This is a genomic window from Streptomyces sp. NPDC002055 (assembly GCF_040296705.1).
Taxonomy (GTDB): Bacteria; Actinomycetota; Actinomycetes; order Streptomycetales; family Streptomycetaceae; genus Streptomyces.
The window spans coordinates 1-54,587 of the sequence record NZ_JBEOXS010000045.1 but is presented as its reverse complement, the minus strand read 5'-3'; the positions used below and the strand labels follow the sequence as shown (position 1 = coordinate 54,587).

Here is a 54,587-nt window from a genome sequence, read left to right as displayed (position 1 = left end):
GTCACCGGTGGTCACGGTCAGGGCCTTGTGGTCGAGGCCGTCGACGTGGCCGGCTCGGGTGACCGCGGTGACGGTGTGGCCGCGCCGCAGTAGTTCCTCGGTGGTGGGCCGACCGATGTTGCCGCTGGCACCGAACAGGACGATCTTCATGTGTTGCTCCTTGTTTCTGATGGTCAGAGGACGGGCTGGCCGTCGGCGATGATGGCCGCAGTGATGCCCCGCTCGTCGGCGGCGTGCTGGAAGCGCTGCTCTATGTCGGGTTGTTCGGTGTAGAACGGCGGGTTGTGGAACAGGCCGTAGTGCATGGCGCAGACGGTGCCGGCGCCGAGTGCGACGGCGGCCTCGACGCCCTGCTCGGGGGTCATGGTCGCCGGGACGTTGGCCGCGTAGCCCTCGAAGTGGGCGATGACGCCGTTGACCGGGACGAACGCGACGTCGAACGGGCCGTGGTCGCGGGCGATCTGCCACCAGCTGCCGTGCCACTGGGTGTCGCCGCAGTGGATGACCCGCCGGCCGGCGCCTTCGACGACCCAGGCGACCTGGTCACAGTCGTTGCCGCGCCAGTCCAGCGAGGTCACCGGGGTGACGGTCAGCTTTCCGATGCGGCGTGACTGGCCCAGGTCCTGGGCAACGGGGGTGATGCCCACCTCGTGCAGCGCCGCCGCGCTCGGGGTGTGGCAGCCGATCGTGCCGGTGGCCGCGATCCGGGCGATCAGGTCGTGGTCGTAGTGGTCGGGGTGCAGGTGGGTGATGAGGGCGTGGGTGCCGGGCGGGGTATCGACCGGGTCGACCGGCCGGTGCGGCGGCCCCATCACCGGCGCCAGCGGAGCGACGTTCTCGAGCGGGTCGATCAGCAGGCGGGTGTCGCCGAGACGGATCTCGACGCCGGCCCAGGCCAGCCGACGCACGGAAAGGGTGGGGGTCATGGGCAGCGACGCTAGACCGACGTTGTTGAGAAAGTCAACAAGCGAGTTTTGAATCTCAACACCACGATGTAGGGTGGTGGCATGCGCACCTACGGGCAGTACTGCGGCATCGCGAAAGCACTGGACACCATCGGCGACCGATGGACCCTGCTGATCATCCGCGAACTGCTCGCCCTGGGTCCTTGCCGGCACACCGACCTGCGCAACGGGCTGCCCGGGATCGCCAGCAACCTGCTGGTCGACCGGCTCCGCGAACTCGAGGAAGCCGGCCTGATCCACCGCGAGGCCGCCCCGCCGCCGGTGGCCACCACCCTGTTCTCCCTCACCGAGCGTGGCCGCGCGCTGGAGCCGGTGCTGCAGGAACTGAGCCGATGGGGAATTCCGCTGTTGCGTGAGCCGGGCGGCAGCGACACCTTCCGCACCCACTGGCTGGACATGCCCGCCCGGGCACTGACCGACCACCGCCCCGACCAGCCGGCAATCGCCCTGCAACTGCACGCCGACGGCAACGAAGACCTGGTCATCGAAGTCAAGGACGGCTCGGTGCACACCCACGCCGGCCGGGTCGACCACCCCACCGCGTCACTGACCGGACCGCCGCACCTGCTGGCCGCGACCCTGCTCGGCGACCTCGATCTGAGCGCCGCAGTACAGCAAGGCCTGCGGCTCAGCGGCGAACGCGAGTCAGTACTGCGCATCCTGCCCCGCTGATCCGGGTGTGAGACTGATATACTGGTGGGCTCGCGTATTCAACTGTCGCGGGTTCCCCGAGGAACCCAGCCCGCCGGTGACCGGGTGTGATCGCCAGCGGGGTATCGGGGACTGGATCTTCCCAAGGGCAAGGCTGGCTCCACCTGCCTCAAGTACTGTGGTTTCGCGTGATCGAATCCGAGATTGAGATGAGCGAGGATCTGGTCCGCGACCTGCTGCGGGAACAGCATCCGGACCTGGCCGAACTGCCCATCCGTGAGGTGGAGGGCGGCTGGGGCAACCAGATGTGGCGCCTCGGGGACAAGTTGGCCGTCCGGATGCAGCGGATGGACAAGCTCCCCGATCTGCAGCTCAAGGAGCGCCGCTGGCTGCCGGTGCTGGCCTCGCGGCTGCCGCTTCCGATCCCAACTCCGGTACGGAGCGGGGCACCGTCCGAGCGTTTCCCCAAGATCTGGACCGTCGTGACATGGGTTGACGGCACCCCGCTGGACCATGGCTCGATCACCCGCGGGGACCACGCGGCCGACATGCTGGCGGCCTTCCTCAAGGCGCTGCATGTGGAGGCGCCCGCCGACGCGCCGGACGCCTCGGACCGCGGCGGCCATCCCAAGGAGTGCACGGACGGCTTCGAGCACTTCCTGCGGGCCGTGGCCCTCGGGCACTTCGCCGAGGACGACATCCGGGCCGTGTGGGACGACGCGGTTGCGGCTCCCGAGTGGGAGGGCCCGCGGGTGTGGGTGCATGGTGACCTGCATCCCGCAAACGTCGTCGTCGCGGACGGCACACTGGCGGGCGTCGTCGACTTCGGCGACGTCTTCGCCGGCGACCCGGCATGGGACCTCGCCGCCGCCTGGGTGTTGCTCCCCACGGAGGGCGCCTCACGGTTCTTCAACAGCTACGCACAGGCGGATGAGGCAACGATCCGACGGGCGCACGGGCTGGCCGCGATGAAGAGCCTGTTCCTGATACTGATGGGGCAGAACGGGGACCGCGGCCTACCCGGCGGCAAGCCGCACTGGGGGCCCGCAGGCCGGTCGGCACTTAATCGTGTTTTGAAGGGCCTTTGACTGGGGGCGATACTGGTGGCTCGCGTTTTCAACTGTCGCGGGTTCCCCGAGGCACCCAGCCCACCGGTGACCGCGTGTGATCGCCCGCGGCGTATCGGCTCCAGCTCCCGCCGCCTTCTCTGAGGAGGCGGCTGGTGGTTTTGTCGTGATAGCCGAGGGCGTCCGCGACGACGGGGGCGGGAAGTTCGAGGAGTTGTTGCCGGATGGCGGCGCCGCGGGCGGCTGCGACCGGGATGCCGATCTCGCCCAGGAGTGAGGACATGTGGTCGGGACGGGCCGGCCGTCCGGCCCGGCGGCCGGGGAAGAGCCAGCGGGACGCCTGATTGGTGGCGGTGTTCATGTTGTCGCGGTCCGCGATGTATGCCAGTAGCAGGGCTGCCGCTGGTGCGGGGACGGGGGAAGCGGGCTCCCCGAGCCGCAGAAGCGTTGTCTCTCCGTCGTGGAGCACGTCGTCGACCGTCAGCTGGACGATCCGGGTCAGGGGTTGCGCGTAGAGAAGGACGATGACGCCGGCGACACGGAGGCGCATCGGGGTGTCTGCGTCGGTCAGCAACCGGCCGAGTGCGGCCAGGCGCTCGGCCTCGCTCAGCGCGGGTCGTCGGGAGACCTTCATGGTGGGGATGGACAGGGAGCGTGAACAACGGCTGCTCTGCCTGGCCCAGTTGAGGAAGGGCCTCAGGCAGGTGCGGCCGTGTTCGGTGTTCTGGGCGAACCAGGCGTCGATGTCGAGCTGTCCGCAGGACGAGAGGGTGCTGTCCCGGGTACTGAGCCACCGCAGGAAGGTGGTCGCGTGCTTGATCTGCTCGGCTGCGAAGCGGCGGACGCTCGGCGTGATGTGACTCCGATCGGCCCGTTGCCGTAGGTGGGGAAGGACGTGCCAGGTCGCGAAGAGCTTGATCGTCTTGACGTGTTCGGGATCGGCGATGTCTGCCAGGTGGCCGGGCAGCCATCGCTGGAAGGAGCAGATGTACTTGTCGACGGCGGGCAGGACCCCGCTGGCCATCAGGAGTTCTTCCAGGTGAGCTGCTGCCCGCCAGGGCTGGAGCTCGTGGAAGGCGTCGTGGGTCAGAGGGATCTCGCCGAGCCCGAGCCGCCGCAGTAGCTGCGAGGCGTTTCCCGGCTGGCTGCGGCGCATCTCCAGCCAAGCCAGGCCGCTTCTGGGCTTGTCCATCGCCATCAGCAGGGTGAGCAGGGGCGTCAGCGCGGGGCGAACGCGGCCTGTGCCGTCGTCCAGCAGGGCGGTCAGCCGGTCGGTGAGGGTGCAGCGTTCGCAGAGTCGGCCGCCGAGGAGTTTGCCCTCGAAGCCGCAGCGCGAGCAGTCGAAGGTCTGGGAGAAGCCGGCGCAGGTCGTGCAGATCGCGCAGCCGTCGACGGGGTGGAGTCCGGGGAGGGCCCGGTCCTGGCCGCATCCGGGGCAGGTGCCTCGTGTTCGCACCGCGCGGTCCGAGCAGGTCCGGCAGACGTAGCCGTCCGGCCATGTGCCGGCCTTGTGTCGACGCTGGCCGCAGCGGCAGCACTCGGCCATGTACCAGCGTTCGTACTGCTCGTCGGTGGCGTAGGGGCGGCTCATGCGTCGGGCAGGATGCGGGCCGCGCGGGGCCGGAGCTTCGCGACGTTCGAGGGCGGGGTGGGCAGGTCGCCGGTGGCGGTCTTGCGGACGCCGGCGTTCTCGGCGGTGGTGGCCACCAGGTCGGCCGGGGTGCAGGAGAGGATGTCGCAGAGCGCGGACAGGACCTGCAGCGACAGCCGCTCGGGGGTGCCGGAGACCATGCGGTGGACCTGGGAGGCGGACAGGTCGATACCGCGCTCACGCAGCAGCGGCACCAGCTCGGTCGCGGTGAAGATGCGGTGCTGGGCCATCACCTCACGCAGCCGCCAGGCGTACCCGACCTTGCGCTTCATGCCTGCCTGCCCTTCTGGGCCCGGAGGGCGGCGGCGACGGTGGCGTCCAGGTGCCGGCGCAGGGTGCGGGTGCGGAAGTCCGAGGAGACGCAGGTGTAGATGGACGTGGTGCTGGCGTGCTCGTGGCCGACCTGCTCCTGGACGAAGCGGGGGTCCCAGCCGTCCTCGATGAGGTGGGTGACGTAGGACCTTCGGAAGGAGTGGTAGTCCAGTCCGTCGTCCAGGCCCAGGGCCTTGCGGTAGGTGATGAAGCGGGAGTTGATGCGCTGGCAGCCGATCCGCATCCCGCGCTCGGACGGCCAGGCCGCCGGGTTGCCGTCGGTGCCCAGCAGCGGGCGGACCTCGATGAACCACTCGTCCAGGACATCGGGGGTCCAGTCGAACACGGTCAGCACGCCGCGGCGCTTGGGTGGTGAGCCCTTCTTGGCCTTGCCGAACCGGACCTGGCAGCGGCCGAACTCGCCGAACTCGGCGCCGTGCGGGTTGCGGCCGAAGTCGGCGGCGTCGAGCATCCGCGTCTCGTTGCGCCGCAGCCCGTAGGCGTAGGCGGTCTTGAACAGGGTCGCGTCGCGGAACGCCGGCAGCCAGCCCTTGCGTCCGAAGGCCCTGATCCGGGCGACCTCGTCGTCGCAGTGCTCGAAGAAGGCGTGCAGCTCGGCCTTGGTGAACGCGCGCTTCTTCGCGTCGGCCTCGTTGTCCTGGACGTGCACCGCGGTGTTCCACTCCTGCACGACCTGGACCGGGTGGGTGCCGAACCGCTCCTCGCACGTGGCCGCCCAGTCGTAGAGCGGGTCGGTGACGAAGTGGCAGAAGGCCCGGACCGCTTCCGAGTAGGACCGGATCGTGGAACGGCGCAGGTCCCGCAGCGAGCGCAGGTCACCGAGCCACTCGTCGACCATCGCCGGCGTCCAGTGCCACGGGTAGGTGTTCACGTACGTGGCGAACGCCTTGACCGTGTTCTCACGGCCCTCCACCGTCGTCCGGGCCAGATTCCGCGCGAGCTGCTGGTTGGCGAACCCGGTCAACATCGCGGTGAAGACCTGTTCCTCCGGCCGCAGCAGCGCGACTCCGTCCACTAGGTGCAGCCGTGCCGCACCTGGGATCGACCCGTTGAAGCCCACCGGTCCACCACCCTCCGTCACTCGCGTCGTATGCGAGAAAACCGCATCTGATGCGAGTCGACGGACAAACCGCAGTTCAGTCAGCCGGACGAGTGACACCAGCTGGCGTCGTCCTTACGTCCGCCGCTACCGTCGCCGCCAGCAGGCCGGGCCAAATTCGATGGTCAGCACGCTGGTGGGCGCCGTTGGCCACGACGATTCGCGAACCGTCGCGAGTTCGCATCAGATGCAATTGGCGGCGCTTGGAACATCGGTACAGCGGTTGGCGCTGAGATCGATCCGGACGACCCGCTGGACGCGCCATGGCCGGTGGTCGAGCACCTGGCCGCGCAGCCCGGGATCGAGGATCCGTCGGTGGTGAAGCGGTACACCGAGCGGCCGCAGACGGCGTACGAGCACGCGTGGGAGATCCGGAACGCCTACGGGTACCACGAGCACGAGGCCCCGGAGTGGTCTCGGCGGTTCCGAACGTTCCTGCACGGCCGGGCGTGGACGCACGCCATCGGGTGACGCGGGCACATCAGGTGGCCGGGGTGCTCGGAAATCGCAAGCGCCGGTAGGGGAGCCGATGTCAGGCTGCCTGATATTTCCAACCTGACATTTCCAACTGGTATTTCCAACCTGGTATTTCCAACTAAGCCTTGATGGGTGCGGCCGACCTGGCGGCCTGCTCGATCTTCGCGCAGTAGGCTGCACGGGCTTCCTCGTCGATCTGCTTCTCGTGCTCGGCGCGCAACCCGGTCCGGCCGTCGAGGCCCTCGCGCAGGATATCGGCGTGCCCGGCATGCCGGATGGACTCGCCGAGGACATGGACCAGGACGGCGAACAGGTTCGTGTCGGCATGAGGCTGCGGCCACCACGGCACGTGGCCGGGGGCGTCGAGGGGAAGCTCGTTGATCGTCGCGTCCGAGTGTTCCCACATGCGCCGGTAGAACCCGATGATCTGATCGCGGGTCTCGTCCTCGGTCGCCCACAGATCGCTGCCGTTGGAGTCCTGCCACCGGGTCAGCGGTTCCGGGGAAGGGCGGTCGAAGACCTCGCCGAAGTACCTGGCCTCGACGGTGGCCACGTGTTTGACCAGGCCGAAGAGGTTGGTCCCGGTCGCTGTCAAAGGCCGGCGGGCGTCGTATTCGGACAAGCCGTCGAGTTTCCAGAGCAGCGCCTTGCGGTCCCGCCGCAGTCTCCCGTGCAGGGTGTCCTTCGCGAATTCATCGATCATGCGGCATGAGCCTGCCATGGGCTGCTCGTGGTCTCAAGATCCCGTAGATGGGCCCAGTTCTCGCATGGCTACGGCAGACGGACAGGTAGCGGAGAGTGACACCTGGCCGCAGCTGTACGAGAACCGGGCCGATTCCTCACGCGGAGTACCGGCCCGCCTGACCGCGTACCCATGGCTGTTTCGAACTCGGCGTGAGCGCACAGACGCCCCGACGCCGGAGCCGTCGGCCGGGGGGGGCCGGGCTCCGGCGTCAGGGTACGGGCCGGTGGGTCAGTGTTTGAGGAGGGCGATGCGGATCGCCCGCTCCACCTTGACCGCGGTGTTGGCGTGTCCCGCGGCGTTGGGGTGGATCATCGTGGCGCGCTTCCCGATGGGAGCGCAGTCCACCGACGTGCCGGGGAACGTGGCGGGCCAGTAGTCCCCGGCGTCGCCGCAGATTCCTTCGATCCACTTGGTGCCCTCGGGCTGACAGACGTCGTGGCCCTCACCGGAGGAGGAGACGTCGACGTAGCGGTCGCCGAAGAGCGACGAGGCCTGCCGGATCGTTTTGTTCAGCGGCTTGAGGACGTCGTCACGAAGCCAGTCGATGTCGGCGTGGGTGGTCGCGCCGAGTTCGGTGAGGGACCTGCGGTCGCAGTCAGTGGCCCTGGTCGGCATGATGGCCGGGTAGCCGACGGTGAGCACCTTGGCGTTGGGCGCGGCCCGGTGCACCTCGGCCAGCATCTCGATGTACTCGCCCTTGACCCGGGCGAGCCTCTCCCGGACGCTCTCCTCCCCCTCGGGCGGGTCGGTGAAGTACTGGCGGCAGGACTTGCCGATCGTGCCCTGGTCGAGGCACTTGGAGAAGATGTCGCCGAAGGGCAGGCTGTTGCCGCCGATGGCGATGGTGACGACGTCGGTCTCGTCGTCGAGCCCGGCCCGCTTGATCTGCGTGTCCACCGCGGGCCAGCCGCCGGCAGGGGTCTGGACCGGGCTGATCGGCGTCTGCTTGACCTTGGCGATGTTCGCGATGACGGCGCTGCTGCAGCCGACGTTGGTCAGGCGGACGTGCTTGCCCGGCGGGGACTCGGCGAGTTCCCGTTCGACCACGCTGGGGTAGGAGTCGCTGGTCCGGGCACAGCCGTCCTGCGAGGGATCCCCCAGCGGGGGCTGCGGGTCGCCGACGTAGACGCCGGCGGTGTACGAGTCGCCGAGCGCGGCCCACTCGTACTGGTCGGCCGCACCGGCGGAGCCGGAGGGTAAGAGTGTGGCCGCGGCGAGCGCGAGCCCGACAGCCAGGGCTCGCGTGCGCGGTCGGGAGACAGGGTGTCGCATGGATCCTCCAGGATCAGTGGAAGACGCCCGGACGGCCGGAACACGACGCCCGGGGCGGAACGCACCTCAGCCAAGATCGTCCTCGCCTTCGCCCCGCCCTGTCCGGTGAAACGGTCCACGATCACTCGATCGGGCTAATTCGTTGGATCTTTGCGTCGGCTCCCGGCACAGCCCGCTAAGGTCGCGCGCGCGAGACGGGGCGACCAGGGTCGGTGCACGCAGAACTCGTTGCCCTCGGGGCCGTCATGACCGTCCAGGAGCCGCCCTGTCGGGGGCAGCAACAGCCTCTGTCGGTCCGGTCGTTGCCGGCCGGCTGGTCGAAGAGGCCCGCGCCGCCGCAGAGTCCGGTCTCGTCGAGGAGAGAGCGTGGCCGTACGGCGCGGCCAGGGCTACGCCCGGCCCGTCGGCACCGCCCCCGCCATGCACCGCCAGCCCCTCGCCCGCTGCCGGCCGCCCGCCAAGGTGTCCCCGCAATCCCGGCCCAGCGGACACACCCTGGCCGAGCGGGTGATGCAAGCGGTCCGAGCCGAGATCCGCCTCGGCCGCATGCTGCCCCTGGGCGAGACCGAGGAAGACCTGCGGATCGCCGGAACAGCGGCCGCGCGGGTCCTGCGCCGGGCGGCCGACAGCGTCCCCGGCGCCCGCGCGGTCAGCTGCCGGCTGACTCCCGACCGGGACACCGCAGGCATCAAGGTGACCCTCACCCTCGCCGCCGCACTCGACCGCCCGCTGCCCGAACGCGCCCGCCACGTGCGCGCAGCCGTTCTCCACGCCGCGCACCGCACACTCGGCCTGCAGGTCGGCCGGCTCGATCTGAAGATCGTGGACACCCTGGAACCCCGGGAGCGCGCCCGGCACGACGACCTGCTCCGGCACGACGACCTACGCCAGGAGAGAGACACCTCATGAACCGGACCACAGCACTCGGTCTGGACCAGGTCGCCGCCCGCGCCGCACTCGCCGTCCCCGGCGTGATCGGCCTGCAGCCCAGCCTGAAACACCGTCTGGCCACAGCCGCCCAACGCCTCCAGCCCTCCGCCGACCAGCTCGCACAGCCCGCCGAAGCCGGCATCCGCGCCCGGCCGGACCTCCACGGCTCCGGCTGGCACCTGGAAGTGCGCTGCGTCCTCCACGAAAGCCGCCGGGCACTGGACACCGCCCGCGAAGTGCACCGGCACGTCCGCACCGCCGTCACCACCCACCTCGTCCGGCAGCACCTCCCCGGCCCCGTCACCGTCCAGGTCACGATCGTTCAAACCCTCGGCGGGCCACCCCGGTGACGGAACCATGACCCGTTCGCCAGGGTGTCTTCCGGTCCTTCCGCGGCAACCTCGAAGGCGACGGGAATGCCGGTGTCCGTCGTGCAGAGGCCGGCCACGTCGAGAACGAAGGACGGTTCGTGGCCCGAGTGGACGAAACCGGGTAGCCTCCGAGCCGAGACCGACCGGCTCCTCGTGGCCCGCGCATCCGGTCGCAGCGAGGTCGTCCATCCCGCTACCGGCATAGCGGCTCCTTCGAACGCAGTCCGAGAAGCATGAGCGATAACCCCCTGCAGGATCCGCGGTTCTTCCGCGACCCCTACGAGACCTACGCGCGGATGCGCGGTACCGCACCGGTGCAGAAGATCCCCGCCGGTCCGGAGGGGCGCCACAGCTACCTCGTCACCGGCTGCGCCGAGGCACGGGAGGCGTTCGCCGACCCTCGGCTGTCGAAGGACACGGCGCGGTTCTTCGCCGGTCGGCCGAGCCGTCGTCACCTGCATCCCGCTGTGTCCCACAGCATGCTGGCCAGTGACCCTCCCCAGCACACCCGGCTCCGGCGCCTCGTCACCAAGGCGTTCACCCCCGGAGCCGTCGGCCGGCTGCGGCCGTACATCCAGGAGGTGACCGACGAACTCCTCGACCAGTGGGCGCCGGGAGGAGGAGCCGACCTCGTGGCGGAGCTCGCCGTCCCGCTCCCTGTCACCGTCATCTGCCAACTTCTCGGTGTGCCCGATGCGGACCGGGCGGAGGTACGGACCTGGTCGAACGACCTCTTCTCAGCCGGGGAACCCGACCGGGTCGACGCCGCCTCACACGCCATGGCGGACTACATGGCCGGGCTCATCGCCGCCAAGCGCCGTTCTCCGGACGGAAGTGTGCTGCAGGACCTCATCCAGGCACGGGACGGCGAGGACCGGCTCAGCGAGGACGAACTCGTCTCTCTGGCCGTTCTCTTGCTCGTTGCAGGTCACGAGACCACGACGAACTTCATCGGCAACGCCGCCCTGGCTCTCCTTCAATCGTCGGAAGCTCTCACCCGGGTGCGCAACGAGCCGGCTCTACTGGAAGCGGTTCTGGATGAGCTCCTTCGCTTCGACTCCCCCGTCGGAATTGCGACATTCCGCTACACCACCGCATCAATGACCCTCGGAGGGGTCGACATTCCCCCCGGAGTCCCCGTCCTCATCGCCCCCGGTGCGGCCAATCGTGACCCGCACCGCTTCACCAACCCCGACGCACTCGACCTCGACCGCGACGCCGGCGGCCATCTGGCGTTCGGTCACGGCATTCACCGGTGCCTGGGAGCACCTCTGGCGAAGGCGGAAGGCCACATCGCGCTGCGGGCTCTCATCACTCGCTTCCCCGACGTGCGGCTCGCCATCGGCGCAGATGAGCTGGAGTGGCGACGGACACGGTTGATGAGAGGCCTGAAATCTCTGCCCGTCGCTTGGTAGAACGCCCACGACGCCGCGCTTGCCCACCACTCATCGCCGTCTCCGCGTACTCCTTCCCGGACGGCGAGCGGCTCCGGACAGTCCTCGCACGCCTTGCGCCGGTGCCGGATCGGCCCGGCCGAGCGAGCACGTGCCCCTCGGGGGAACGGCCCGGCGTGCCGCAGGAGTCCCGGACAGCTCCGCGCCCGTCCGCCGCGGCGGCCACCATCCGTGCTGTTGGCTGCGGTTCCCGTCCCGCACCTGTCCTATCGTTGCGCGCATGCAGTCATACACGATCGGCCAGGCGGCACGGCTGCTCGGCGTGAGCCCGGACACCGCACGGCGATGGGCGGACGCCGGCCGGATGGCGACCCACCGCGACGAGGGCGGGAAACGGCTCATCGACGGGAAGGACCTGGCCGCCTTCTCCGTGGAGCTCGCCAGGAGCGGGAGCGCCGAGGAGGACGCCTCCCACACCTCGGTCCGCAATGCCTTCCCCGGGATCGTCACCGCGATCAAGCTCGGCGACGTCGCCGCCCAGGTGGAGATTCAGGCCGGTCCGCACCGGCTGGTGTCGCTGCTCACGCGGGAGGCCGTGGAGGAACTGGGGCTGGAGGTGGGGGTGGAGGCCACCGCCCGGGTGAAGTCGACGAACGTGCACATCGACCGCGTCTGAGCGGCCCCCGCCCAGGGCGTGGTGACCGTCCGCCCCGAAAAACGGCGATCAGGAAGCGCAAGCGGTCCTTGCGGCGCCCCGCTCCCCGTGGAAACGCACATGCCAGCCGTGTCGATCAGTGTTCCGGCTCATGCGAAGCCACAGAAGACTTTCACCTTGCATCTGCGGCAGTATCATCGGCGCATGCACACCTACCGGAACGGAGACGCCGCCATGCCCGGTGCCGGCTCCGACACCGTGAGGCGCCCGGTCGACGGCGGGAGGTAGATGTGTCCGTCAGGACCCAAGGGAGTGGACCCGTGATGACCCGTACCGCGCGCCGGACCCGCCGGACCCTTCAGGTGGCCGGTGCAGGTGCCGCCGCCCTGCTGGCCCTGAGTGCCTGCTCGTCGTCCGACTCGGACTCCTCCGCGACGTCGGACTCCGCCACGTCCGCCTCCTCGTCGGACAAGCTGTCCGGCACGGTGACCGTGTTCGCCGCGGCCTCGCTCAAGGAGAGCTTCACGACGCTGGGCAAGGAGTTCGAGAAGGAACACCCCGGTACGAAGGTCACGTTCAGCTTCGGCGGCAGCGACAACCTCGCGGCGAGCATCACCGGAGGCGCCCCGGCCGATGTGTTCGCCGCCGCCAGCCCCAAGACGATGAAGATCGTGACGGACAAGGGGGACACGGTCGGCACCCCGTCGACCTTCGTGCGCAACCAGCTGGAGATCGCCACCCTGCCGGACAACCCCGACAAGGTCACCTCCCTGAAGGACCTCACCGAGTCCGGCATGAAGGTGGTGCTGTGCGACAAGGAGGTGCCCTGTGGCGCCGCCGCACAGAAGGCCCTCGACGCCGGTGACCTCGAGCTCACCCCCGCCTCCTACGAGCAGGACGTCAAGTCCGCCCTGAACAAGGTGGTGCTGAAGGAGGCCGACGCCGCGGTGGTCTACAGGACCGATGTGAAGGCCGCGGGTGGCAAGGTGGAGGGCGTGGAGTTCCCCGAGTCGGCCAAGGCCATCAACGACTACCCGATCGCCCGGCTCAAGGACGCGCCGAACGCCGAGGCCGCCAAGGCATTCATCGCGCTGGTGGAGTCCGCCGAGGGACAGAAGGCCCTGACCGGGGCCGGGTTCCTCGAGCCGTGACGTTCCCGCGCGACACGTCCGACGCCGCGACCGACACCCGCAAGGGTGGGCCGCGGCGTCGGCGTGTCCGGACCACGGCGCGCGGCGTGCCACTGCCGCTGCTGGTGCCCGCACTGACCGGCCTGGTGTTCCTGGGCCTGCCACTCGTCGCCCTGCTGATCAAGGCCCCCTGGCGAAGCATGCCCTCCCTGCTGACGAGCACCGAGGTGTGGCAGGCGCTCCAGCTGTCCCTGGTCTGTGCGACGGCGGCGACCGTGGTGAGCCTGGTGATCGGGGTGCCGCTGGCCTGGCTGCTGGCGCGGGTCGAGTTTCCGGGGCGTGGGCTCGTGCGTGCCCTGGTCACCCTGCCGCTCGTCCTGCCACCGGTGGTGGGCGGTGTGGCCCTGCTGATGGCGCTCGGCCGCAACGGCATCATCGGGACGTGGCTGGACTCGTCGTTCGGAGTCACCCTGCCGTTCACCACGGCGGGGGTCGTGGTCGCGGAGGCATTCGTGGCGATGCCGTTCCTCGTCATCAGCGTCGAGGGCACCCTGCGGGCCGCCGACCCACGCTACGAGGAGGCGGCCACGACGCTCGGCGCCTCCCGCTTCACCGCGTTCCGACGGGTCACGCTGCCGCTGATCGCGCCGGGCATCGCGGCCGGCGCCGTCCTGGCCTGGGCCCGCGCCCTCGGCGAGTTCGGCGCGACGATCACCTTCGCCGGCAACTTCCCCGGCCGTACCCAGACCATGCCGCTGGCCGTGTACCTGGCCCTGCAGAGCGACCCGGAGGCCGCCGTCGCGCTCAGCCTGGTCCTGCTCGCCGTGTCCGTCGCGGTGCTGGCCGGCCTGCGCGACCGTTGGATGACAGCAGGATGACCGAGACCCACGACGCCGCCCACACCCCCCGCGCCGGCAGGTCCGCGGACGGACTCGACGCCCACCTGGTCGTGGACCGCGGCACCTTCCGGCTCGACGTGGCGCTGAGCGTCGCGCCGGGCGAGGTGGTCGCACTGCTGGGCCCGAACGGCGCCGGAAAGACCACCGCCCTGCGTGCCCTCGCCGGCCTGACGCCGCTCACCGGCGGCCGTCTGCGGCTGGACGGTACGGCGTTGGAGCGTACGCCGCCGGAGTCCCGCCCGGTCGGTGTCGTCTTCCAGGACTATCTGCTCTTCCCTCACCTGACCGCCCTGGACAACGTGGCCTTCGGGCCGCGCTGTCAGGGCGTGACGAAGGCGGCGGCGCGGGCCCAGGCCGCCGACTGGCTCGGCCGTCTCGGCCTCGCGGATCACATCGGCGCCAAGCCGCGCAAGCTGTCCGGCGGCCAGGCCCAGCGTGTCGCGCTGGCCCGCGCGCTGGCCACCCGTCCGCGCCTGCTGCTCCTGGACGAGCCGCTGGCGGCGCTGGACGCCCGCACCCGGCTGGAGGTACGCACCCGGCTCCGGCGGCACCTGGCCGCGTTCGAAGCGGTCGCCGTCCTGGTCACGCACGACCCGTTGGACGCCATGGTGCTGGCCGACCGTCTGGTCGTCGTCGAGGACGGCCGGGTCGTCCAGGAGGGCTCTCCATCCGACATCGCCCGCCATCCCCGAACGGACTACATCGCCCAGTTGGTCGGTCTGAACCTGTACCGGGGCGAGGCCGACGGCCACTGCGTCCGCCTCGACGCCGGCCCGTCCGTCACCACCACGGAGGCCGTGTCGGGCCCGGTCTTCGTGGCGTTCCCGCCGAGCGCGGTCACCCTCCACCGCGACCGCCCCCACGGCTCCAGCGCCCGCAACCTCTGGCACTGCGAGGTCGCGGGCCTGGAGACCCACGGCGACCAGATCCGCGCCGACCTCACCGGTGAGCTTCCGCTCGCCGCGGACCTGACCACGGTCGCCGCCGCCGAACTCGATCTGTCCCCGGGCGCGGAGGTCTGGGCGGCGGTGAAGGCGACGCAGACCCATGCGTACCCCGTCTGAGAACGCGCGCGATGCCGGGCGGCGCCACATCTGCGAGCCGCCGCCCACCCCGCGCATCGCGGATACGTCGAGTTCCACCGGCGGCACCGGCCGGCCCCGACTACGGTGGGCCGTGGCAGGACCGAAGCGAGACACACCCTTCCTCTTCGCGTGAGGCGTCCGTCATGAGCCTGAGCATCCGCAATCAGCTCCCCGGCACCGTCACCTCTGTCTTGCCGGGTGGCGTCATGGCGACGGTCGAGGTCCGCCTCGACGGCGGCCGGTACCTCACCGCGGCCATCACGCTGGAGTCCGTCGAGGATCTCGGCCTCGCCGAGGGCTCCGCCGTCCGCGCGCTGGTGAAGTCGACGGAGGTCGCGCTGGCCACGGGCCCGGTGGAGGGGCTGTCCATCCGCAACCGGTTGCCCGGCACGGTCACCGGTGTCGCCACCGGCGGTGCCATGGCCTCCGTCAAGATCACGGTCGAGGGCGGCGAGCTGACCGCGGTGATCACCAAGGACGCCGTGACGGACCTCGGCCTGGAAGCCGGCTCTCCTGTGGTCGCGCTGATGAAGTCGACCGAGGTCGCGCTCGCGACCGTGTGAGACGACGCCGGGGGCGCCGGGGTCCCGGCAACTCCCGTTCCGGATTCTCAGCCGGCGTCGCTTCTCAGCGGCTGTGGCTGCGGCTGGGCGGCACCCTCGGGACGGGAGTTGCCGGGCAGGGCGACGAGACAGCCGAGCATCGCGGCGAGCAGTGCCGCGGAGGACCCGAGAAGGGTCGGGGTGTAGCTGGCCGTCATGTCGAAGAGCAGGCCGGGCAGGTACGAGCCGAGTGCGGAGCCGACCTGGTGCGCCATCGACAGCATGCCGAAGACGAGCCCCAGGGACGCGGCCGGGAAGTTCCGGGTGGCGATCAGATGCGTGGGTGCCACGGTGGCGAAGTCGACGAGGCCGAAGGCGACGCTGATGACCACGAGCCACGCCCCGTAGGGGGCGAGCGCCAGCAGGATCAGGATCAGCGCGCGCACCCCGTACAGGGCGGCGAGGATGCGGGCGCAGCTGTAGCGGTCGCTCAGCGGTCCTGAGGCCACGGTGCCCGCGATGTTCGCCACGGCGAGCAGGCTCACCGCCGTGCCGGTCAGCGCGGTGGAGGCGCCGTGCTCATGGGCGATGGAGACCAGATGGGTGTCCATCAGGCCCGTGGTCGTCACCCCGCACACGAAGAACGGCGCGAGCAGTCCCCACAGCAGCGGGGAACGCAGCGCCTCCCGCGCGGTGGGGCGCCCGGTGTCCTGGTCCGCGTGGCGTTCCGGTACCTCCGTCAGGTCCGGGCCACCGTACGGTTCAAGGCCGCGGTCGGCGGGTGACGACCGCAGCAGCACGGTGACCAGCGGCCCCACGACGGCTGTCAGCAGGACGCCCTCGACAACGAGGGTGTTGCGCCACCCGTAGGCCTCGATCAGGAACAGGGAGAGCGGGGTGAAGACGAACTGGCCCGCACCGAAGCCCGATTCGACCAGACCGAAGGCCAGGCCGCGGCGCTCGGTGAACCAGTGCCGCACCACAAGTCCCGCGGTCACGCCGGAGGCCGCGCTGAAACCGAGCGAGGCGAGCGTGCCGTACAGGAGCATCAGGGCCGGCACGGAGGACGCCATGGACGAAAGCACCAGGCCCACACCCGCGACGAAGATGCCGGCGCAGAGCACCGCCCGGGGACCGAAACGTCCGGAGAGCTGGCCGACGAGCGGCTGTGTGAGGCCGTAGACGAGGTAACTCACCATGCCGATCAGGCTGATGGTGCCGAGGTCGGCGTGGAGCCCCTCTCTCCAGGCGGGGACGAAGGCGCCGAAGGCGATCCGGGCGCCCTGGGCGGTCAGCAGTCCGAGCAGGACCAGGGCGAGCATGCCCCAGGCCGGGTGGACGTGTGGTTCGGTCGCCCTCTTCACGGTTCTCCTTTCGCCAGGGTGCGCAGCGCGGCGCGCAGCGGTTCCGCCTCCTGGGGCGGGAGCAGTTGCAGGAGCTCCGCGTTGAGCTCGGTGACCATGCGCTGCACCTCCTCGCGCAGCGCGGTGCCGGCCTTCGTGAGCCCCAGCCGCACGAGGCGCCGGTCCTTCTCGTCAGGGAACCGGTTGACGAGGCCGGCACGTTCGAGCCGGTCGAGAACGCCGGTGAGAGTGGCACTGTCCATGACCAGACGCTCACGCAACTGGGCCGCGGTGCGGCCGTCCTGTTCCCACAGGCCGGCCAGCACGGAGTACTGAGGAACCGTCAGGCCGAGCGGTCTCAGACGGGATTTCAGTTCGCCGTGCGCCCTCTGGTACGCCTTGCCGAGGGCGAAGATGACGCAGTTATCGATCTCCACGGTTGCCTCCCGCTCTAATCGCTTGCACACGAGACAGTAGTGCACGAGAGGTTTCCGGGTCTTCCTTCACCGGCTTCCGTCTCGCCTGGTGGGACCGGGTGTACTGCACCGCTGGGCAGGGGAGTTGATCATTTCCGCTCAGTGGTAGCCGTGCCGTGCAAGCGACTTGACCGCTGAGACCATGGCAACGCTTCCCCTCGCAGGCCGCTCGCTACGCGGGGGCCGAGTCGAGGGCCAGAAGTCCTTGCACTCTGCCCGCCCGGGTGGCTGAGGCGTGCGGACCGGCGGTGGCCGCCGCCGCCAGTCCGCGGAACACCCGGCCGGTGGGCCAGGTCGAGCCGGCTCCGGAGTGGCGGTACCGGCGGTTCGCCCAGGGACGGCGTTCCGGTAGTGATCTGCGGCGGCGGGGCCGGTGAACCATGCGCCGCAAGGAGCGCAGGAGATGGTCAATGGGCGCGGCGAAGGTCGGTGATGAGGCGGAAGCGCTCCAGAACCACCGGCGTCGTATCGTCCACGGTGAACTCGGGGTCCCCCAGGGCCACACGCATCTCTTCGCTGTGCCAGAACCGTTCGTGGCCCGCCCGCCATTCGGCCACGCCGGTGTGCCCCTCCCCCTCGTCCACGACGTGAGGAAGGCTCACCTGCGCCAGCGGGACAACGTCCACGCCGGTCACCTCGATGACCGCCACCGGGCGGTCGTCCGAGTCGATGACCACCGAACGGCTCCCGACTTCCGGCAGGGACTCCCCCGCATGTTCGTAGTCGACGACGAGCCCTGTCGTGGCGGTCTTGGAACCGTCGAGGATCGCTGCGACGAGCCGGTCTCGCAGTGGGCCGGGGAAGGCGAACTCCGCCCTGGGTACCGAGGTGAGGTCTGCATGTGGTGAGGCGGAGTCAGACGTCATGCGATCACATTGACGTGCTCCCTGGCCTGAAGTCCAGGGATTCCGGCCTGGGTCGGTTGACCCTTGTGGTCACTGCTCACCCGGCACCTCGTCGACCACAGTCGTGGCATGCGGCGTCAGGCCGTGGACCGGATGACGATGCCCGCGGCCGGCCGAAGAGGAGATCAGCCGACATGGACGCGGGGCCGCCGGGCACGGTCCGGTTCGGCCTCGCGCAGCACTTCTCGGGTGACCGGCGCGACCTCGCCCTGGCCGAAGAGGAAGAACCGCAGGAAGTTGGCGAACGGGCTGCCTTCGGTCCATTCGAAGTAGATGTGCGGGCGCTGGCCGGTCTCGTCCCGGACGTGCAGCAGCAGCGCGGCGAGCGCGTTGGGGACACTGGAGCTCTCCAGGGTCAGCACGCGGTAGCGGCCGTGCAGGACCTCTCCGCGCACCCGCAGCCTCGACTCGAACTCGGAGGCGTCCAGGACGGTCACCTCCACGAACAGGAAGTCCTCCCCCGACGGGAGGTCGTTGTCCGAGCGGATCTGTTCCACCTTGTCGCGGTACTCGGCCACGTCCCGGCTGTCGGGCTCGTTCGCGATGAACCGGATGGTCCGGCTGGCCGTGTCCCGGACGAACCGGGCCGCCATGTCGTCGACCTCCACGTCGGTCACCCGCAGCTCGAAGACCCGGGCGAGGCGCGACAGCAGCGACAGACCCATGATGCCCGCGATGAAGCAGGCGCCGATCTTCACACCGTCGGGCCGCTCGACGATGTTCACCGCCGTCGTATAGAGGAAGACCGCCGAGATGACGCCGAAACCGATGGTCCAGCCACGCTGCCGGGCCCGGCGCGCGGCGATGGTCACCGCGACCGCCGCGGAGGTGATCAGGACCAGGACACCCGTGGCGTAGGCGCCGCCCTGCGCGTCGACATCGGCGTCGAAGATCCAGGTCACCAGGAACGCGACGAGGGTGAAGGTGATGACCATGGGGCGGACCGCCCGGGCCCAGTGAGGGGCCATGCCGTAGCGGGGCAGGTAGCGCGGCATCAGGTTCAGCAGACCGGCCATCGCGGAGGCTCCGGCGAACCAGAGGATGAGGACGGTCGAGGCATCGTAGACCGAGCCGAACGCGGATCCCAGGTACTCGTGGGCCAGGTAGGCCAGGGCCCGCCCGTTGGCTGCCCCGCCGGGGTCGAACTCCTTCTCCGGAATCAGCAGCGTCGTGATGAAACTACTGGTGATCAGAAAGACGCTCATGATCACGGCGGCCGTGGTCAGCAGCTTCTTCGTTCCGCGGATCCGCCCGGCGGGCCTCTCCTCGGCGTCCCCGGGCGCGCCCTGGACGTGGGGCATGACGGCGACGCCCGTCTCGAAACCGGAGAGTCCCAGCGCCAGCTTCGGGAACACCACCAGCGCGATGCCCACCATCAGCAGCGGACTGCCGTGCTGCTCGGTCAGCGCGTGCGACCAGTCGCTGATCACCTGCGGGGCCGTGATCACGTGCCACAGCCCGACCACCACGACCACGGCGTTCAGCGCCAGGTAGGACGCGACGAGGACCACCGCCAGCCCGATGGCCTCCCCGAAGCCCTTGAGGAACACCGCGCCCAGCAGGGCGACCAGCAGCAGCGTGATGAGGACCTCGTGGCCCTCCAGCGTGTGGGTGAAGTGCGGGTTCTCCACCAAGTGCGCCGTGGCGTCGGCCGCCGACAAGGTGATCGTGATGAGGAAGTCCGTCGCCGCGAATCCCAGCAGCGTCAGGACGAACAGTTTGCCCTTCCAGAACGACAGCAGCCGTTCCAGCATGGCGATGGAGCCCTCGCCGTGCGGACTCTCCTCGGCGACCCTGCGGTACACCGGCAGGGCCCCCACCAGGGTCAGTACCACCAGCACAATCGTGGCCAGCGGGGACAGCAGTCCCGCCGCCAGGGCCGCGATTCCCGGCTGGTATCCCAGCGTCGAGAAGTAGTCCAGCCCTGTCAGGCACATGACCCGCCACCACGGCGCCCCGCTGTGGGCTTCCTGCTCGGCCTCGTGTGCCGGGCGTTTCCGGGTGTCGGCGGTCAGCCCTTCCAGCAGCCACTCCCGCAGGCGACTCGAGCGGGTGGGGGTAGCCATGTGCGCGGCTCTCCTGTCGTACGGCAAGGATCAGCCGTCAAAAGGACGGCTGGGTCAGCGTACGCAGATCCCGGCCGCACACCCGGGCAGGAGCGGATCTTGACACATCCTAACGGCGGCGGGAGCCTCCGCCGGAGAACCGGCGGAGGCTCGGGGCGCGTGGCCGCTCAGCCCTACAGGCCGATGTCGCGCCGGCTCATGTCGTCCAGCGATTCACGGCGTATGAGGACGCGCGCCCTCCCCTGGGCCACGGCGATCACGGGCGGCCGGCCGACCAGGTTGTACCCGGAGGCCATGGACAGGTGATAGGCGCCCGCGGCAGGGACCGCGAGCAGGTCCCCGGGACGGACGTCTCCGGGCAGCGGCACACCGTCCGCCAGCACATCACCCGCCTCGCAGTGCCGGCCCACCACCGTGACGAGGCCGGGCGCCGCCGCGGATCGACGGCCGATGAGCCGGGGGGTGTACCGGACCCCGTACAGCGCGGGCCTGGGGTTGTCGCTCATCCCGCCGTCGACGGCGACGAAGGTGCGCTCCCCCGTGCGCTTGACGGCGAGTACCCGGTAGACGGCGACCCCGGCGGGCCCGATCACGGCGCGGCCCGGCTCCAGGGTGAGCCGGGGCACGGGCAGCCGCGCCCGGGCGCAGCCGTCCTCGAGTTCGGCCCGGACGCGCCCGGCCAGGATGCCCACCGGGAGAGGGCGCTCACCGGGCCGGTAGGCGATGGCGTGCCCGCCGCCGATGTCCAACTGGGGGAGTTCGACGCCGTGCTGGTCGCGCACCCGGGCCAGCAGGCCGACCATGCGCCGTACGGCCGCCACATACGGCTTGACCGTGGCGATCTGGGAGCCGATGTGGCAGTGGATGCCGACCAATTCCAGGCGGGGCTGTCCCAGGATCCTGGCCACGGCGTGCTGGGCCGATCCGTCGGCGATCGACAGGCCGAACTTCTGGTCGTCGGTGCCGGTGCGTACCGCGGTGTGGCCGCCGGCCGCGATGCCCGGCACCACGCGCACCATGATCTGCTGCCGGCTGTCCGGGGGGACGATCGCCGCGAGCCGTGCGATCTCCGAAGCGCTGTCGACGACGATGCGCCCGACGCCGAGGCGTACGGCGGCCCGGAGGTCGTCCGGACTCTTGGCGTTGCCGTGCATCACGATGCGCTCCGGTGGGAATCCGGTGGCGACCGCGAGTCCGAGCTCCCCCGCCGAGCAGACGTCCAGGCCCAGGCCCTCCTCCCTGACCCAGTGGGCGACGGCGCGGCTCAGAAACGCCTTGGCCGCGTAGACGATGTCCGCGTCGGGGAATGCCGCGCGGTACGTGCGGCAGCGTTCCCGGACCTCGTCCTCGTCGAGGAGATAGACCGGCGTGCCGAACCGGTCGGCGGCCTCGGCCAGCGATACCCCACCGACGGTCGCATCGCCGTCGGCAGCGGACCGGGCGGAGGCCGGCCAGATGGCGAAGTCCTCGGCGTCGTCCCGCCGCGGCACCGGGCCGACCGGGTCCGGGCCGACCGGGTCCGGGCCGACCGGGTCCGGTGAGAGTGAGATGGTCATGACGCTCTTCCTTCAGCCGATCAGGAGGTCGATGCACGAGACGACGGCCGCGGCCGCGGTGACGCGCAGGGCGCGGAGGTGCCGCGGGTCCCAGTCGGGCCACGCTCGCTCGGGTTCGCTCCGGGCGACCGGAGCGGGTGCGGAGAACTGCGGGTCCAGGGTGAGGGCGGTGACGCCGGCCGGTGCGGCGAGAGCCCGCAGGGCCGGGAGGGAGATCCGTACCCAGTCCTGGTCCTTCCCCAGGGCCTGGAAGAGCCTCTCCTCGGAGGTGAATCCGACGGCCGTGCGGCCGCCGGGTGGGGTACGGAAGAAGCGGGCCGCGCAGCCCGCGGGTCCCGACCGGACGGGAACGAAGAGCGGTCCGGCCGGGACGGGTTCGGACGGCTCGGGATCCTCTGCGTGATCACTCGGGGACATGGAATTCCTCCACGAAGACATCGACTGCGCCCTGCCACTCGGAGGGCCGCGGACGCTGCAGCGAAGCTATGCCCGGAGAGCGGGACATGGCCCCCGTCATGACGCATGCTTGATGCGCCGGCCCGCATGCTGACGCGACGTTGACATGGCGAGCTGTCGCACGGCGGTGTGGCCCGTTCCGGCGCTTCCCTTTCCTCTGGTGCACCGCTCCTCTGGTGCACCGCCGAGCAGAGAGAAGCACCGGGGTTCGGCCTCCCGACTGCGGGAGCGAGGTCCGGTGCCTCGTGTCGCAGCGGACGGTGCCGGAGGGCGAGGTTCCTTCGCCCATGCGCCCATGCGCCCATGCACCGATGCGCCGAAACGTCACGGGCAGCGCCCCTCGGTCACCATGGCACTGCGCCCAGGGAGCACCGGCACCGCGGAGGGGGTCCGTACGCCGCCGGGCGGTTCCTCTGCGGCCACGAGTGAACTCAGTGCCAACACAATCGTGCACGCTGCGCTCACGACCCACTGGCCGCATTCCTGCATCGTGATGCGAGGCCGACGAGGGGCGGTCGTCCGGTATCGCGCCGACAGCCTCGGGCGAACCGGCGTTCCGGACGGGCGGGCAACCCAGGTGCAGGGAAAAGGAGTTCCCCGCCCGGCGATGGACCGGGCCCGCGGCGACAGCAACTGCCCTGAAGCGGTCAGTCATACGGTGATTCGCAGTTTCCATGGGAGGAATCCATGCGTACGCTCACATCAGCGGCAGCCCTCGTCGCTACCGGCGGCCTCACGCTCGGCCTGATGGCCGCACCGGCATTCGCCACCCCCACCGTCTCCACCTCTCCGGCCACGGTGCAGTCCGGAGGAGTCGACAGCCCCGGATGGGCCACCCATGTGAAGAACGCCAAGAACGTCGCCGACTCCGGTGTACCGAATCCGAGCAGGACGGTTCGCTGCACTTTCGTCTACTCGGAGAACGGCAGGAAGACCCACGGCAAGGTGTGTTTCGATCCGAGCGGCGACAAGTTCTACGTCAAGGACATGCGGGCCGACGGCATGAGCATCTACATGCGCGTCATGTACGCGGGCAACCCGCAGACCGTCTTCGACTGCAGGGATTTCAAGGGCAGCGGCGTGGGCTGGACGGCTTGCGAATTCTCCGGGGAGCTGAAGGAGAACCGGCGCATCAACTTCAACGCCTTGGCCTACAAGGGCAACATCCTGACGTTTGAGGGCCTGACCGGGACCGCGCAGAACTGAACGACCGGACGGGGACCTCTTGACGGCTTCCCTCGCCAACGGGTCCGTTTGCTGCGGTAGGCGATGACGTCTCATTCGCCTGCTGCGTAGCACGGTCCGGCCGGCCAGGGCAGTCGCTCGGCGGTCGGCCCGATGCGGGGCTCGTGGGATGGAAGCCGCGGCCCACCCGGTCAGCTGCGAGTGGGGCGCCCGATCGTGATCGGGCGCCCCACTTCCCTCCTGGATGCGCCGGGCAGTCACCCGACGGTGGGAGCCCGTCCGCACGGCTCAGCCGGTCTCACCAGCCCGTCGCCCCCGAGCCTCGCCGTCCGTTCGGCCAGGCTCACGTCACCACACGTCGGCTCAGCCGCCAGGAGTCCGCGACGCGTCGATCACGACGTCTGCCATGGCGCGAGCCATGCGCTGATGGAATTTCCACAGGAAGGGGTCCTTGGGGCTGGGAGCGCCGAAGAAGCCTTGCGGCGTCACCCGTCGGGCGTGCTCGCCGCCCTTCCGCCACTCCGTCAGGTCCTCCCGGCCCAGGCCGGTCGGCTTCAGTCGTTCCATGGCGTCGTAGTCGACGATCTCGGGGAACCAGCGCATCATCAGTGCGCTTTCGATCTCTTCCGCGTGCACACCCAATTCACCGGTCAGCTCCAGCCCTTCGAACAAGGGCTGCATGGCAAAGGCACCCAGGACAGGCGGCTGCGCGGCATCGCCGAGCCGGTCGGCAATGAAGTCGGGTTCCACCAGCACGACACCGGTATGCCCCTTCTCGTGCTGGCGCCGCACGACGTCCAACAGCATCTGGTTGTGGGCGATATCCCCCTGGTGGTTGATGACGAAGATGCGCTCGAAACCATCCGTGGCCAGGGAGTCCAGGATGTCGGTATGCAGTGCGACTGCTGTCTCGGGACGGGTGCGGAAGGTCCCGGCGAAGCTCGCACAGACCTGATTGATGCCCCAGAAAACCGGCGGAGCGATCAGCGTCTCCACCCCACGCCGCTCCAATTCCGCCTTGACGAGCCGACACAGTTGATAAGCGCCGTAGGCATCGGTGCCCAGCGGCAGGTGGGGACCGTGCTGCTCTATGACACCGGTCGGCAGGAGCACATACGCTCCTCGATCGACCGCCGCCTCGACTTCCGGATACGTGAGGTCGGCCATCGTTTCAGCAAATATCGAATACCCGGTGGTCACCTGGGTCTCCTCCCCCTGAACTCGTGTGAGCCCGTTCCGGGCCACGCAATGATCTTCACGTCCGGGTGAGGACCCGCGCGATCACCGGTCATGACGGCAGCGCAGTGCGGATCTTGGAGGAAGTGCATATACCCACGGCGTCCTGGTGATCTGTGCAGAACGCTCAGCCCCAGGTGAGCGGGTCGAGATGGAGGTAGAAGCGCAGGCGGTCGCGGTCCGGGGAGATGCCGTACCGTTCGGCGAACGCCCCGTCCGCGGCCCGAGCCTGCTCCTCGTCCGCCCAGGTCTCTCGCGCACTGGCGAAGACCAGAGCCAAGTCGGCGTAGCGGTCGGCCGTCCCGAGGCGGCCCAGGTCGATGAAGCCCGACACGTCGAGGGTCCGCGGATCGAGGATGATGTTGGGCAGGCACAGATCCCCGTGACAGACGACCGTGTCGGCGGCCTCCTGGTCTCGCCGCCGAGGGACCTGCCGGGTGAGGCGGGTCAGCAGCTCCGGGGGCGGCGTGTGCTGCTGCTCCACGGGAAGGAACGCCGGGTTCACGCCGTTCCGGGCCACGACGTCGTGCGCCACGGCGACCATGGTGTCCAGGCCCCGGCGGAACGGGCACTCCGACACGGGCACCTCGTGCAGGCGACGCACCGCGTCCGCGATCCGTTCCCAAGCGGCTCGCAGGTCCTCAGCGGTCATCCGGTCAGCAGGGACACCGGGGACGGCACTGGTGACCAGGCAGGCGCCGGCGTCACCGGAGTACCACGCGAGCACGCGGGAGCCCGGTACGCCCTGACCGCTCAGCCATGCGATCCGGTCGCGCTCGCCCGTCAGGTCGGCTGCGTCAGCGGCAGGCACGCACTTGGCGTACCGGGTGGCGTCGGCGCTGCGAAAGACGGAGGCCCCCGACTCCCCCGCGGTGACCGGCAGCCACTCGCCACCCACGCCGAGCAGCGCCGGCGACAGGGCCCGGAGCCCGGAGTGATCACTCATGGCGGCCACCCTAGTCAGCCCGCACCGCGGCTCGGGATCGCAGGTTCCCCGTCCCTGCCATGGCCGGGGCCGACAAGCGGATGCCGGTGACGCCCCCGGGCCCCTTCCCCGACCGGCCCCCTTCCCCCGACCGGCCCCCAGGGGTGACCGGGGGGCTGCGTGCACGTGCCGGGACCGGTGGGGGTGAGATCATGGAAGGTGTCTTTTCGGCAGATGCTGGACATCCAGCGTTCATGGAGACCAGGGCGCGCACTGGTGCTCATCCCGCTCGGGCTGATCATCGCGGTCTGCGCGGTCGACATCCTCGCTCCCCCCGACATCCATCTGGGGCCCCTCCTGGTGGTGGCCCCCGCGATCACAGCGGCCTTTGCCGGCCCCCGTCTGGCGGCCCTGATCGGACTGCTGGCCATCACCGCCCAGGTCGTGATCGGCGTGGCCCGCGGCGTCCTGGCCACCGAGAACCTGCACGCCCAGATCGCCGCCCTGAGCCTCGTATCGGTCATGGTCGTGGTGTTCTGCCTGATCAGAGACCGGCACGCGGATCAGCTGAACCAGAGTCGCTCGATCGCCCGGACGGCGCAGGATGTGCTGCTCCGCCCGCTCCCCCAGCGCAGCGGGCCGCTGGAGATCGACTCCCTCTACCTCGCCGCTGAGGACCAAGCCGTCATCGGCGGCGACCTCTTCGCGGCGGCCCGCACCACGACCAGTACACGCCTGCTGATCGGTGACGTCCGGGGCAAGGGCCTGCCGGCGATCAGCCATGCGGCTCTGCTGCTCGGCGCCTTCCGCGCCGCGGCTCACCGGCAGGCCACGCTGACGAACCTCGCCATCCACCTCGACGGCGCCATGCGCTGGGACGCCGGCCAGTGGCGGACCGATCCGGCACCGGACACCGAGGAGTCCTTCGCCACGGCGATCCTGCTCGACCTTCCCGACGACGACCCCGTGGTCCACACCGTCACCTGCGGCCACCCGCCGCCCATGATCCTCCGCGACGGCCAGGCCACTCCCCTCCCGGTCAACCGGCCCGCGCCGCCCCTGGGGCTGGGCGGTCTCCCCGGCGCACCCGAGTACAGCATCGAGACCTTCACCTTCCGCCCCGGGGACCTGCTGCTCCTCTACACCGACGGGGTGCTGGAGGCGCGTGACGCGGCAGGCCGCTTCTACCCGCTGGCCGAGCGAGCGGCCGGGTGGAGCGCCCAACCGCCCCGAACGCTGGTCCGGCAGCTGCGGGACGACCTCACACGTCACGTCGAAGGACGTATCGGCGACGATGTCGCGGCGGTCGCGATCCGGCACCGCCGGCCCTGACCCCGCCCACCCGGCAACCCGATGCCGGGGGCGGCGGACCGACGGGCCCGCTTCCCCGGCCGGTGGTGCGAACGACCCGCGGCCGCGGACGGTCAGACTCCGTCCGCGACCGGTTCCCTCGACGCGGTGGGATTCCGGCTGACCAGCAGCCGGTGGTGCACCCTGGGCCCCAGGGCGGCTGTTGTGATCACGATGGCCGCGGCGGCGACGAAGGTGGCGCCGTCCAGGTACGCGCCCACGAGCAGTTGGGTCAGGAGCGCGGCGGCGACCAGGGCCAGTTTCGCGAGCATCAGGCGTGGTGCGGAGAGGTCGGGCCGCGCCGAGGGGTGGACGGCGCGGGCCCGCAGCCGGTGGGCCCGGCGGATCTGTACGGGGATGCTGAGGAGGAGGATCAGGAGTCCGACGGCGGGCATGACCGGGGACCGGGCGGCGTGCGGGTCCAGCAGGTGGCCGAGCAGGTTACTGGCACCGAAGGCGACCGTGATGATGACGAGCCGCGCCGTGATCAGTTGGGCTATGACCGGTCCGGGGCGGGCGGCCTCGTAGAGCTTGTGCAGGAGGCGGCGATTGGTCCGCAGGAGTACGGGCGGGAGGATCAGCAGGATGGCGAGCGTGCGCACGGCGCGTTCCCACGCCGGTGCGTCGCCTTCCCCGATCCAGGTGAATGCCATGAACGTGCCGATGCCCGCGTAGGCGACGCGCAGTTTGAGGGCGCCGGCGGCTGCTGTGTCGTCGGTGCGGGCGGTCTTGCGGCGAGCCTTCATGAAGCTCCTTCGCAGGAATCAGGTGGGCACCGGACGGTACGGGGCGCGGGCGGTGCAGGGCCTCGGACGGACGGAGCACCGGACGGTACGGGGCATCGGACGGTACGGGGCATCGGACGGTACGGGGCACCGGCACGCGCACCGCTGCCCCGCCGACGGCCCGGCAGCGGACCACGGCCGCTGCCGGGGCGGTTCGGCCGGCCGGATGGAAGGCCGCCGGGGTTCCGGTCAGTCGGTGTCGGGGTCGGGGTCGGGGTCGGTGGCCGCAGGAGCCGGACCGGCGGTGATCCCGGCGAACAGCCACTGCAGGGCGTTGGGGAAGAGATCTTCGGGCACGCCGGACGGGTCGATGCGCCGCTGGCGCACCAGGCCGTCGAACAGGGCCGTCACCACGGTGGCCACGGCCTCGGCGGAGACCTCGGCGGGGGCGCCGTGCTGGGCGAGGGACGTACTGATCACTTCTTGGAGTGCCTGGCGAGGTGCGCTCAGGTTGGCTGCCATGGTGTCCAGGACGTGCGGATTGCGGACTGCGTAGAGCCAGAACTCGGCCTGTAGCGGGGCGAAGTCCATGTCCTTGTCGGCAACGTCGATCAGGAGTCGGCCGACTTCGGCAGCGGCCTCCCCGGTACCCGCCGGATGCCGCTCCAGCGCCTGGGCGGCTTCGGCGATGCGACCGGTCTGGCGATGGGAGAGCAACTCGAGGAAGAGCGCCTCCTTGCCGCCGAAGTTGGAGTACAGCGCACCGATGGAGAAGCCCGCCGCCTCGGCGATCTCCTCCACGGAGGCGCCGGTGAAGCCCTTGCGGGCGAAGACCCGCGCCGCCGCCTCCAGCAGGAGCGCACGGGTCCGCGCTTTGGCCTCCGCCCGGCTCAGTCGCCGAGGGGCAGACGTATCACTCTCAGTGTTCACATCGAAGAGGCTATTCACATAGCGATCGCTATGTCAACGCTCGGATGGCGTGTACAGTCCCGATAGCGATCACTATCCGAATATCGATCGCTATCACACGGTGGATGGTCACTGACCAGGTGGACGGTCGCTGGCCTGCCGCCCACGGCGCACACGCCGCCGCGCCGCCCTTCGGCCTGCGAGGAAAGGGAAAGAGAGATGATCACGCAGTCCCCGCCTCAGCCCCTGCCACAGCCCCTGCGGCTCGTGGTGGACCTGAACCGCTGCCAGAGCTACGGACAGTGCGTCTACGCCGCCCCGACGGTCTTCCGGTTCCATGGCGAGGAATCGCTGGAGTACGACTACGCCCCCGGAGCCGGCGTCCGCCGCGAAGTCGAGCGGGCCGCTGCCGCCTGCCCCGTCCAGGCGATCACGCTCGGCGGCGCCACCGAGCCCGCACCCGGTACCAACGGAGACGACCGGTGACCGCGTCGGGCCCGGCAGGGCTGCGTACCGGTCGGATCGTGGTGGTCGGCGCCTCCCTGGCCGGGCTGCGCGCGGCCGAAGCCCTGCGCGATGAAGGGTTCGCCGGGGAACTCACCTTGATCGGGGACGAGCCCCACGAGCCGTACGACCGGCCGCCGCTGTCGAAGGCGGTGCTGTCCGGGCGGCTGAGCTGCGACCGCATCACGCTGCCCCGGGTCCGCAACATCGACGCCCGCTGGCTGCTGGGCACCCCCGCCGCCGGACTCGATGTGCCGGGCCGCCGGGTGGAGTTGGCCGACGGCCGGCGGGTGGAGTACGACCGGCTGCTCATCGCCACCGGCACCCGGGCGCGCCCCTGGCCCACCGACTCCGGGGGCGGCCTGGAGGGTGTGCATGTGCTGCGCACCCGCGAGGACGCCCAGCGGCTGCGCGGCGCGCTGACGACCGGGCCGTCCCGGGTGCTGGTCATCGGCGCGGGTTTCACCGGCGGCGAAGTGGCCTCCGCCTGCCGGGAGTCGGGGCTTGCGGTGACGGTGACCCAGCGCAGCGCGGCGCCGATGGCCGGTGCGCTGGGCGGGGCGATCGGCCGGGCCGCGGCCGGCTGGTACCGCGAGGCCGGGGTGGACCTGCGGCTGAACACCACGGTTCACACCCTGGAAGGCGACCCCTCCGGCCGGTTGCGCCGGGCCGTGCTGTCCGACGGCACGGTGGTGCACGCCGAGGTGGCGGTGGTCGCCACCGGCCCGCTGGCCAACACCGAGTGGCTGGCCGGCTCCGGGCTCGCCGCCGACAGCCGCGGCGTGGTGAGCGACGGTGGCTGCCGGGCGTTGGCCGCCGACGGGCGGCCGGTCGGGGAGGTCTTCGTCGCCGGTGACGTCGCCCGCCGGCCGCACCCCCTCTACCCCGGGGAGTTGCTGCGCCTGGACCACTGGGACAACGCCGTCGCCCAGGCGCGCACCGTCGCCCACAACATCACCCACGACCGGGGCGAGAAGCGCATCCACCAGCCGCTGCCCGCCTTCTGGTCACAGCAGTTCGGCCGCTACCTCAAGTCCGTCGGTGTGCCCGCCCTCGCCGACCGGGTCGTCGTCACCCAGGGCTCACTCGACCAGCAGCGGTTCGTCGCCGCGTACGGCCTCAAGGGCAGGATGGTGGGCGCCGTGGCGGTCGACTCCCCCCGTGTGCTGGACGGTTACGCCGCGCTCACCGAAGCGCGCGCACCCTTCCCGCCCGTGCTGGGCGCCACCGACGGCCCGGACCGCCTCGACCCCGTCGACGCCGGGTTTCCCGGCCGTGATGCCCACCGCACCCGGGACCACGGCATCCACACGTCGCCGGCCACCGCGCCCGCCCCGACCGCACACCGGTGAACGGAGAGCTCTCATGACCACATCCACGGCACCCTCGGCCGGCGACCTGTTCGCCCAGGTCCTGCGGCAGGACCACCGCGCCGACCCCTACCCCTCCTACGCCCGGATGCGCCACCGGCCGGTCGCCCGGCTGGACGACGGCTCCTGGCTGGTCAGTGGCTACCGGGAGATCCGGCAGCTGCTGCACGACCCGCGCAGCAGCGCCGACCGCCTCGACCCGCAGAACAAGATCCCCAAACCGGCGAGGAGCCTGCTCATGCAGGACCCGCCTCTGCACGACCAGTTGCGCCGGGTGGTCACCGAGGAGTTCATCCCCCGGATCATGGGCATGCGCGACCACCTCGGCGAGCTGGTCGCCCGGCTACTCGACGCCCACATCAGCGACCGCCCCGGCAGGCTCGACGTCGTCGCCGATCTGGCCTACCCGCTGCCGGTCACGGTGATCTGCGAACTCCTGGGCGTGCCCCCCGAGGACGAGGCCCTCTTCGGCAGCCTCGCCCGGCGCCTGACCCGGGGCCTGGACCCCGTCGACACCCAGACCGAGGAAGAGCTGCGCGCACTCGACGAAGCCCGCGGCGAGTTGGTCGCCTACCTCGAAGGGCTCATCGCCGAGCGCCGCACCGACCCCGGCGACGACCTGCTGTCCGGCCTGATGTTCCACCCGGATCCGGACGAGGTGATGAACCCGGTGCAGCTGCGTGTCACCCTCGGCCTGCTGCTGATCGCCGGACATGAGACCACCGTCAACCTCATCGCCAACGGCACCCTCGCCCTGCTGCGCAACCCCGACGCCCTGGCCCGGCTGCGCACCGATCCGGACCTGGCCACACCGCTGGTGGAGGAGGTGCTGCGCTACGACCCGCCCGTGCAGATGTCCGCCCGCAGCGCCCTGGCCGACATCGACCTCGCCGGAACCACCATTCCCCGGGGCTCCCGCATCCGTCTCATGCTCGCCGCGGGGAACCGGGACGCCACACGGTTCGACGACCCCGACCGGTTCGTGCCCGACCGTGCCGACAACGCCCATCTCGGCTTCGGCGGCGGCCTCCACTACTGCATCGGCGCCACCCTGGCCCGCGCGGAAGCACAGATCGCCTTCACTGCGCTCGCCCGCAGGCTCCAGGCACCGCGCCTGGTCACCGACCCGCCGCCGTACCGGGAGAACGCCATTCTGCGCGGTCCGGAACAGCTGCTGGTCGCCTTCGACGGCCTCGGCCCGGACCACGCACCCGCCACCTGACCTCCGGTGGGCCGGGACCGGCAGCCTCGGTTGGCCCCTGGTGGGTCGGGGAGGCTGCCGGGGACGCGCCCACCGCCGGCGTGGCCGCGTTCAGCTCCGCCCTCCCGGCGGCGACGGTGGCCGCGAGGGCGGAGCGCCGAGCGGCCGGTGAGTCACGAAGCCGCGCGAACCGCCGGCCGGGCCCTCAGGGGCGCGGTGGGCGGGTGCGTGCGGCGATCAGAGCGGTCGGGGCCGGGTCCGCAGGGTGGTGGGCGGTCAGCGGTGGCGCCGGTATGAGTTCCCGGTCGGGGCTGCCGACCGTGGAGGAGGGGGGCGGGCTCTCGGGGCACGGCACGCCGAGGTCCTTCTGCTCCGGCAGGAGTCGTCCCGCCGGCGCGGCCGTCCCGTCCCACCGTTCGGTGGTCCGCACATAGCCGACGATCACTGAGGTCATCGCCAGCAGGAGCAGCGGTCCGAACACCCGCGGATGTCCGCTCATCTCCAGCGGCAGATAGCGGTACGACAGCAGGAGCCCGGTGAAGACCGCCGCGCCGTAGGCGACCAGTCGGATTCCCGACCGGTCCCAGCCACGGGCGTGCGAGCGCAGTGCCGTCTCGATGGTGAGCGTGAACACCACGCCGGCCACGAGGTCCACGCCGTAGTGGTAGCCGAATCCCAGGGTCGCGCCCAGGGTGGCGATCAGCCAGAACGTGCCGCCGAGCCGGAGGAACCGTGGACCCTTGCGGGAATGAATGAAGATCGCGGTGGCCCACGCCGTGTGCAGGCTGGGCATGCAGTTGCGCGGAGTGGTCTCGTTGAAGGGCATCGACTGCGGGGTGCCGATCGGCACCGGCGTGTTCGGCCACAGGTCGGCCACCGCCCACTGCCCGCCGTCGGCGCCGTAGGCGAAGATCGGTCCGACCACCGGGAAGATCATGTAGATGCCCGGTCCGAGAAGGCCGATGACCAGGAACGTGCGCACCAGATGGTGGGCCGGGAAGCGGCGCTCGACCGCCACATGACGCAGCTGGTACGCCGTGACGACGACCGCGGCCACCGCGAGCTGGATGTAGACGTAGTCGAGAACGTGGGCGCCGATCGGGCCGGCGGCCTGGACGATCCGGCCTGCCACCCACGACGGGTCGCCCAGCGCGTGATCGGCGGTGGCCAGGTACTGATCGAGCACCGTCGGGCGGGTCTTCGATGTGATGAGCAGCCAGGTGTCACCGGTCTTGCGGCCGGCCACCAGCAGCAGGGCCAGCCCGACACCCTTCAGCAGCAGGGTCCGTTCCCGGCCTGTGCGGCGCGTGACAGCGATGACCGCACAGGCCAGAACCACCCACAACGCGCCGTTGCCGAAGGGGTGGCCGGCGCCCGGTGCCGCCTCGACCGGCCACCGCAGGAACAGGAAGACGGCATCGATGCCGATCGCGGCACCGACCGCGATGAACCGTTGCCGCCAGGTGAGCACCACCATCATCAGCGCCATGCCCGCGTACAGCAGGGGACCCGACTTGGGGGCGAAGATCACCTCTCGCGCCTGGTTGGTGATCGGCCCCGGCTGACCGAAGCGACGCGCGGCGATCTCCAGCGCGACGAGGAATCCGAGGGCCACCACACCCACCACGGCCCACAGGACCGCCCGCGGTGGACGCGCCGCGCCGGAGGAAACTTTGGAGTTTATTCGCGAGAGCACCCGCGATGCTATAGGTATCAATTATTTGACCGATTTGTCAGTTGTTGGCCGAATGACTCACTTTTCGCGCTGGATTGCCTGGCTTTCTAGTCAACAGTGGACGATCAGGGCGATCGTCCGTAAGTTCGATCATGTTATCGGAGCGAGCGGCTGAGGTCTGCTGGTTACGCGTGATAAGACGGGCCGACCTGCCCGGCGCTCGATGACCAGCACTTCGAGGGGGCCGTGAAGCTCCCGCCCACGGCGGACAGCGAGCGCGCCGTGGGCCGCTCAGCAGCCCCGAAGCGCTCATGCAGGGCCGTGGACCGGCAGCCCGGGCAGGGTCATTGACCTCGGCAGACCGGGGCGATCCCGGGCGACCGGGTGCAGGTGCGACCGAAAGGAACGACGGTCGCCCGGCCGCCGCGCAGGCGAGGGTGCGCCCCGGGACGGGGACGGCTCAGCCGTCTCGCCATCCACCCCTGACGCCTCATCACCTCACCAGGTGCAGCGCCCCTATGAGCCGCGCGGCCGCTCCCCCGGCCCGACTCGCCGCCGGCAGCCGGGTGCAGCCGCCCGGCTGCCGTCAGGCGAGAGTGCCCGATACCTCAGCCCTTGCCGGAGCCCTTCACGACACCCTCGGGTTCACCCTGCGACCGCCAGCCGTGGACCAAGAGGTCGAACGCCGTCTCCACGGCAGCGCTCGGGTCGCGTCGGCCCTTGATCAGGGTCGGCACCTCCAGGACGAACCGCGCGAGCGCCGAGCACGCGAGATCGTCCGCCTCCCGGCCGAGTTCCTCCGCGATCGCGGCGCCGAGGGCGCTCGCATGGCGCATCCACATGCGCTCCGCGTACTCGCGGAGCGCGGGCGTCCGGTCCACCAGCGCGGCGAACCGGCGCAGACGAGGGTCCGCCGCGACGGGCACCCAGGACGTCAGCGCGTGGGCACGAAGCGCCTCGACGACACTCCGGCCCCCGGGCCGCTCACGGATGGCGGCGATCAGCCCTGCCTCGACCTCTTCCTCACGGTCGAAGACCAGCGCCTCCTTGCTCGGGAAGTGCGCGAAGAGGGTCGTCGTCGACACGTCGGCCCGTTCGGCGACGTCGCGGACGCTCACTCGCTCGAAACCGTGCTCCAGGAAGAGCTCCAGGGCTGCGTCGGCGATGGCCTGCCTGGTCGCGGCCTTCTTGCGCTCGCGACGACCAACGGTCGGAGAGTCGGGCATGGCGTCACCGTACCCCACGACTGGAACAAGACAGAAACTGGAACCGTTGCACTTATGGACTGGTTTCTGTTTTGCTGGCTGCCCTGGGGCGCCGCCCCGTGGGGGTCGCGGCACCGCTGTCGCCGCGCCGCGGCGCCATCGGGAGCCCCACCGACGAAAGGAGTCCGGCCGTGGACTCTCCGACGCCCGCGGGCGCGCGGATCAGCATCATCGGCGCCGGCCCGGGAGGCCTCACGTGCGCGCGCATCCTGCAGCGGCACGGCATCGCGGTGACCGTGTACGACCGCGATCCGCAACCGAACTCCCGCAACCAGGGCGGCTCGCTCGACCTGCACCCGGAGGACGGTCAGCTCGCCCTCCGCGAAGCGGGCCTGCTGGCGGAGTTCTTCGCACTCGCCCGGCTCGAAGGGCAGGAAATGCGCCGGATGGACCCGGCGGGGCACGTCCTCGCCCACCATCGGCCGGACGAGGGCGAAACCGGCACCCCCGAGATCGACCGCGGACAACTGCGCGACCTCCTGCTGCGTTCACTCGCTGCGGGAACGGTTCAGTGGGGGCGCGCTCTCACCTCGGTGAGCGGACCGGCCGACGGGCCCCGAACCCTGACGTTCACCGACGGGACGGCCGTCGAGGCGGATCTCGTGATCGGTGCCGACGGCGCCTTCTCCCGCGTTCGCTCCGCCGTATCGCCCGCGACACCGCGCTACACCGGGGTCAGCTTCCTCGAGGCACGGTTCGACGCCATGGAGCGGGCACACCCCGAGCTGTCCCGACTGGTCGGGAAAGGCAGCGCCCACATCGCCGACGGCGAGCGGGGACTGTTCGCACAGCGCAACAGCGGCGGCCACATGCGCGTCTACCTCATGCGGCGCGTCCCCGCGGACTGGATCGCGGCGAACGGGCTCCGCCCCGAGGACACCGGAGGCATCCGCGCGCATCTGCTCCGCGAGTACGCGGCCTGGTCACCGCGGTTACTCCGGATGATCACCGACAACGACGGCGCCTACGTCGACCGTCCGCTCTTCGCCCTGCCGGTACCGCACACCTGGGAGCACTCGCCCGGCGTGACACTCCTGGGAGACGCCGCACATCTCATGCCGCCGCTCGGCGTCGGCGTCAACCTCGCCATGCTCGACGCCTGCGAACTCGCGCTCGCACTCGCCTGCTCCCCCACCATCGGCCACGCCGTCCGGCGCTACGAGCAGTCGATGCTCCCGCGCTCGGCCGAAACGGCCCGGGCACTCGACGGCGGTGCCGAGCATCTGCTCTCCGTGCCCGGCCCCGACGAGATCGCCGGGTTCGACCCGGCCCGGGCCTGACACGCGCCTCCGCGAAGGCGGGCGCCGCCGGTCCACAGGAGGCCGGCGGCGCCGCGGGTGGTCAGGAGCAGGGCTTGTAGAACTGCTTCCAGCCGTCGGTGGGCATGGACGGCGGCTCGCCCGTGGTCGCGAAATCGCCGTACTTCACCTGCTGTTCGTAGACGTAGCTCCCCGGGCCGCTGCCCGGCTTCGTGAGGCGCACGTCCCGGTCCAGCCCTCCGTCGCCGGAGTTGTTGAGGATCGCGAGGTCCGGGTACGCGTCGCCGCCGTAGTTGGCGATCCGGAGCTGCTTGGCCTCGCCGTGGTCGCCGATGTCGGAGTGCCGGGCGTGGGCGGACTTGAGGTTCGACCGCTTGAGCGGGCCCGGGCGGTATTCCGCGAGGCGCGCCGTCGCGGGGTCGTCCCCGCCGGCCGGCTTGACGATGTTGACGACCATGTCCAGGGTGCCGTCCTTCTGGAAGTCGGCGACCGCGGCGGACGCGATCTCCCCCCGCTTGGCACCGAGAAGCTCGCCGACGGCGTGCTTCGCGCCGAACGTACCGGTCGCGGTGCCCCACTGGACCGTCATCCTGGTGCCGGTGTGCCCCGGGTTCACGATCTTGTCCGGGCGGCGGTCACCGTCGAGATCGCCGACCAGCGTCGTGGCGTCGGCCAGGCACGGGACCGCCGTCGCGGCCGGCTTGCCGGAACGCTTTAAGGCGTGCGCCTCCGCCGAATTGACCTGGTAACCGGCAGCGATGAGGATCAGGGCAGCGGCCGCGACCGGCGCGGCGATCAGACGAGAGTGCTTGTGCAGCATCTTCGACTCCTAACGTCGTTGCTGCCGGGTGAGATGCCGGTGCCGTTCTGCGCGTTCCTGCCCGATTCGCCGTATTACACAACCGTGACGCGCAAACCGGCTCCCGCGTGACGTGGGCGACGCGCGCCGCGAAGCCCGACGATCCTGCCGAACCTGAAGCGTGCTCGCAGCGGTTGCCACACGCCTCCGAGCTGCACCGACAGTGTCCGGAACCGCTCCCGTTCCTCCGGCCTCCCTCTGCCGTGCGGCCGGAGGGCTGGGGAAGGTCCGTCCATCGGGGCTGCACGCCACCGACCAGAGAGTCACGGCCCCACAACACGAAAGCGCCGCCTTCCGCCGCCGTGGGGTGTCGCGGTTACCGACACCAGGGGCGGCGCCGCTTCGGGGCCCGGCTTCTCCGGCCTCCACCCGCTGGTCCGACCGAGCGAACCGGCGCACGAACCCGGCCCCAAGAGTCGTCCGCAAGGCATGCGAGGCAGTGGTTCCGTCGCGCGATCGCACGACCCCCACCCCGCCCCTACCTGACATGCGTCGGCAGGAGTGATCCAATGACCCCAAATCACCATATGGCGCGATTCTCTGGATCCACGCACGACGAAGCGAGGAAACATGGCCGACGACACCGTTGACGCGAGACCTCCACAAGAGCTGAAAGCCGATGCGATCAGCTTTCTCGACGCGCTCGTCATCGGACTCAACGCCACCTCCCCGGCGTACTCACTGGCCGCGGTCATCGGTCCGGTCGTGGCACTCGTGGCGATCTACGCCCCCGGGGTGATGCTCGCTTCGTTCGTGCCCATGCTGCTCATCGCGTCCGCGTTCTACTACCTCAACCGGGTCGACCAGGACTGCGGCACGACGTTCTCGTGGGTCACCCGGGCCATGGGCCCCTGGGCGGGGTGGCTCGGTGGCTGGGCCATCGCGATGACCGGGGTGCTCGTCGTCGGATCGCTGGCCGATGTCGCCGTGAGCTTCGCGCTGCTCGCCTTCGGCCTCGACAGCTGGGTCGACAACGAGGTCGTACGCCAGATTCTCACCGTGGCACTGATCCTCGTCATGACCGCCATGTGCGTCATCGGCACCGAGCTGTCGGCCAGGGTGCAGAACGTACTGATCCTCCTTCAGGTCGTCTTCCTGCTGATCTTCGTGGTGGTGGCGCTCTACAAGGTCTACAACGGAACGAGCGCCTTCGATTCCATCGAACCGAAGTTCGGCTGGCTGAACCCCTTCGGGGCGGGAGGCGCCTCGCTGACCAGCGGGCTGCTGCTGGGCGTGTTCATCTACTGGGGCTGGGAGTCCGCGGTCAACCTCAACGAGGAGACCGAGAACTCCGCCACCGCGCCCGGCAAGGCCGCGGTCTGGTCGACGATCGTGCTGCTGGTGACGTATCTGTCGGTCGCCTTCGCCGTCGTGGCCTACGCCGGCACGACCTTCCTGGCCGACAACGCCGAGGAGGAGGAGTTCATCTTCGCGCTGCTCGCCGGCGAGGTGATGGGCGGCTGGGACTGGATCGTCCTGCTGGCGGTGTCCACCTCCGCGCTCGCCTCCACCCAGACCACGATCATCCCGGCCTCGCGCACCGCGCTGTCCATGGCCCGGCGCCATGCGCTGCCCGGCTACTTCGGCCGCATCCACCCCCGGTTCCACACCCCGGATGTGAGCACCTGGTGGGTCGCGGGCATCGCCATCGCCTGGTATCTGGTGGTCCGCCAGATCAGTGAGAACGCGCTCTTCGACTCCCTCACCGCGCTGTCCCTGCTCATCGCCTTCTACTACGCGCTCACGGGGCTGGCCTGCGCGGTCTACTACCGCCGCCACCTCACCGAGAGCCTCCACAACTTCCTCCTCATCGGGGCCGGCCCGCTCATCGGGGCCGGGCTGCTGGCGTGGCTGCTCGTGGAGTCCATCGGCGACATGGCCGACCCCGCGAACTCCTACAGCGGAGTCTCCTGGTTCGGCCTCGGCCCGCCCCTGGTCATCGGTATCGCGATCTCCATCGTCGGCGTGGTGATCATGATCGTGTGGCGGCTCCTCTCCCCCGTCTTCTGGTCGGAGCGCCCCGGCGTCGCCGACCCCGACCTCGTGCACGGCAAGGAGTCCTGAGATGTCCGTTGTCCTCGGATACGACCAGTCGCCGGGCGCGGCACGCGCACTGCGCGTCGCGATCGAGGTCGCGGCCGCGTTCGGCGAGCCCCTCGTGCTCGTCTACGGCGCCGCCGCCCCGGGCATCACCGGGGAGGAGTACCAGGCGCACCACGACGCGATCCGGCAGGCCGGCCGCACCGGACTCGACCGGGCGGTCCGGACCGCCGACGAGGCGGGCGTGCCGAGCACCGTCGAGATCATCGACGAGAAGCCGGAACAGGCGCTGATGGACGCCGCGTCCCGGCACAGCGCGCGGGTGATCGTGGTCGGCAGCTGGGGCGAGAGCCCCATGCGCGGCGCGCTCCTCGGCTCCACCCCGCACAAGCTCCTCCACCTGTCGACCGTGCCGGTGCTCTGCGTCCCGACGGCGGAGGAGGGTTCCTGAAGGGTGTCCCTCCGCCGGGTCCCGCTCGGGACCCGGCAGGGCAGCTTGCGGAGGTCTTTCTCTCCTGCCACGGGGTTCTCCTCAGTGATCGGGCCGGTCGGTAGGGGCCGGCGTGCGCAGGCACGCGGCGGCCAGGGAAACGGCGGACACCAGGGCCCAGGAACCCTCCAGCAACAGGAAGCCCCAGGACTCCTGGGTGAACGCGATCACCGCGAGGGCCGCCGAGCCCAGGAGGTTCAGCGACAGGGCGGTACGGGAGTCCCAGCGCAGGTGGCCGGTCCGACCGGCGACGTAGGCGACCAGGATGAGGAGGGAACCAGCGATTTCGACGAGATCGATGCGATGCATGAGTGCGCTGCGAGCCGTCTTTCCTGGGCCGGGTACGGCAACGCTCTCGTCCGGGGCGGCGCCGGAACGGCGTCACCGTCGCCCACTGTAGCCCAGACGGCTCCGGGCCCGGCCCCGGCGGGCGGCGCCTTCGCGACGTGCGGTTCCGGTCCGGTCGCGCAGGTCCGGCGGGCCGGGCGGAACGCGGTCACGGAGCGGGCCGCCACCTGGGCGGACGCGCCGGCGGCAACCACCCGCCGGACGCGTCGACCGAGGCGCAAACGTGTCCTGAACTGGGGGCTCCGGGCCCCCGCGCATGTGGGAGGGTAAAGACTGGATGAGAGCTCAGTTCTCGAGACTCGGGCCCCGGCACCGCTGAAAGGAGCGGTTCGGCGAGCGCCCTTGCTCTGGATCCTGCCCGGCGCCCGCCGGGCCTGTGACGGCAGAAGCCACCTGCTGTTTCTGGGCTGCGCCCCCAAGGGGAGAGCAGCATGCAGGACTTCGACATCATCAGTACCACTCAGGGCTCGCTCTGGCGACTGCGCCCGCAGGGAGAGATCGACATCGACGCCCGGCCCGCAGTGCACCGCGCCTTGGGCCGGCGGCCGGCCACCGCCCGTGACCTGGCGGTCGACATGACCGAGGTGTCCTTCATGGACATCGTGGGCCTGCAGTTGATGGCGCGCGTCGACACCGACGCCCGCAGCCATGGTCTCGGCGTCACGTTCACCGGCTGGCAGCGGCAGCCGCGCCATCTGCTCGCGGTCGCCGGCGACTTCATCCGGGTCGGCACGGCCCTCAGCTCCCCCTATGCCAGGGACGCCGCGTGACGTCGCAGGGCCTCGACCTGCCTCGGAGGGCACGAACGAGCCGTACAGCACGCGGCACCCCGTCCGCGGTTGCCGCCGCAGCGCCTTCCCCCGCGTGACGGGCGGGGCTTCCCCGCCTCGAGTCAGCGCTGTGCGGCCCCGGCGCCATGGGCCGGCGGGACGGGCAGCAGCCGGAAGGCGTCGTCGTGTGCGGTCACGTGGCCGGCGGTGGGCGGCGGGAAGTGGGTGCCCAGCATGAGGGTGCCCGTACCGGCAAGCGAGGCGAGCAGCTCGCGGCGCGTCGCCTCGGACTGCTGCGGGTCGATGTCGACGCAACTGCCGATGGCGGGACGGGCGAGCTGGACGGGGTGATGGATGCAGTCGCCGGTGATCAGCGCTGACGCGTCACCGCTGGTGAGCTCGACGGCGATGTGTCCCGGTGTGTGGCCCGGGGTGGGCAGCAGGCGCAGGCCGGGGGCGAGCCGGGCGCCGTCGGCCGGTACGTCGACCACATCGAGCAGCCCCGCCCGCTCGACCGGGAACACCGAGTCGTGGAACATCTGCCGCCGTGGTTCGTCCATGGCGTACCCGGCCCAGAACTCCCACTCGGTACGGGAGGTGACGTAGCGGGCGTTGGGGAAGGTGGGCACCCACGTGCCGTTCTCCGCACGGGTGTTCCAGCCGACGTGATCGGTGTGCAGATGGGTCAGGAGGACCAGGTCGACGGAGGCCGGGGGAAAGCCGGCGGCGGTGAGACGGTCGAGGTAGCCGGTTTCGAGGTTGTGCCACGCCGGATTCGCCCGTGGCTTGCCGTTGCCGATGCCGGTGTCGACCAGGACCCGGAGCCCGTCCGCCTCGAAGGCGAAGCTGTGACTGTCGATGCGCGGAAGGCCGTCGCCGTCCGCGAAGTCAGGGCGCAGCCAGGCCTGTTGCGAGACCACCTCCTCGGTGGCGTCGGGCAGCAGCCAGCGTCCGGTCGCGGGCGGCAGGGGAACCTCGTCGATGCGGTGGACGGTGATGTCGCCCACGGTCCAGGAGGGCGCGGGAGTGCCGGTGTCGTGGGCCGGTGCCGTGTGCATGTGCTGACGGTTCCTTCGGGAGAGCGGCGTGCGCCTGACGGCAGATGGACAACCCTTTAAAGCAATGACTTTGCGTTTAGCGACCGTAGGGCCTACGGTCGCTAAACGCAAACCCTTAGCTTTATGTGAGGGTCCGACCGGCCGTTCACGCCCGCCCGAGGAGACGCCCCATGTCCACCGATGAACTCACCGCCGCTGAGGCGGCCCGCTGGGCCGCCCGGGCCGGACTGCCGCTGGAGGAGGCGCGCCACGACGGGGTGGCGGCCACGGCCCGTCACATCCATGCCGTCGTGTCGGTCCTGCGCGAGCTGGACTTCGGCGACACGCCTCCCGCGTTCGCCTACCGCGCCGGAGAGGAGGAGCTCGATGCAGCCGTGTGAACTGTCGCTCGCCGACGCCGCGGAGGCGATCCGGCAACGGCAGCTGTCCCCCGTCGAACTGGTGGATTCGGTGCTCGACCGCATCGAGCACGTCGAACCCCGCCTGAGCGCCTACAGCGCCGTGACGGCCGAACGGGCCCGTGCCGCGGCGCGCGAAGCGGAGCGGGAAGCCGTGGCCGGCCGCTTCCGCGGTCCGCTGCACGGCATTCCCATGGGGCTGAAGGATCTGATCGATGTCGCAGGCCTGGCCACCGCGGCCGGCTCCCGGGTCCGGTCCGGACACCGTGCGGAGACCGACAGTACGGTCACCGCCCGTCTGGCGGCGGCCGGCGCGGTGCTGGTCGGCAAGACCCACACGCACGAGTTCGCGTACGGCCTGATCACGCCCCGGACGCACAACGCCTGGGACACGGCGCGGGTCGCCGGCGGGTCCAGCGGCGGGTCGGCCGTCGCCGTCGCGGCGGGTGCCGCGACGTTCGCCCTGGGCACCGACACCGGCGGCTCGATCCGCGTCCCCTCCGCGCTGAACGGCGTCGTGGGCCTGAAGCCGACCTACGGGCTGGTGCCCCGTCACGGTGTGACGAGCCTGTCCTGGTCGCTGGACCATGTCGGCCCCATCACCCGGACCGTCGAGGACGCGGCGCTGGTCCTGACCGCTCTCGTGGGACACGATCCCCGTGACCCGGCCTCGCTCGCCGCACCCGCCGCCGACTACCGGCCGCGCACCGGAACGGATCCGACGGGGCTGCGCGTGGGAGTGCCGCGCACCTACTACTTCGACCACGTCGATCCGCAGGTGGAGGCCGCGGTCCGGCGTGCCGTCGACCGGCTGGAGACCCTCGGCGCACATCTCGTCGAGGTCGACATCCCGATGACCCTCTACGTCCAGGCCACCCAGTGGGGGCTGATGGTCCCCGAGGCCACGGCTTACCACGAACGGACCCTTCGCGCCGTCCCGGACCTGTACGGGGCCGATGTCCGCGCCCTGCTCGAGGCCGGCGAACTGATGACCGCGGGGGACTACCTGCGCGCCCAACGCACCCGGACGGTGATGCGCCGGGAGTGGGCCCGCATGCTGGAGGACGTCGACGTGATCGCCGCCCCGACCGTCCCGATGACCGCGGTGCCGGCCGGCCTGGAGACGGTCACCTGGCCCGACGGCACGGTCGAGAGCGTCCCGGACGCCTATGTGCGCCTCTCCGCACCCGCCAACATCACCGGGGTCCCCTCGCTGACCCTCCCGGTCGGGCTCGACCGGGACGGGATGCCGATCGGCATGCAACTGCTCGGGCGCCCGCTGTCCGAGGCGATGCTTCTGCGGGTCGGCCGCGCCTACGAGCGGGCCGAGCTCCCCCGTGAGCCCGCCCGGCCGGGCCGGCGGCGGGAGCAGGCTCCGGCTCTTCCCCCGAGAGCAGGCTCCGGGAGCGAACCGGACCCCACGCATGCGCTTTAAGGTGGAGCCATGAGTGGACGGCAGATGGTGCGTCCCGGCGGGCGCAGCGCCCGGGTCCAGGCCGCGGTCCATGCCGCGGTGCGGGACCTCGAGTCGGAAGCGGGCCGGGGCGCTCTGACGATTCCGCTGGTCGCCCAGCGGGCGGGGGTCACCCCGTCGACGATCTACCGTCGTTGGGGTGACCTCCAGGAGCTGCTGTCGGATGTGGCGGTGGAGCGGCTGCGGCCCGAGGCGGCGCCGGAGGACCTCGGCGATCTGGCGTCCGACCTGACGGCCTGGGCCGAACAGTTCCTCGACGAGATGGCCTCTCCCCCGGGCCGGGCCTACGTCCGCGACGCGCTGCTGGGAGACCCGGACGGCGGGAACGCCGGCCAGTGCTCGGGCTTCGCCGCGGAGCAGATCGACATCATGCTCCGCCGCGCGGCCGGCCGCGGGGAGCGGGCGCCCGGCACCGAGACCGTCATCGACCGCCTCGTCGCACCGCTGATGTACCGCGTCCTCTTCCGCCCCGACGGCCTCGACGACACCTACGCGCGCCGCCTCGTCACGGACGCTCTCGACGCGGCCGGCCGCTGACCGGAGCCGGCCCGACCGGGCCGCCGAACGGAGCCCGTCCGGAGCACGTCCGGGTCGACCGCCGCCCGGATTCGCCCGGCCACCGCACCGCACGGCACCGGGCCGGGCCGGGAGTTGTCGCCGGGCTCGGGGTCAGCGGCGTGCGGCGCCGCGCTGCTGGAGGGTCCGGGTGCACCAGCCGATCACCGTGGCATTGATCAGCGCGCCGACGACCACGGCCGCGTACAGGAGGGCCGACGGGCCCGGGAGCGCGACGAGGACCAGGCTGACGGGTGCGGTGACGAGCAGGGGGACGACACCGAACAGGCTGGCGTCAGGGTGCTCGACGAACGTGCTGTCCACCCAGGTCCAGATCAGCAGCGCGCAGCACACCACGAGATATCCCCGGGCGAACCAGTTGACGAAGGCCAGGGAGAGGGTGCGCTGTATCCGGCTGTTGTTGCTCATGGTCCGCTTCTCTCGTTTCGGTGGTGGGACGGTGTGGCCTTCATGGCGCCCGGAAGTCGCTCGGCCGTACCAGGCCGATGTCATAGGCGAGGATGGTCGCCTGGACCCGGTCCCGGAGCTCCAGCTTGGTCAGGATTCTGTTGACGTGGGTCTTCACGGTCCCCACGGCGACGTCGAGGTCGTCGGAGATCTCGGCGTTGGTCATCCCCGAGGCCACGAGCCGGAGGATCTGCCGTTCGCGCGGGGTGATCCGGCTCAGGACCCCGGAGGTGTCCGCGGCGGCGGGCGGCCCCTGCGCGAAGGAGTGGATGAGCCTCCCGGTCACGGACGGGGCGAGCATGCCGTCCCCGGCCGCCACCACACGGATCGCGCCGAGCAGGTCCTCGGCCCGGGCGTCCTTGAGGAGGAAGCCCGAGGCGCCCGAGCGGAGCGCTTCGTAGACATAGGCGTCCAGGTCGAAGGTGGTGAGGATCAGGATCCGCGGCGCGTCGTCGAGGGCCGTGATCAGCCTGGTCGCGGTCAGTCCGTCGACGCCGGGCATCCGTACGTCCATCACGACGATGTCGGGGCGCAGCCGCTCGGCCAGCTCGACGGCCGCAGCACCGTCACCGGCCTCGCCGACGACCTCCATGTCGGGTTCGGCGTCGATGACGGCGACGAACCCGGACCGGACGACCAACTGGTCGTCGACGACCATCACGTCGATGGCGATGGTGACCCCTCCTTCTCCTGAACAGGTCCGTGACCGGCGGGCAGCCGCACCCGCAGCGTGCCCGGGGAATCCGCGGTGACCTCGCCACCGAGCACGTCCGCCTGTGCTCTCAGCAGGGTCATGACGGGCTCCGCGGTGGCCCGTGGTACGCCGGACACGACGAGGTCCAGCTGTTCCGGTGCGTGCGCCAGCAGCACGTCCGCCGGGGCCCCGTCGCCCGCGCTCAGGGCCCGCTCCACGATGCGGAAGGCGGCCAGGCCCACGCTCGTGGGCAGCGGCCCCGCCGCGGCCTCCGGTTCGTGCAGCGTCACCTGCCGCCCCAGCGCCCGGTACTGACGGCAGAGCAGATCGAGGTCGTCGACGGTGGGCTGCGGGGCGCGGTCCGCGTCCGGCGGGGCGGTGTGGAGGTGACCGAGCAGCTCCCGCATGGCGGTCAACGCCTCCCTGGCGTCCGCTGCCGCCTCCGCCAGCTCGCCGCGTTCCGCCCGGCCGACCATGCGTCCGGTCCGGCTCAGCACGCTCTCGCGCAGTCCGCGGACCATGCGCTGCCGCTCCGCGCTCGCTTCGGCGACCGCCGCCGACACGACGGCGGCGAACGCGTCGCCCTCGGACTCCAGCGTGCGGTCCCGCCGGGCGCGCCATGCCCGGCCGGCCCACCAGGCGCCGGTGAACAGCCCGGCGGTCGCCAGGGCCGTTCCCCCTGCCCAGGCCAGGGCCGCCCCGCCGGCCGTCGCGCCCGGCCCCGCTGCCAGGACCGTGACGGTCACCAGATGCCCGCAGACGGCGAGCGGCACGGCCGCCCAGGGCGGCGCAGCCCCGCGGCCGTGCGCGACGACGCCGAACACCGCTGCGGCCGTCACGGCCGCACTCGCCAGGAGGGACACCGCGGACGGGCCGTCCTGGGCGCCGAGTACCGCTGCCAACGGCCAGAGGCCGGACAGGCCAGCACCGCGCAGAACACCGTCCACGGCGCACGCCGCATCCCGAGCAGGGGCAGGCACTGCGTGCCCGCCAGCAGAGCGGTCAGCGCGCCGGGCCCGAGTCCGGCGCCGGCAGCGCCGGAGGTCGCCGGTGTGGCGAGGGCGGGAAGCAGCGGATTGGTCACCAGGCCCACGGCCGCCACACCTTGAGCCAGCCGGAACCGGTCCACCCGTCGCGCCGGGCCGCCCGCGCCCGAGGAGCCCGGGCCGCTGCCGGGCAGCTCGGCCCGTACACACCACCCGCCGCCCCGCTCGGGACCGGCGGTGAGCCGCCCGCCGGCGGCGCGAGCGCGCTCCCGCATGCCCGCCACGCCCCGGCCACCGCCCAGTTCGGACGAGCCGTCGGCCTTTCGGGCGGGCGCGGCGTTCCGGACCTCGAGCTCCACGGTGTCGCCCACGGCGGTGCAGCGGACTTGCACCTGCGCTCCCGGAGCGTGCCGCAGCGCATTGGTCAGCGCCTCCCGCACGATGCCGTGCACTGCCTCGCCCCGCGTGCCCGGCAGGTCGGACGGCAGGTCGAGGAGGATCGGCTGCCCGAGCCGCCGCAGGCCGGCCGCGAGCTCCTCGATCTGCCCGACGACGCTCCCGGACTCCTCGCCCGGCCCGCCCAGTCCGGAACGGGCCTTCACCAGCGTGCCCAGCACGTCGTATCCGGTACGGGTGACGAATTCCAGCGCCTGCCGGGTCATCGCGGGCCTGCCGTCCCCCAGCCTGAGGGCGGCCTCGGCCGTGACGACGACCGCGGTCAGGTGATGGGCGCTGACATCGTGCAGCTCCCTCGCCAGCCGGCCGCGTTCCACCGCGGGCAGCCGCCGCCGCTCCTCCTCGGCGCGGGCCAGCCGGCGTGCGGCGGCCGCCCGGTCACGGGACCGGCGCCGGGCCGGCATGCCGGTGCCGAGGGCGAGCGCGTAGGTGACGACGGTGAGCAGGACGTCCAGGCCCTGGGCGCGGCCGATACCGTGCAGGGACATGCCCCACAGCGTCTGCCAGCCCACCAGTGCGGCGGCGACGAGCACAGTGGTCCGGACGTCGCAGCGCGAGGCCACGGCGTGGAGCGCCAGGCCGGCACCGGCGGTGCCCAGGACGGCGAAGCCGCCGGGGGGAACGCCGGTGGAGCCGAGCGCGCAGGCCGACACGACCACCAGGAGGGCGAGGACCGGGCTCCGGCCCCGCCACGCCAGCGCCGCACCGGCCGGTGCGATCACCAGAGCAGCGGTGAGCAGCGCCGGGCCGGGGACCCGTTCCGCGCGCAGCAGCGCGGAGCCGGGCCAGGCGAGCACCTGAGCGCACATCAGGACGATCGGCAACGTCCGATCCGGGAAGTTCTTCATGACATGACGAGACTATGGGCCACTGACCAGGGTTTACGTCCCCCCTCGGGACGAAGACGCCGTGTATCCCGGGATAGACGCCCCGTCGTCCTTCGCTGTCCGGGGGCTGCTCCTGGCCTACGCGGTCTGCCGCTTCGGCTTCGGGGTGAGCGGGGCCTGGCTGCACCACCTCGTGGTGATCGCCGCGATGCCCGCCCCGCAGAACCTGTTTCGTCTTCGCCACGTCCTGAGGCCCGTCCGCGCTCGAAGCCGCGGGGCACAGAGGCCGTGACCCCGGTGCCCCGCGACTCGACCCGGCCGCTCGGCTCAGCGAGCCGTCGTGGACCACTTCTCGTCCGGTGCGCCGTTGCAGGTCCACTGGATCAGCTGGGACCCCTTGGTCGCGTCGGCGCCGAGACCGAGGCACTTGCCGGAGTAGACGTTGCGCAACTCATGCTTGTCCCGGTCGTACCACCACTTCTGGTCGACCGCGCCGTTGCACGTGTACTGAACCATGCCTGCCCCGTTGGCGAGGCTGGACGCGGGGCCCATGCACTTGCCCGAGTACGCGTTCTGCAGGACATGGGCGCGCTTGCCGTTGGAGTCGGTGGTGTCCTCGAACACCCACCGTTCGTCCTGGGCGTTGGTGCATCCCCACTGGATGACCTTCGAACCGTTGGTGATCCTGTTCCCCGCACCGGCGCAGAGCGCGCTGTAGTCGTTGCTGAGGGGGACGGCACTGTCGGCCCGTCGTGGCTGCAGGGAGAAGACGACGCGATGGTCGGTCTGTTCGTTACTGCCCCACAGGCGGCCCGAGCTCGGCGCGTAGGACAGGTTCTGGGTGAGCGTCGGTGAGCGGGTCAGCACCGAGGCGCGTTCGCCCGTCCGGGCCCGGTAGATACAGGAATAGCTGAGCCGGTCTCCGGGCCGGAAGTCTCCCATGTAGTTGACGGGGCACTCCGCGGACAGGTAGTAGTACTCGCCGTCGGTGGCCACCCCCTGGAGCTGGCGAACGGGCGCGACATGGGCGGAGGTTGCCCTCACGGGACTCGTACCGCCTTCACCGATGGACGCGAGGGGCCAGTTGATGACGCGCGCCGGGCGACGGTCGATATCGGGATCGAAGATCCTCTCGGTGGAGTTGCTCCGGTACTCCCCGGACACCAGGCTCCCGCTGCTGCGGTCCACGCTCAGGGAACTCAGACATGCGATGAGCCCGGCACACGCCCGGAGAGCCTTGCGGCCGGGGTGTGCCTGTTCCCATGCGGCTTCCTGGGCCTTGGTCTGGTATCCGTAGCGGGCGACCATGGGCAGCGCCCATTGATGATGGCCCGCCGACGAGACCCTGCCCTCGACCCCGACGTTCCCGGAGAGGGAGTTCATCCTCCACAGGTGGTTCAGGTCGTAGATCTGGAGTTCACCGCCGTTGGCCACGAACAGCCTGTTTCCGTACCAGGCCATGCCGTCGGCGTGGACGTTTTCGACGGCTCGGAAATTCGGGTCGTTCCGGCTGCCCGTGGGACGGACGAGCAGCACGTGCCCGTAGCTCCGGTCCTCGCCGGTCGATTCGAGGATGGAGACGCGGGCCTTCTTGTCGCGGTCGTTCTCCTTGTCACCGTGGCCGTAGTACCAGGCCTGCATGTACAGGTGATGGCCGTCCGCGGTGCCGCTCTCGTAGGCGTCGTGCGAGGCCGTCATGCCCTGCGGGTGCCAGCCTCCGGCGGGGTTGTAGGCGCTGGTGCCGTCGTCCGTCCTGTCCCAGCAGAACCCGTTGTACTTCAGGGTGCCGTTGATGCCGGTCGTGTGGCACAGGTTCCGGCCGGTGTGCTGCCGGGACTGGGCGACGCTCAGCGGCGAGGCCTTGCTCACGGCGCTCGTTGCCTCAACGGCCTCGATCACCGACCTGGCCGTCCGGTCGCCGGGCTCTCCGTGGTCGACGCCCGGTATCTCGCGCGGGTAGAGGACGAACTCGGACGCGTCCACCTTCTCGAACCGGCCGTCCTCCGGCGCGGCGGCAGCCTGCTGCGCACCCGTCAGGACGGTTGCCAGGGAGGCCAGTACGACCAGTGCCGCTGCGAACCGGCCTCCTCGGCGCGTACATAAGTTTGATTCCATGATCTGCAACACGTGCCCCCGGGCGCCTGCGGTTCCCCGGCCCGGCAAGGAAGCGGCGGGCAGGCCGGATCCGACGCGCCTGGACAGCCCGGCCGAACGCCGAGGCGGCGGCCGGCCCGCACTGCCCGCCGCCCGCCGCCTCGTTGCCGCTCAGCCGTTGTAGACGGCCCAGCGCTTCACCTTTCCGTGGCCGGAGCAGTCGCCGCCGAACTTCCAGTAGCCGACGCCGACCAGCGGACCCCGGATCGACGTACCGTCCGTGCACAGCGTGTAGGCGCCCGAACGCCCGGAGGACACACGGCAGTCGGCCTTCCAGCGCTTGCCGCTGTTGACGAAGTTCCTGCAGTACGACACCCGGGCGGGCGCGAAGGAACCGGAATCGGTGCGGTGCAGGGCCGGCTTCCCGGGCTCGGCGTCGGCGTGCGCGGCCGGCCGGGACGTCTTCAGGTGGACGCTCTCCGGGACCATGGGTCCGGCCAGCGCCGGAGCAGCGGCGCCACCCGCCAGGGCGGCCGCTACGGCCACCAGGGCGAAGGCCTTCTTGGCACGGGTCATGGCAACTCCTCTGGGATATACGGCCATGGGGAGGGCGCAGGACCGGACGCGCCGTGTCTTCACCCCCGTCGGCCGGGAACGGCTTTCCCGGCCTGTCACCACGGTGCCGGTCCCGGCCGTCCGCCCGTATCGCCCTGGGGTCGGACACTCCGTCGGCCGCCTCCGCCGGATGGGGGAGGCACGACCGGCCACACCCGCGCCGGGTGCGGCGTGATCCGTGTCCGGTCCGGGAGAGCCGGCCGCTCATCCCCCGCGCCTGGTCCAGAATCGGCGGATGGACGTCCCCGAGCTGCTGGAAGCCGCCTCCCTCGTGGTCCCCGAGGAGATCGCCACCGAGAACGACCTCACCGTGAGCGATGTCTGGGAGTACCTCACCCGGGACGACTGGGAGGGGGCCTTCGGGCTGCTGGAGGACCTCGGTGGCGCCCGGCACCTGCCGCTCGGCTTCTGGGAGAGCATGGCCGACGCCGCCGAACAGCTGGGGATGCAGCGCAGCGCGGCCTGGTGCCGCTGGCGCTGCCACGAGAGCCGGTACGGCGTCATCCGAGCCGATCTCACCCTCCGGCCGGCCTCCGAGACGCGACGTCGGACGCCCCTTCCCGGCGCCGGCACGCTGCGGCCGATGTGGGACATCGGCCATCGCACTCCGGCCGGCGAACCGGACCTCGCCATCGCCGCGCTCTGGGTGGAGTTCACGCCCTTCCTGGAGCCCGGCGGGCGCGCCACGGCGCGTCTTGCTCCGCTCACCCCCTCGCGGTGGCGGCACCTCCGGCCCGGCCAGGCGATCACCCTGCACGAGAGCCGGCCCCCGGCCGGGACGGCGGTCGTCCTGGAGGTTCAGGACCCGGCCGAGCCCGGCGCCCTCCACCCGCCGGCTCCGCCCCGGCATGCCGACGGGCGGGGCTGACGAGCGGATCTACTCGTCCGCCCCGCCCGGCCGGCCGAGGACGTCAAGAGGGGCGACGGGCCGTGCAGGGGAAGGGACAGGACCGCGTCAGGTCTCGTCCTCCAGGCGGATGGCGTCCCTGAGGTCCTGAGCGGACTGCCCCGACCTGCCCTCCTGGGCGTCGAGCAACGCGGTGGCGATGGCATCCAGCTTGCGCTGAATGGCGTGTTCGGCCCGCCGTTCGGAGTTCTTCAGCAGTGCCAGCAGCAACAGGGTGACCGCCGTCATGGCGTCGCCGAGCAGCAGCAGCCACTTCAGCGGCACATGCACCAGGTGAGCGCCGACGACGGCCGCCACCAGCGCCAGGCACAGCCCGAAGAAGACCGGTGAGCTGGTGAAGTTCGACGCCTTCTCGGCGAGGCGCGCGAACCGCCCCTGTGTCCTGCCGCCGCGATGAGCGGGATGTTGAAGCGTCATGCGGTCTCCTCACCTGGTCCCGGGGTGTCTGCCCGGGACCGGCGCTCTGGCGGACCCGGGCAGCATTTCAGTGACAGCGGAGCGTCACCCGACAACGGCGCGTCACAGCCGGCCGGTGTGGCGCCGGCCGTGGGCCGCGGCCGAGGCTAAGGCGTCGCGGCGCGCCGCGACCTGGCACGGCGGACGAAGGGGCGTGGCGACGGCGCCGCCGGCGGTGCGGAACCCGTCTGCGGTTGTTGTCGGCACGGCAGTCCTCCGTCCTGGAGCCGGGATGCGGTCGATGGCTGATGAGGATGGCAGGCATCCACCGGTGCGACTGCCCGGCGAGCACAGGGGAAAACTGGCGGACACCCTGGGGTGACGGACGGGAATCCGCTGGTCACGCAAGGCCGCGTGCGGCCGGGACGCAAGAGGGCGCGTACGGCCGCGTGACGTGTGAGGGCGCGTACGGCCGGGTGAGGGCGATGCGGCCGGGTGAGGTCGCGTGCGGCGGCGTGCGGGAATCCGCGGTTCACTCGGGGAGCAGTCCCGCGGCCGTGACCCGGTGCAGATGGATCAGTACGTCGTGGCTGGGCAGCAGCGTGGCTGGGCAGCAGCGGGATGTCGAACTTCGAGAACTCCGGGTAGACGGTGCCGATGCTCAGGGTCGGGCGAGCGGTGGCCGGCCAGTCCCGGGCCGCCCGAGCGGCGGTCCGCTGGTCCAGCAGGTAGTCACGGTGGCGCACCCGGTCCAGGGTGTGCTCGTTGCTGCCCGGGGCCGCGGGTCCCACAGCGAAGTAACCGATGGTGTGTCATGCCCCACGTCTCTTGATGGAGCGGCTCGTTGACGATCGAGAGGTCCCCCGCGTTCACGGTGGGGTCATCCCCCGACGGCGGCACCGGGGCACCGGGTGCGGGGGATTGGGGCCTGAGACCGGTAGACGCCGTTGATCGAGTGGTCGGTGTTCCTGAATGGTGCGGGGTTCACAGGCAGTCGCCGCCGTCCGATGCTGCTCACCGGCCGGCGGCGTCAGGCGTGTTCCCGTTCGTTCGTCTCCTCGATGGCTGCGCCCGGGTGCGACGGCGGCCGAGCAACTTGCACCCCACCATCACCAGGCCGATGGCCATGACCTTGGAGGCCCCGTGGTAGCCGGAGGCCGGCGTATCCGGGGTGCCGGGCAGCCGGAGAAAGACCCATGCCGCCCCGACGCCCCCGAGGACGATCAGTGCGACAGCCCCCCACGTTCCGAGGTCCGCCCACCAGGGCTCCGGGATGTGACCCCGCTCGTCGCTCTGCTCAACATCCTTGTCAGCCATGGTCGGTTCTCCTGCCCATTGGTGACGATCGCGGGGGAAGACGCGGGCCCGGCGCGGAAGGTTCACAGGGCCAGACGGTCCTGCTGGAGCCGACATCCTGTCAACCGACACCCCCCTCGCCCTTTCCCCTCGCGGAGCCACGGCCGCCCGCGGATTCCTCACACAACCAGCGCTCGGATTCCGCGGACCCGCTGGTTTCCGGATCGCCCCTGTGCCGGACCCCGGGACACGTGCGGACCGCTCAGCAGTTACGGGACAGCCCTCAGACACCGCGGTCCGCTGGTCGGTAGTGCGTCATACGATCAATGGCGTGAGTGGAAACGTACTGGTCCTCACCGGGCCGCCGGGGGCAGGAAAGTCGACTGTGGCACGCCAGGTGGCGTCCGCTCGTGATCTCGGCGTGCATGTGCACACCGACGACTTCTGGCACTACATCGTCGCCGGGGCCATTCCTCCGCATCTACCGGAGTCCGATGCACAGAACCACACTGTGGTGGAAGCCATCGCCGGCGCAGCCTTCGCCTATGCCGAAGGTGGCTACGACGTGGTGGTGGACGGCATCGTGGGGCCGTGGATGCTGGATCACTATCGTCGGCAGGCCGCACTCCATCCGGCCGTTGCGATGCACTACGTGGTGCTGCGCCCCTCGCGCGAGGTCACCCTCGGTCGGGCACAGGCCCGAACGTCGGCGGATGCTCTGGTCGACGCCGGGCCGATTCTCTCTCTGTGGGATCAGTTCTCGAGTCTTGGCGTGCTGGAGTCGCACGCGCTGGACAGCACTGAGCTCAGCGTCGAACGTACCGAGGAGACCGTGCGGGCGGGTCTGGACACCGGCAGGTTCAGGATCACCTGATCCCTACGTGCGGCTTCCTCGCCCGGAAGCGCCGCGCCGGCCCGCCTTCGCCGGCACCGGCCACGGGTCCGGGTCCGGGTCCGGGTGGGGCATGAACCGGCCCGGAGACGCACGCTGGTCAGTAGGCCGGCGAACCCGAGCCGGGCAGTAATCAGGCCACGGACCGCTGAGCGCACCATCCGACGTGCATGTTCCTCGGCCCCGGATTCCCGGGGCATTGCGGCATACGCGACCGTGCGCTCAGCCGGTACCCGCCTGAGCCGGGGGCGGCGTCATGGCCCAGCGGATGGTGCGGGTGAGCGCGTGCCCGGTCAGCCGGACGCCGGTCTCCTCGATCCCGGGCAGATACGGGAGCCGGAGCGGGCCGCGGGCCCAGCGCGGGAGGGCGGACACCGATGTCGCGGCCAGCAGGGCGTAGGGGGCACGGGCGATCAGGGGCAGCGGCGGGTGCAGGAGGATGAAGCGGGCGGCCTCCCGGGCCTCCCGTGTGGCGCGCAGTTCCGGACGGTAGGCGTCGAGGCGCCGGTGCAGTTCGGCCCGGTTGCGCGGCGGGTCGGGGACGCCGAGGGCCTCCGCGACGCGTGCGGTGTCGGCGACGTAGCCGTCGCAGCCGGCGGCGTCCAGCGGGTGCGCGCCGTAGAGCTGATGGGCGCGCAGGAAGCTGTCGACCTCCGCGACGTGCACCCAGCCCAGCAGATGCGGATCGGCCGCGTGGTACGGCTCCCCGGCGGCTGTCGTGCCTTGCACGCGGTCGTGCACGGCCCGCACGCGGTCGACCGCGTGCTGTGCGTCCTCGGCCGTGCCGAAGGTCGTGACGGCGAGAAAGGTGCTGGTGCGCTGGAGCCGTCCCCAGGGGTCGCCGCGGTAGCCGGAGTGGGCCGCGACGGCGGCCATGGCCAGCGGGTGCAGGGACTGCAGCAGCAGGGCGGTCAGGCCCCCGATGAACATCGACGCGTCGCTGTGCACGGTGCGGATGGGGCGGTCCGGTGCGAACCAGCGCGGCCCGGGGCTGCCGTGGATGCGGGCACGGTTCTCCGGACCGGCAGGGCCCGCCACGCGGGCGAAGAGGCTGCTGCCGATCCGTTGCCGCAGGTCGCCGACTCGGGGCACGGAGATGTCCACACGTCCAGTATCGGGTGTGGGGTGGGTTTCGGGGGTGGGGCTTCTTCCGGTCGGTGCGTTTGTGCGGGGCTTCGTTTGTTGGGTGCGGGTGTGCGCGGTACTGGAAGTCCGGCGCCGAGAGCTTCGACTTGTCGTCGTAGTACTCGATCGCCTCGGTGCACGACTCGCGCTTGACGGTCTTCGTCTTG

56 protein-coding genes, 2 pseudogenes and 1 riboswitch (1 of these 59 running past the window's edge) are annotated in these 54,587 nt (G+C 71.0%); of the genes and pseudogenes, 25 read left to right on the top strand and 33 right to left on the bottom strand.

Going from position 1 to position 54,587, the window contains the following annotated elements; translation table 11 throughout:
- Both ABT112_RS25115 and ABT112_RS25110 read right to left on the bottom strand, forming a co-directional pair.
- A protein-coding gene (locus tag ABT112_RS25115) for an NAD(P)-dependent oxidoreductase (protein ID WP_351513176.1) crosses the window boundary here: on the bottom strand, nucleotides 1-150 show its 5' portion. The gene continues 495 nt to the left of window position 1, outside the view; only the first 150 of its 645 coding nucleotides appear in the window; the start codon lies at nucleotides 148-150; its stop codon lies beyond the left edge, outside the window.
- A gap of 23 nt (nucleotides 151-173) precedes the next feature.
- A complete protein-coding gene (locus ABT112_RS25110) occupies nucleotides 174-926 on the bottom strand; it encodes an MBL fold metallo-hydrolase (protein ID WP_351513174.1) in 753 nt (250 codons plus the stop codon).
- An 81-nt stretch (nucleotides 927-1,007) separates the two neighbouring features.
- Here ABT112_RS25110 and ABT112_RS25105 point away from each other — a divergent pair, with 81 nt between their 5' ends.
- A complete protein-coding gene (locus tag ABT112_RS25105; RefSeq protein ID WP_351513172.1) occupies nucleotides 1,008-1,637 on the top strand; it encodes a winged helix-turn-helix transcriptional regulator in 630 nt (209 codons plus the stop codon).
- Nucleotides 1,638-1,804: 167 nt separating this feature from the next.
- Nucleotides 1,805-2,704, top strand: a complete 900-nt coding sequence (locus ABT112_RS25100; RefSeq protein ID WP_351513170.1) for an aminoglycoside phosphotransferase family protein — start codon at nucleotides 1,805-1,807, stop codon at nucleotides 2,702-2,704.
- Between the two features lie 28 nt (nucleotides 2,705-2,732).
- Here the strand turns inward: ABT112_RS25100 and ABT112_RS25095 are convergent, their stop codons facing one another.
- From ABT112_RS25095 to ABT112_RS25085, 3 genes are read right to left on the bottom strand one after another with little or no spacing between them, the layout of a single operon-like run.
- Nucleotides 2,733-4,274 carry a site-specific integrase gene (locus ABT112_RS25095; RefSeq protein WP_351513168.1) on the bottom strand — a complete coding sequence of 514 codons (1,542 nt, stop codon included), beginning with the start codon at nucleotides 4,272-4,274 and terminating at the stop codon, nucleotides 2,733-2,735.
- Complete coding sequence (locus ABT112_RS25090) at nucleotides 4,271-4,606, bottom strand: helix-turn-helix domain-containing protein (RefSeq protein WP_058085259.1); 336 nt, start codon at nucleotides 4,604-4,606, stop codon at nucleotides 4,271-4,273. Before ABT112_RS25090 ends, ABT112_RS25095 begins: the two co-directional genes overlap by 4 nt.
- A complete protein-coding gene (locus tag ABT112_RS25085; RefSeq protein WP_351513166.1) occupies nucleotides 4,603-5,727 on the bottom strand; it encodes a tyrosine-type recombinase/integrase in 1,125 nt (374 codons plus the stop codon). The genes ABT112_RS25090 and ABT112_RS25085 overlap by 4 nt, the downstream gene beginning before the upstream one ends.
- A gap of 282 nt (nucleotides 5,728-6,009) precedes the next feature.
- Here ABT112_RS25085 and ABT112_RS25080 point away from each other — a divergent pair.
- A pseudogene (locus ABT112_RS25080) lies at nucleotides 6,010-6,234 on the top strand (DUF4158 domain-containing protein); the annotation flags it as partial.
- 127 nt (nucleotides 6,235-6,361) lie between these two features.
- Here ABT112_RS25080 and ABT112_RS25075 read toward each other — a convergent pair.
- Together ABT112_RS25075 and ABT112_RS25070 are read right to left on the bottom strand one after the other, a co-directional pair.
- A complete protein-coding gene (locus tag ABT112_RS25075; protein ID WP_351513164.1) occupies nucleotides 6,362-6,946 on the bottom strand; it encodes a DinB family protein in 585 nt (194 codons plus the stop codon).
- A gap of 270 nt (nucleotides 6,947-7,216) precedes the next feature.
- On the bottom strand, nucleotides 7,217-8,260 hold the full coding sequence (locus ABT112_RS25070; RefSeq protein ID WP_351513162.1) for an SGNH/GDSL hydrolase family protein: 1,044 nt from the start codon (nucleotides 8,258-8,260) through the stop codon (nucleotides 7,217-7,219).
- A gap of 366 nt (nucleotides 8,261-8,626) precedes the next feature.
- Here ABT112_RS25070 and ABT112_RS25065 point away from each other — a divergent pair, with 366 nt between their 5' ends.
- Entirely contained in the window at nucleotides 8,627-9,169 is a 543-nt protein-coding gene (locus ABT112_RS25065; RefSeq protein ID WP_351513160.1) for a hypothetical protein, read from the top strand.
- Nucleotides 9,166-9,540 carry a hypothetical protein gene (locus tag ABT112_RS25060; RefSeq protein ID WP_351513158.1) on the top strand — a complete coding sequence of 125 codons (375 nt, stop codon included), beginning with the start codon at nucleotides 9,166-9,168 and terminating at the stop codon, nucleotides 9,538-9,540. Before ABT112_RS25065 ends, ABT112_RS25060 begins: the two co-directional genes overlap by 4 nt.
- Before the next feature lie 26 nt (nucleotides 9,541-9,566).
- On the opposite strand, the pseudogene ABT112_RS25055 reads toward ABT112_RS25060, so the two are convergent.
- Nucleotides 9,567-9,680: pseudogene (locus tag ABT112_RS25055) on the bottom strand (type I-E CRISPR-associated endonuclease Cas1e); the annotation flags it as partial.
- Nucleotides 9,681-9,794: 114 nt separating this feature from the next.
- On the opposite strand from ABT112_RS25055, the gene ABT112_RS25050 reads away from it, so the two are divergent.
- From ABT112_RS25050 to ABT112_RS25025, 6 genes are all read left to right on the top strand, one after another.
- On the top strand, nucleotides 9,795-10,976 hold the full coding sequence (locus ABT112_RS25050; RefSeq protein WP_351513156.1) for a cytochrome P450 family protein: 1,182 nt from the start codon (nucleotides 9,795-9,797) through the stop codon (nucleotides 10,974-10,976).
- Nucleotides 10,977-11,235: 259 nt separating this feature from the next.
- Nucleotides 11,236-11,631 (top strand): TOBE domain-containing protein, encoded by a 396-nt coding sequence (locus tag ABT112_RS25045; RefSeq protein ID WP_351513154.1) that lies wholly within the window; start codon nucleotides 11,236-11,238, stop codon nucleotides 11,629-11,631.
- A 302-nt stretch (nucleotides 11,632-11,933) separates the two neighbouring features.
- Entirely contained in the window at nucleotides 11,934-12,761 is an 828-nt protein-coding gene (gene modA, locus ABT112_RS25040) for a molybdate ABC transporter substrate-binding protein (RefSeq protein WP_351513152.1), read from the top strand.
- A complete protein-coding gene (locus ABT112_RS25035) occupies nucleotides 12,758-13,618 on the top strand; it encodes an ABC transporter permease (protein WP_351513150.1) in 861 nt (286 codons plus the stop codon). Before modA ends, ABT112_RS25035 begins: the two co-directional genes overlap by 4 nt.
- Complete coding sequence (locus tag ABT112_RS25030) at nucleotides 13,615-14,703, top strand: ABC transporter ATP-binding protein (RefSeq protein ID WP_351513148.1); 1,089 nt, start codon at nucleotides 13,615-13,617, stop codon at nucleotides 14,701-14,703. Before ABT112_RS25035 ends, ABT112_RS25030 begins: the two co-directional genes overlap by 4 nt.
- A 164-nt stretch (nucleotides 14,704-14,867) precedes the next feature.
- Entirely contained in the window at nucleotides 14,868-15,287 is a 420-nt protein-coding gene (locus ABT112_RS25025) for a TOBE domain-containing protein (protein WP_351513146.1), read from the top strand.
- 47 nt (nucleotides 15,288-15,334) lie between these two features.
- On the opposite strand, the gene ABT112_RS25020 is transcribed toward ABT112_RS25025, so the two are convergent.
- The 6 genes from ABT112_RS25020 to ABT112_RS24995 form a co-directional block, all read right to left on the bottom strand.
- A complete protein-coding gene (locus ABT112_RS25020) occupies nucleotides 15,335-16,630 on the bottom strand; it encodes an MFS transporter (RefSeq protein WP_351513144.1) in 1,296 nt (431 codons plus the stop codon).
- Complete coding sequence (locus ABT112_RS25015) at nucleotides 16,627-17,046, bottom strand: MarR family winged helix-turn-helix transcriptional regulator (RefSeq protein ID WP_351513142.1); 420 nt, start codon at nucleotides 17,044-17,046, stop codon at nucleotides 16,627-16,629. The genes ABT112_RS25020 and ABT112_RS25015 overlap by 4 nt, the downstream gene beginning before the upstream one ends.
- A gap of 446 nt (nucleotides 17,047-17,492) precedes the next feature.
- Nucleotides 17,493-17,951 (bottom strand): ASCH domain-containing protein, encoded by a 459-nt coding sequence (locus ABT112_RS25010; RefSeq protein WP_351513140.1) that lies wholly within the window; start codon nucleotides 17,949-17,951, stop codon nucleotides 17,493-17,495.
- 164 nt (nucleotides 17,952-18,115) lie between these two features.
- Complete coding sequence (locus ABT112_RS25005; protein WP_351513138.1) at nucleotides 18,116-20,056, bottom strand: APC family permease; 1,941 nt, start codon at nucleotides 20,054-20,056, stop codon at nucleotides 18,116-18,118.
- 173 nt (nucleotides 20,057-20,229) lie between these two features.
- The gene (gene lysA / locus ABT112_RS25000; protein WP_351513136.1) at nucleotides 20,230-21,612 is read right to left on the bottom strand and encodes a diaminopimelate decarboxylase; all 1,383 of its coding nucleotides are present in this window, start codon (nucleotides 21,610-21,612) and stop codon (nucleotides 20,230-20,232) included.
- Nucleotides 21,613-21,624: 12 nt separating this feature from the next.
- Entirely contained in the window at nucleotides 21,625-22,029 is a 405-nt protein-coding gene (locus tag ABT112_RS24995) for an SAV_915 family protein (RefSeq protein ID WP_351513134.1), read from the bottom strand.
- 726 nt (nucleotides 22,030-22,755) lie between these two features.
- On the opposite strand from ABT112_RS24995, the gene ABT112_RS24990 reads away from it, so the two are divergent.
- The gene (locus ABT112_RS24990; protein WP_351513132.1) at nucleotides 22,756-23,274 is read left to right on the top strand and encodes a hypothetical protein; all 519 of its coding nucleotides are present in this window, start codon (nucleotides 22,756-22,758) and stop codon (nucleotides 23,272-23,274) included.
- A gap of 342 nt (nucleotides 23,275-23,616) precedes the next feature.
- On the opposite strand, the gene ABT112_RS24985 is transcribed toward ABT112_RS24990, so the two are convergent.
- Together ABT112_RS24985 and ABT112_RS24980 are read right to left on the bottom strand one after the other, a co-directional pair.
- Nucleotides 23,617-24,453, bottom strand: coding sequence for a creatininase family protein (locus tag ABT112_RS24985; protein WP_351513130.1), 837 nt, complete (start codon nucleotides 24,451-24,453; stop codon nucleotides 23,617-23,619).
- Nucleotides 24,454-24,616: 163 nt separating this feature from the next.
- The gene (locus ABT112_RS24980; RefSeq protein ID WP_351513128.1) at nucleotides 24,617-25,435 is read right to left on the bottom strand and encodes an APH(3'') family aminoglycoside O-phosphotransferase; all 819 of its coding nucleotides are present in this window, start codon (nucleotides 25,433-25,435) and stop codon (nucleotides 24,617-24,619) included.
- Nucleotides 25,436-25,648: 213 nt separating this feature from the next.
- On the opposite strand from ABT112_RS24980, the gene ABT112_RS24975 reads away from it, so the two are divergent.
- Nucleotides 25,649-26,746, top strand: coding sequence for a PP2C family protein-serine/threonine phosphatase (locus ABT112_RS24975; protein WP_351513127.1), 1,098 nt, complete (start codon nucleotides 25,649-25,651; stop codon nucleotides 26,744-26,746).
- Between the two features lie 92 nt (nucleotides 26,747-26,838).
- Here ABT112_RS24975 and ABT112_RS24970 read toward each other — a convergent pair whose 3' ends face one another.
- The gene (locus ABT112_RS24970) at nucleotides 26,839-27,510 is read right to left on the bottom strand and encodes a hypothetical protein (RefSeq protein ID WP_351513125.1); all 672 of its coding nucleotides are present in this window, start codon (nucleotides 27,508-27,510) and stop codon (nucleotides 26,839-26,841) included.
- A 228-nt stretch (nucleotides 27,511-27,738) separates the two neighbouring features.
- A complete protein-coding gene (locus tag ABT112_RS24965; RefSeq protein WP_351513123.1) occupies nucleotides 27,739-28,419 on the bottom strand; it encodes a TetR/AcrR family transcriptional regulator in 681 nt (226 codons plus the stop codon).
- Nucleotides 28,420-28,617: 198 nt separating this feature from the next.
- Between ABT112_RS24965 and ABT112_RS24960 the strand changes: the two genes are divergently transcribed.
- The 3 genes from ABT112_RS24960 to ABT112_RS24950 are packed head-to-tail and all read left to right on the top strand — an operon-like array spanning nucleotide 28,618 to nucleotide 31,494.
- The gene (locus ABT112_RS24960) at nucleotides 28,618-28,884 is read left to right on the top strand and encodes a ferredoxin (protein WP_502975434.1); all 267 of its coding nucleotides are present in this window, start codon (nucleotides 28,618-28,620) and stop codon (nucleotides 28,882-28,884) included.
- Complete coding sequence (locus ABT112_RS24955) at nucleotides 28,881-30,254, top strand: NAD(P)/FAD-dependent oxidoreductase (protein WP_351513121.1); 1,374 nt, start codon at nucleotides 28,881-28,883, stop codon at nucleotides 30,252-30,254. The genes ABT112_RS24960 and ABT112_RS24955 overlap by 4 nt, the downstream gene beginning before the upstream one ends.
- A gap of 13 nt (nucleotides 30,255-30,267) precedes the next feature.
- Nucleotides 30,268-31,494: a cytochrome P450 gene (locus ABT112_RS24950; protein WP_351513119.1), complete on the top strand. Its 1,227-nt coding sequence runs from the start codon at nucleotides 30,268-30,270 to the stop codon at nucleotides 31,492-31,494.
- 184 nt (nucleotides 31,495-31,678) lie between these two features.
- Here ABT112_RS24950 and ABT112_RS24945 read toward each other — a convergent pair whose 3' ends face one another.
- Together ABT112_RS24945 and ABT112_RS24940 are read right to left on the bottom strand one after the other, a co-directional pair.
- On the bottom strand, nucleotides 31,679-33,169 hold the full coding sequence (locus ABT112_RS24945) for a phosphatase PAP2 family protein (RefSeq protein ID WP_351513117.1): 1,491 nt from the start codon (nucleotides 33,167-33,169) through the stop codon (nucleotides 31,679-31,681).
- Between the two features lie 587 nt (nucleotides 33,170-33,756).
- The gene (locus ABT112_RS24940) at nucleotides 33,757-34,374 is read right to left on the bottom strand and encodes a TetR/AcrR family transcriptional regulator (RefSeq protein WP_351513116.1); all 618 of its coding nucleotides are present in this window, start codon (nucleotides 34,372-34,374) and stop codon (nucleotides 33,757-33,759) included.
- Nucleotides 34,375-34,544: 170 nt separating this feature from the next.
- Here ABT112_RS24940 and ABT112_RS24935 point away from each other — a divergent pair, with 170 nt between their 5' ends.
- Complete coding sequence (locus tag ABT112_RS24935) at nucleotides 34,545-35,693, top strand: FAD-dependent oxidoreductase (RefSeq protein WP_351513114.1); 1,149 nt, start codon at nucleotides 34,545-34,547, stop codon at nucleotides 35,691-35,693.
- A 61-nt stretch (nucleotides 35,694-35,754) separates the two neighbouring features.
- Here the strand turns inward: ABT112_RS24935 and ABT112_RS24930 are convergent, their stop codons facing one another.
- The gene (locus ABT112_RS24930; protein WP_351513112.1) at nucleotides 35,755-36,492 is read right to left on the bottom strand and encodes an FG-GAP repeat domain-containing protein; all 738 of its coding nucleotides are present in this window, start codon (nucleotides 36,490-36,492) and stop codon (nucleotides 35,755-35,757) included.
- 609 nt (nucleotides 36,493-37,101) lie between these two features.
- Between ABT112_RS24930 and ABT112_RS24925 the strand changes: the two genes are divergently transcribed.
- Nucleotides 37,102-38,595 (top strand): APC family permease, encoded by a 1,494-nt coding sequence (locus ABT112_RS24925; RefSeq protein WP_351513110.1) that lies wholly within the window; start codon nucleotides 37,102-37,104, stop codon nucleotides 38,593-38,595.
- Between the two features lies 1 nt (nucleotide 38,596).
- Nucleotides 38,597-39,022 carry a universal stress protein gene (locus ABT112_RS24920; RefSeq protein ID WP_351513108.1) on the top strand — a complete coding sequence of 142 codons (426 nt, stop codon included), beginning with the start codon at nucleotides 38,597-38,599 and terminating at the stop codon, nucleotides 39,020-39,022.
- Between the two features lie 81 nt (nucleotides 39,023-39,103).
- Here the strand turns inward: ABT112_RS24920 and ABT112_RS24915 are convergent, their stop codons facing one another.
- Complete coding sequence (locus ABT112_RS24915; RefSeq protein ID WP_351513106.1) at nucleotides 39,104-39,370, bottom strand: CBU_0592 family membrane protein; 267 nt, start codon at nucleotides 39,368-39,370, stop codon at nucleotides 39,104-39,106.
- An 8-nt stretch (nucleotides 39,371-39,378) separates the two neighbouring features.
- A riboswitch (guanidine-III (ykkC-III) riboswitch) is annotated at nucleotides 39,379-39,447 on the bottom strand.
- A 393-nt stretch (nucleotides 39,448-39,840) separates the two neighbouring features.
- On the opposite strand from ABT112_RS24915, the gene ABT112_RS24910 reads away from it, so the two are divergent.
- On the top strand, nucleotides 39,841-40,179 hold the full coding sequence (locus ABT112_RS24910; RefSeq protein ID WP_351513104.1) for an STAS domain-containing protein: 339 nt from the start codon (nucleotides 39,841-39,843) through the stop codon (nucleotides 40,177-40,179).
- A 122-nt stretch (nucleotides 40,180-40,301) separates the two neighbouring features.
- On the opposite strand, the gene ABT112_RS24905 is transcribed toward ABT112_RS24910, so the two are convergent.
- Nucleotides 40,302-41,237, bottom strand: coding sequence for an MBL fold metallo-hydrolase (locus tag ABT112_RS24905; RefSeq protein ID WP_351513102.1), 936 nt, complete (start codon nucleotides 41,235-41,237; stop codon nucleotides 40,302-40,304).
- Nucleotides 41,238-41,407: 170 nt separating this feature from the next.
- On the opposite strand from ABT112_RS24905, the gene ABT112_RS24900 reads away from it, so the two are divergent.
- From ABT112_RS24900 to ABT112_RS24890, 3 genes are read left to right on the top strand one after another with little or no spacing between them, the layout of a single operon-like run.
- A complete protein-coding gene (locus ABT112_RS24900; protein ID WP_351513100.1) occupies nucleotides 41,408-41,617 on the top strand; it encodes a hypothetical protein in 210 nt (69 codons plus the stop codon).
- Nucleotides 41,604-43,070 (top strand): amidase, encoded by a 1,467-nt coding sequence (locus tag ABT112_RS24895; RefSeq protein ID WP_351513099.1) that lies wholly within the window; start codon nucleotides 41,604-41,606, stop codon nucleotides 43,068-43,070. The genes ABT112_RS24900 and ABT112_RS24895 overlap by 14 nt, the downstream gene beginning before the upstream one ends.
- 9 nt (nucleotides 43,071-43,079) lie before the next feature.
- On the top strand, nucleotides 43,080-43,646 hold the full coding sequence (locus ABT112_RS24890; RefSeq protein WP_351513097.1) for a TetR/AcrR family transcriptional regulator: 567 nt from the start codon (nucleotides 43,080-43,082) through the stop codon (nucleotides 43,644-43,646).
- 132 nt (nucleotides 43,647-43,778) lie between these two features.
- On the opposite strand, the gene ABT112_RS24885 is transcribed toward ABT112_RS24890, so the two are convergent.
- From ABT112_RS24885 to ABT112_RS24860, 6 genes are all read right to left on the bottom strand, one after another.
- Nucleotides 43,779-44,093, bottom strand: coding sequence for an SCO4225 family membrane protein (locus ABT112_RS24885; protein WP_351513095.1), 315 nt, complete (start codon nucleotides 44,091-44,093; stop codon nucleotides 43,779-43,781).
- Between the two features lie 40 nt (nucleotides 44,094-44,133).
- Entirely contained in the window at nucleotides 44,134-44,790 is a 657-nt protein-coding gene (locus ABT112_RS24880) for a response regulator (RefSeq protein WP_502975433.1), read from the bottom strand.
- On the bottom strand, nucleotides 44,790-45,665 hold the full coding sequence (locus tag ABT112_RS24875) for a sensor histidine kinase (protein ID WP_351513188.1): 876 nt from the start codon (nucleotides 45,663-45,665) through the stop codon (nucleotides 44,790-44,792). Before ABT112_RS24875 ends, ABT112_RS24880 begins: the two co-directional genes overlap by 1 nt.
- Entirely contained in the window at nucleotides 45,662-47,116 is a 1,455-nt protein-coding gene (locus tag ABT112_RS24870) for a sensor histidine kinase (RefSeq protein WP_351513093.1), read from the bottom strand. Before ABT112_RS24870 ends, ABT112_RS24875 begins: the two co-directional genes overlap by 4 nt.
- 306 nt (nucleotides 47,117-47,422) lie before the next feature.
- Nucleotides 47,423-49,210, bottom strand: a complete 1,788-nt coding sequence (locus ABT112_RS24865) for an RICIN domain-containing protein (RefSeq protein ID WP_351513092.1) — start codon at nucleotides 49,208-49,210, stop codon at nucleotides 47,423-47,425.
- 150 nt (nucleotides 49,211-49,360) lie between these two features.
- Entirely contained in the window at nucleotides 49,361-49,765 is a 405-nt protein-coding gene (locus ABT112_RS24860) for a hypothetical protein (protein WP_351513090.1), read from the bottom strand.
- A 274-nt stretch (nucleotides 49,766-50,039) separates the two neighbouring features.
- Here ABT112_RS24860 and ABT112_RS24855 point away from each other — a divergent pair, with 274 nt between their 5' ends.
- A complete protein-coding gene (locus ABT112_RS24855; RefSeq protein WP_351513088.1) occupies nucleotides 50,040-50,672 on the top strand; it encodes a hypothetical protein in 633 nt (210 codons plus the stop codon).
- Between the two features lie 87 nt (nucleotides 50,673-50,759).
- Here the strand turns inward: ABT112_RS24855 and ABT112_RS24850 are convergent, their stop codons facing one another.
- From ABT112_RS24850 to ABT112_RS24845, 3 genes are all read right to left on the bottom strand, one after another.
- Nucleotides 50,760-51,128 carry a low affinity iron permease family protein gene (locus ABT112_RS24850; protein ID WP_351513086.1) on the bottom strand — a complete coding sequence of 123 codons (369 nt, stop codon included), beginning with the start codon at nucleotides 51,126-51,128 and terminating at the stop codon, nucleotides 50,760-50,762.
- Between the two features lie 146 nt (nucleotides 51,129-51,274).
- Complete coding sequence (locus ABT112_RS35415; RefSeq protein WP_502975435.1) at nucleotides 51,275-51,853, bottom strand: hypothetical protein; 579 nt, start codon at nucleotides 51,851-51,853, stop codon at nucleotides 51,275-51,277.
- 268 nt (nucleotides 51,854-52,121) lie between these two features.
- Nucleotides 52,122-52,424 (bottom strand): hypothetical protein, encoded by a 303-nt coding sequence (locus tag ABT112_RS24845; protein WP_351513084.1) that lies wholly within the window; start codon nucleotides 52,422-52,424, stop codon nucleotides 52,122-52,124.
- A 310-nt stretch (nucleotides 52,425-52,734) separates the two neighbouring features.
- On the opposite strand from ABT112_RS24845, the gene ABT112_RS24840 reads away from it, so the two are divergent.
- On the top strand, nucleotides 52,735-53,277 hold the full coding sequence (locus ABT112_RS24840; protein WP_351513082.1) for an AAA family ATPase: 543 nt from the start codon (nucleotides 52,735-52,737) through the stop codon (nucleotides 53,275-53,277).
- Between the two features lie 240 nt (nucleotides 53,278-53,517).
- On the opposite strand, the gene ABT112_RS24835 is transcribed toward ABT112_RS24840, so the two are convergent.
- Nucleotides 53,518-54,399: an oxygenase MpaB family protein gene (locus ABT112_RS24835; protein WP_351513080.1), complete on the bottom strand. Its 882-nt coding sequence runs from the start codon at nucleotides 54,397-54,399 to the stop codon at nucleotides 53,518-53,520.
- Nucleotides 54,400-54,587: the final 188 nt, after the last annotated feature.

Coding starts and splice junctions, on each gene's coding strand:
- ABT112_RS25110 (WP_351513174.1), bottom strand. CDS start 926: ATGACCCCCACCCTTTCCGTGCGTCGGCTGGCCTGGGCCGGCGTCGAG.
- ABT112_RS25105 (WP_351513172.1), top strand. CDS start 1,008: ATGCGCACCTACGGGCAGTACTGCGGCATCGCGAAAGCACTGGACACC.
- ABT112_RS25095 (WP_351513168.1), bottom strand. CDS start 4,274: ATGAGCCGCCCCTACGCCACCGACGAGCAGTACGAACGCTGGTACATG.
- ABT112_RS25090 (WP_058085259.1), bottom strand. CDS start 4,606: ATGAAGCGCAAGGTCGGGTACGCCTGGCGGCTGCGTGAGGTGATGGCC.
- ABT112_RS25075 (WP_351513164.1), bottom strand. CDS start 6,946: ATGATCGATGAATTCGCGAAGGACACCCTGCACGGGAGACTGCGGCGG.
- ABT112_RS25070 (WP_351513162.1), bottom strand. CDS start 8,260: ATGCGACACCCTGTCTCCCGACCGCGCACGCGAGCCCTGGCTGTCGGG.
- ABT112_RS25060 (WP_351513158.1), top strand. CDS start 9,166: ATGAACCGGACCACAGCACTCGGTCTGGACCAGGTCGCCGCCCGCGCC.
- ABT112_RS25050 (WP_351513156.1), top strand. CDS start 9,795: ATGAGCGATAACCCCCTGCAGGATCCGCGGTTCTTCCGCGACCCCTAC.
- ABT112_RS25045 (WP_351513154.1), top strand. CDS start 11,236: ATGCAGTCATACACGATCGGCCAGGCGGCACGGCTGCTCGGCGTGAGC.
- modA (WP_351513152.1), top strand. CDS start 11,934: ATGACCCGTACCGCGCGCCGGACCCGCCGGACCCTTCAGGTGGCCGGT.
- ABT112_RS25030 (WP_351513148.1), top strand. CDS start 13,615: ATGACCGAGACCCACGACGCCGCCCACACCCCCCGCGCCGGCAGGTCC.
- ABT112_RS25025 (WP_351513146.1), top strand. CDS start 14,868: ATGAGCCTGAGCATCCGCAATCAGCTCCCCGGCACCGTCACCTCTGTC.
- ABT112_RS25010 (WP_351513140.1), bottom strand. CDS start 17,951: ATGACGTCTGACTCCGCCTCACCACATGCAGACCTCACCTCGGTACCC.
- ABT112_RS25005 (WP_351513138.1), bottom strand. CDS start 20,056: ATGGCTACCCCCACCCGCTCGAGTCGCCTGCGGGAGTGGCTGCTGGAA.
- lysA (WP_351513136.1), bottom strand. CDS start 21,612: ATGACCATCTCACTCTCACCGGACCCGGTCGGCCCGGACCCGGTCGGC.
- ABT112_RS24995 (WP_351513134.1), bottom strand. CDS start 22,029: ATGTCCCCGAGTGATCACGCAGAGGATCCCGAGCCGTCCGAACCCGTC.
- ABT112_RS24990 (WP_351513132.1), top strand. CDS start 22,756: ATGCGTACGCTCACATCAGCGGCAGCCCTCGTCGCTACCGGCGGCCTC.
- ABT112_RS24980 (WP_351513128.1), bottom strand. CDS start 25,435: ATGAGTGATCACTCCGGGCTCCGGGCCCTGTCGCCGGCGCTGCTCGGC.
- ABT112_RS24975 (WP_351513127.1), top strand. CDS start 25,649: ATGCTGGACATCCAGCGTTCATGGAGACCAGGGCGCGCACTGGTGCTC.
- ABT112_RS24970 (WP_351513125.1), bottom strand. CDS start 27,510: ATGAAGGCTCGCCGCAAGACCGCCCGCACCGACGACACAGCAGCCGCC.
- ABT112_RS24960 (WP_502975434.1), top strand. CDS start 28,618: ATGATCACGCAGTCCCCGCCTCAGCCCCTGCCACAGCCCCTGCGGCTC.
- ABT112_RS24950 (WP_351513119.1), top strand. CDS start 30,268: ATGACCACATCCACGGCACCCTCGGCCGGCGACCTGTTCGCCCAGGTC.
- ABT112_RS24940 (WP_351513116.1), bottom strand. CDS start 34,374: ATGCCCGACTCTCCGACCGTTGGTCGTCGCGAGCGCAAGAAGGCCGCG.
- ABT112_RS24930 (WP_351513112.1), bottom strand. CDS start 36,492: ATGCTGCACAAGCACTCTCGTCTGATCGCCGCGCCGGTCGCGGCCGCT.
- ABT112_RS24925 (WP_351513110.1), top strand. CDS start 37,102: ATGGCCGACGACACCGTTGACGCGAGACCTCCACAAGAGCTGAAAGCC.
- ABT112_RS24920 (WP_351513108.1), top strand. CDS start 38,597: ATGTCCGTTGTCCTCGGATACGACCAGTCGCCGGGCGCGGCACGCGCA.
- ABT112_RS24915 (WP_351513106.1), bottom strand. CDS start 39,370: ATGCATCGCATCGATCTCGTCGAAATCGCTGGTTCCCTCCTCATCCTG.
- ABT112_RS24910 (WP_351513104.1), top strand. CDS start 39,841: ATGCAGGACTTCGACATCATCAGTACCACTCAGGGCTCGCTCTGGCGA.
- ABT112_RS24905 (WP_351513102.1), bottom strand. CDS start 41,237: ATGCACACGGCACCGGCCCACGACACCGGCACTCCCGCGCCCTCCTGG.
- ABT112_RS24900 (WP_351513100.1), top strand. CDS start 41,408: ATGTCCACCGATGAACTCACCGCCGCTGAGGCGGCCCGCTGGGCCGCC.
- ABT112_RS24895 (WP_351513099.1), top strand. CDS start 41,604: ATGCAGCCGTGTGAACTGTCGCTCGCCGACGCCGCGGAGGCGATCCGG.
- ABT112_RS24890 (WP_351513097.1), top strand. CDS start 43,080: ATGAGTGGACGGCAGATGGTGCGTCCCGGCGGGCGCAGCGCCCGGGTC.
- ABT112_RS24885 (WP_351513095.1), bottom strand. CDS start 44,093: ATGAGCAACAACAGCCGGATACAGCGCACCCTCTCCCTGGCCTTCGTC.
- ABT112_RS24880 (WP_502975433.1), bottom strand. CDS start 44,790: ATGGTCGTCGACGACCAGTTGGTCGTCCGGTCCGGGTTCGTCGCCGTC.
- ABT112_RS24870 (WP_351513093.1), bottom strand. CDS start 47,116: ATGAAGAACTTCCCGGATCGGACGTTGCCGATCGTCCTGATGTGCGCT.
- ABT112_RS24865 (WP_351513092.1), bottom strand. CDS start 49,210: ATGGAATCAAACTTATGTACGCGCCGAGGAGGCCGGTTCGCAGCGGCA.
- ABT112_RS24860 (WP_351513090.1), bottom strand. CDS start 49,765: ATGACCCGTGCCAAGAAGGCCTTCGCCCTGGTGGCCGTAGCGGCCGCC.
- ABT112_RS24855 (WP_351513088.1), top strand. CDS start 50,040: ATGGACGTCCCCGAGCTGCTGGAAGCCGCCTCCCTCGTGGTCCCCGAG.
- ABT112_RS24850 (WP_351513086.1), bottom strand. CDS start 51,128: ATGACGCTTCAACATCCCGCTCATCGCGGCGGCAGGACACAGGGGCGG.
- ABT112_RS24845 (WP_351513084.1), bottom strand. CDS start 52,424: ATGGCTGACAAGGATGTTGAGCAGAGCGACGAGCGGGGTCACATCCCG.